This window comes from Citrobacter sp. Cb023 (assembly GCF_030336805.1).
GTDB lineage: Bacteria > Pseudomonadota > Gammaproteobacteria > Enterobacterales > Enterobacteriaceae > Citrobacter > Citrobacter braakii.
In genome coordinates, this window is sequence record NZ_JAOWCV010000032.1 from 115343 (window position 1) to 172504 (window position 57162).

A 57162-nucleotide genomic window follows, 5' to 3' on the forward strand; every position below is an offset into this window, starting at 1 on the left:
CATTCTGTTTGCCGTACGCCTTGAAGATCAAAACACTACCCATATTCGTCTGCTTTCGCAGGTTGCCGGCGCGTTGGCTGATGACGACATTATTGAACAACTGTTAGTCGAAAGCAGTCCACAGAAAATTATTGAGCTTTTTAGCCAATATGCTGAATCCAATGTCTGCTAAATAAAACGTGGAGCATGTTATGAATATTGTTTGTGTTGCCGCCTGTACGGCGGGTATTGCGCACACCTATATTGCCCGTGAGAAGTTAATTAAAGGTGCTAAAGCGCTTGGTCATAATATAAGAGTAGAAACCCAGGGGACTATCGGCACGGAAAACGAACTGCTGACAGAGGACATTTCTGCTGCTGATGTCGTGATTCTTGCTGTGGATGTAAAAATAAAAGGGGAGGAACGATTTTTAAATAAACGTATTGTGCGAGTGAAAACTGAAATTGTCATAAAGTCGCCCATTCAGTTTCTTGAAAAGGTCGAAAAATCATTAGTTAATAATAACCAGTAGCGATCCCCATTCTGGAGGGATTTCACATGAGTGAAAATAAAATTCCGCTATCTCAGGAAATAAAAAGACATTTATTAACGGGGATTTCGTGGATGATCCCGTTAATTGTTGCCGCCGGGATCTGTATTGCTCTCGGGCAAATACTTGGCGGCACTAACGTGGGTGAAAAAACAGGAACCATCCCCTGGATGCTCAACCAGATTGGCGGTTGGGGGATGGGGTTAATCGTACCGCTGATTAGCGCGGCGATTGCGTACTCTATTGCTGACCGCCCCGGATTCGCACCGGGTCTGATTGTCGGCTTTGTCTGCGGTGAAATTCATACCGGTTTTATCGGCGGGATGCTGGGCGGTTTTCTGGTCGGTTATACCGTCCTGCTGCTCAAGCGCTATATCCGTTTGCCGCAGTCGATGCAGGGGTTGATGCCCATCATGGTGCTGCCGGTACTGAGTACCGTCATTGGTGGCCTGTTGATGATGACGCTCATTGGCAAACCGATAGCCTGGCTGCAGGACGCGTTGATTCATCTGCTGGAGTCCATGCAGGGCGGGTCACGCTTTTTAATGGGGGCCATCCTTGGCGCAATGGCGACATTCGACTTTGGCGGACCGGTGAATAAAACCATGTCGCTATTTGCTGACGGCATGTTAGTCAGCGGCGTGTACGGTCCGGAAGCGGTGAAGTTTGTCGGTTCGATAATCCCTCCGTTCGGCATTACGCTCTCCTTTTTGCTGACGCGTCACAAGTACACCCGTGCGGAGCGCGAGGCGCTGAAAGCGGCATTCCCGATGGGGATCTGCATGATTACCGAAGGGGTCATTCCCATTGCGGCGCGCGACCTGCTGCGCGTGGTGGGGTCCTGCGTGGTGGCCTCGGCGATAGCGGGCGGTCTGATTATGGTGTGGGGCGTCGAAAGCCCGGTACCGCACGGCGGCATGTTCGTGGTCCCGCTCTTTACGCATCCGCTGCTTTTTTGCCTGGCGCTGGGGATCGGCACGGTGATTTGCGGCGTCATGCTGTCGTTGTGGAAGAAACCGGTGACCGAACGTGACGAAGAGTTTGATGAACTTAGCGATCAAAAGCTGAAAGACGAAGAGATCACCTTCACCCTGGAATAACCGGAGGCCGTATGTTTGCCGATATGAAAAGCATGGTGACGAAAGCCTGGCGCGAGCAGTACGCGCTGCTGGCCATCAACTGTATGAACCTGGAAAGCGCCCGTGCGGCGGTGCGGGTGGCTGAGAAACACCGTGCGCCCATCATTCTGAATCTGTATCAGGGGCATCTGGGCCATTTTCCTGCACCGATAGCGGTGGCGGTCGTCAAAACGCTGGCAGAGGAAGCGTCGGTACCGGTCGCGCTGGCGCTGGATCATGGAAAGGACCCAGTGCGCATTCGCCAGGCTTTTCGCGCCGGATTCAGCGGGTTAATGATCGACGCCTCCGCTTTTGCGCTGGAGGAGAACATTCGCCAGACCCGGGCGGTGGTTGAGCTCGCGACCAGCGTTTCTCTGTGCGTGGAAGGTGAGCTGGGGCATCTGGCCGACGCCCCGCGCTATGATCACGCAGCTAACGCTGATTTGATGACCCAGGCCGCCGATGTGGAGCCCTTTATCCAACAGACCGGTATCGATTTACTGGCGGTCTCGGTCGGCACGGCACATGGCATGTACGCGCCCGGTGTCATACCCGCCATTGATTTCCAGCGACTGGAGGAAATTGCCCGTTTATCAACGGTGCCGCTGGCACTGCATGGCGGCAGCGGGACGCCGTTTGACCAGCTACAGCGCTGCCCGACGTTTGGCGTCGCCAAGATAAACGTTGGTGCGGCGGTTTTCGAAGCTGGAAAGGCTGCGCTGCTGCATACCCTGTGTCGCGACACATCCGGTGAACTCGTTGATGCCCTGGCCCTGATGGAGCAGGCCTGCGAGGAAGCCATTATTCCGTACCTGCAGGCCAGCGGCGCTATCGACAAAGCCTGATTCATTTTCTGTAACGCCTTCTATGCCTCTGCGACGACGCACTGGCAGGGCTTTCTACACCCTGAAACTGGAGAATTAACATGTTAGTTTCGATGAAAGAATTACTGCAACCTACCCGTCAGCACGGTTTTGCCATCGGCGCATTCAACGTGGCGGACAGCTGCTTTGTACGTGCAGTAGTGGAAGAAGCGGAAGCAACCAATACCCCGGCGATTATCTCCATTCACCCCAGCGAACATGATTTTGTAGGCGATGCGTTTTTTAGCTACGTCCGTGATATCACTCTGCGCAGCCCGGTTCCCTTTACTCTGCATCTGGACCACGGCGCTTCGGTCGAGCATGTCCTGCGGGCGATTCAGTGTGGGTTTACCTCGGTGATGATTGATGGCTCGCTGTTGCCGTATGAAGAGAACGTGGCGCTGACCCGCGAAGTGGTCAAGCTGGCGCATGCGGTAGGCGTTTCGGTGGAAGGGGAACTGGGTACGATTGGTCAAACCGGGACGTCAGTGGAAGGCGGCGTATCGAAGGTCACTTATACCGATCCTGATCAGGCACAGGATTTTATCGCCCGTACCGGCGCGGACACGCTGGCGGTGGCGATTGGAACCGCACACGGCATCTACCCGAAAGGGATGCAGCCAGAGCTGCAAATGCACATCCTGCGCGAGATTGCCGGGCGATTAGACATTCCGCTGGTGCTGCACGGAGGTTCCGCGAACCCGGATGCGGAAATTGCCGAATCCGTTACGCTGGGCGTTGGCAAAATCAACATTTCCAGCGATATGAAATACGCTTACTTCCAGAAAGTCCGCGAAATCCTGGCGAAAGAAACCTGGTGGGACCCGAACGTTATTTACCCGGAAGCCATTAGCGCCGCGCGAGATGTGATCCGTCACAAAATGAAACTGTTCGGCTCAACCGGCAAAGCGTCACTTTACTAACAGCATACAGGCGGGGTGACCCGCCTTTTTCGCAACAAGGAAAAGTGGAATGAAGCGTTCACACATTAATTATGCCGTCGATAAAGCGCATGCCATCGCCGAGACTTTTCGGGTTTGCCTGCCTGACTTTGCGTATTTTACGGCTGATGCCTGGCGGCAACAGGATCACACTCTGTGGCGTGAAGTGCTCGATCTCCAACTGGGCTGGGATATAACCGACTTTGGGCGCGGAGATTTTGCGCAAACGGGGCTGACGTTACTGACGTTGCGCAATGGTCAGTTAGGGTCAGCCAGCTACCCCAAACCGTACGCCGAAAAGATGCTGCAGATTCAGCAGGATCAGCAGACGCCATGGCATTTTCATCGCCATAAAATGGAAGATATCGTTAACCGCGGCGGCGGTGATTTATGTATGCAGTTGGCGTGGGCTACGCCCGATGACGGGTATAATGCCCGGCGCATTGTTGAGGTTAGCGTCGATGGTCAGCGGCGTTCCGTTGACGCTGGCGAGACGCTGGTATTGAAACCGGGGCAGGGGGTATGCCTGCCGCCGCGGTTGTATCATCGCTTTTGGGCGGAGAAAGCGTTCGTGCTGGGCTGGGAGATCTCGATGGTCAATGACGACCTGTATGACAATCACTTCCTTGAGCCAGGCGGTCGCTTCCCGGCGATAGAAGAGGACGAGCCGGTGAAGTGGCTGTTGTGCAGTGAATATGCGCGCTTACAGCGATAAACGGCGACCCGGCAGGCAAAGCGCCGTCGGGCCGTCAGATTTTACTGCGCAGCGGGTGGGGCGGTAACTTCACTACCGGATACCACGCCCGCCTGCATGGTTTGCGTTACCTGCTGTTTCTCCACGTTCACCGCATGCAACTGGCCGCTGACCGTTGGCTTGAGTGGCGCATCGGCTTGAATATTGCCGCTGGCGGTAAGCTGGATGTTACCGTCGCCGGAAAGCGGCAGTGCGGGCCATCCCCACTGCTGCAGAATCGTCATTGGCACGCCGCGCCCGTTCAGGCTGACCTGAGTTTGACGCTGAGGCAACTGTGAAATACTGGCAGTGGCCTCCAGCAACCCTTTTTCCGTATAGGCGCTTAGTTCGCTGATATTGATGGTGCTGCTGTTCGCCGTCAGCGCCAGCGAAGGACGACGCACGTCGGTGCGGTTAAAGGTGCCGGCAGCGGCGTTGAGGTTAGCGTTCCCGCTCCAGATCCCCCACTGATTGTTCTGCACCAGCCCGAGGTTAGCACCGTAGCCGTCCAGCGCGGTGAGCTGCCATGGGAAGCTCGGGTCGATATCAATCACCAGATTACGGCTGGCGCTGAATTTCTTCAGCGTCAGGCTGGCTAGCCAGGCTGGTAGAGGTTTCATCCACAGCTGTTTCCAGTTTTCCGGCAGCGTGTACTCCAGACCGGCAATGGCGGCATCATCGAGGACCAGCGCTTTGTTGTTGCGCTGCCAGTTTCCGGATGTTCTGACCATTCCCCCTTCCCAGCGGGTGGTGAACTGACGCAGCGCTATGCCCTGCGGCGAGAACTCGGCGTTCATAATCGGATCGAAAAAGTGCAGAGAGCCGTAGATAAACTCGCTGGCGTTCATCGACAGTTTTCCTTCCTGAGTTTGCCAGTCGTCCTTGCTGAAGGTCATGTTGCGCAAGCTCAGATCGAGATCCGTCACCGCCCAGTCAGGGCCTTGCAGACGGGCATCTGTTACTTCCAGACGACCAATTTGCAGGGAAGGAATAGTGCTTAACGGAGCAAAAAACTCGGCCAGCGATTTATCGCTTTGCAGCCGAATATCGTTCAGGCGCAGATTCTCCACTACCCAACTACCGTCGGCATTGCGTTGTGCCACGCCGGTTAATGCGCCACGCGCCACGTCTGCGCCAATATTGCTCAGCGTCACACGGTCATGGTCAATACTGCCTTCAATCAATACGTTGGTCGTCGGGACGTCGTTCAGCGTCAACGAACTGGCGCTGAGCTGAATTTGCGCTTTACTCCCGAGAATTTTACCCGCCTCAGGACTCCAGGGAATGACTCCGCCGTTAACGCGCTGCGCGCTCAGGGTCCACTCGCTACCGGGACTGTTAAGCGCCATATCTTGCAATTGCAGGCGATCGGCCTGGAACGGCAGCGGCGCAGTTTGCTGGGAAAGATTCAGCGTGCCGTTTTGCAAAAGAATGGTGTCTACGTGCAGCGGGTCGGTGATTTGGCGGCTGCTCAGTCCAATATCGACCGTTTTGGCGACCAGCGTTGCGGGCTGACCATCCCGGCCAAAGGTGACGTTTTCCAGCAGAATATGGGAAGGAGAAGAAAACCGGTGATCGATGGCATCAAATGCCAGATGGTAGCTGCTGTTCTGCGAAACCCAGACGCTGACGTGCTCTGCGCCCCAGCGGGTTTGCAGTAGAAAATATAAGCCGAGGATCGCCACTGCAAGGGCGATCAGCACGTAAAGAAGCAGCTTTCCAATAAATTTCATGGTCTTCCATCCCGCGAAGTGCACATAGTCAAGTTATGCACGATTTAGGCGCAATGCTCAAGGCGGGAATGGTGAAAGAGCGTTACAGCGGCGTTGATTCAGAATCAACGCCGCATTTTGCTTATTGCTTCTCTGGTGGGAACACCAGATTCAGAACGATAGCGGTAATACCGCCTGCGGCAATGCCGGAAGAGAGCAGGTTTTTCACCCAGTCAGGAGCGAACTGCAGGATCAGCGGCTGCTGGGAAACGCCGAGGCCGACGGCCAGCGACAGCGCGATAATCAGAATTGCGCGGCGGTTCAGCGGTTCGCGGGATACGATACGCACGCCGGATGCCGCGATAGTACCGAACATCACCAGCGTTGCGCCGCCGAGTACCGGTTCAGGAATATGCTGTACAAAACCGCTGACCGCCGGGAACAGGCCCAACGCGATCAGCATCAGCGCAACCACAAAACCAACGTAGCGGCTGGCAACGCCCGTTAACTGAATAACCCCGTTGTTTTGTCCAAAACAGGAGTTCGGGAAGGTGTTGAATACGGCTGAAACAAACGAGTTCAGACCGTTCGCCAGTACGCCGCCTTTCAGGCGTTTCATGTACAGCGGACCAGAAACGGGCTGCTCGGAGACATCGGAGGTGGCCGTAATATCACCGATGGTTTCCAGCGAGGTAATCATAAACACCAGCATCAGCGGCAGCAGTAAGCTCCAGTCGATACCCAGGCCATAATACAACGGCGTTGGCACCATCAGCAGGTCCTGACTTACCGGCGCGGTATTTTGCGGCAGCATATCCATAAACCACGCCAACAGGTAACCTGCCGCCATCGCAATAACCAGTGACGCAACGCGCAGGTACGGGTTGCGCTGGCGGTTAAGCAGGATAATCAGCGCCAGCACGACGCCTGCCAGCAGTAAATTCTTTGGCGCGCCAAAGGTGTTGTCGCTCATTGCCGCATAGCCGCCGCCAATCGACGTCAGCCCCACCTGAATCAGCGACAGGCCGATAATCATCACCACCACGCCTGAGACCAGCGGAGTAATGATACGACGCGCCAGATGCAGTACGCGTGAGATAACCATCTCAGTGCAGCTTGCCAGCATCAGTGTACCGAACAGCGCCGCCATCATGGTTGGGACGTCTGCACCACCGGTTTTTAGCGCTGTACCGCCCATAATCAGTGGCGCAACAAAGTTAAAGCTGGTGCCCTGAATGGATAATAGCCCTGAGCCGACCGGCCCCCAAGCTTTGATCTGAATGATAGAAGCCACGCCGGAAGCGAACAGCGACATACTGATTATGTGTTGAGTATCCTGAGCCGGTAAACCGAGCGCCTGACAAATTAACAGCGCTGGGGTGATTACCGCGACGAACATGGCCAGCAGGTGCTGACAGGCGGCAAACAGGGTCTGGGCTAGTGGGGGGCGATCTTCAAGACGGTAAATCAGTTCACTGTTGTGAGTCTGCGCAACCGGTTGCGCATTTGTTGACTCTACGGCGTTAACGGACATCAGAGGCAATCCCATGGTGGAAAAGCGATGATTTTATCTGACCATGGCGGAAATGCAAACGTTTGCTACCAGGTGTTCTTAATATTTAAAACGGATAAACAAACATTTTTATATAACATTTCATGATTTTCTGCTTAAAATCCACACCGAAAACTCAATAAGAGCTAAAAATCGGTCTGGAATGCATCGTGCGTGATTGTGCTAAACGCACTAATGGAGTTGTAAATGTTTTATCTCGATACGTTATCAACGCTGGTTGCGGCAACCCTTGTGTTGCTGCTGGGACGTAAGCTCGTCCAGTCTGTTTCCTTCCTGAAAAAATACACCATTCCCGAACCTGTAGCTGGCGGATTGCTGGTGGCGATTGCGCTGTTGGTGCTGAAAAAAAGCATGGGTTGGGAAGTGAACTTCGACATGACCCTGCGCGATCCGCTGATGCTGGCATTCTTCGCCACTATCGGCCTGAACGCCAATATCGCTAGCCTGCGCGCGGGTGGCCGCGTGGTGGGTATCTTTCTGATTGTGGTTGTTGGCCTGCTGCTGATGCAAAACGCCATCGGTATTGGTATGGCGACTCTGCTGGGTCTGGATCCGCTGATGGGGCTGATCGCCGGTTCGATAACCCTCTCTGGTGGGCATGGAACCGGGGCCGCATGGAGCAAACTGTTTATTGAGCGCTATGGTTTCGCTAATGCGACTGAAGTGGCGATGGCTTGCGCAACGTTTGGCCTGGTGCTGGGCGGATTGATTGGCGGCCCGGTGGCCCGCTATCTGGTCAAACACTCTACCACGCCAGACGGCATGCCGGACGATCAGGCTGTGCCTACCGCATTTGAAAAGCCGGATGTCGGACGCATAATCACTTCGCTGGTGCTGATTGAAACCATTGCGCTGATCGCCATCTGTCTGACGGTGGGTAAAATCGTTGCACAAATGTTGGTCGGAACGGTGCTGGAACTGCCGACTTTCGTCTGCGTGCTGTTTGTTGGGGTGATCCTCAGTAACGGCCTGGCGTTAATGGGTTTTTATCGGGTGTTCGAGCGCGCGGTTTCGGTGTTGGGTAACGTTAGCCTGTCGCTGTTCCTGGCGATGGCGCTAATGAGTCTGAAGCTGTGGGAGCTGGCTTCTCTGGCCCTGCCGATGCTGGCAATCCTGGTTGTGCAGACCATTTTCATGGCGCTGTACGCGATATTCGTCACCTGGCGCATGATGGGTAAGAACTACGATGCCGCCGTGCTGGCAGCCGGACACTGCGGTTTTGGCCTCGGTGCGACACCCACGGCGATTGCCAACATGCAGGCAATTACAGAACGTTTTGGACCATCCCATATGGCGTTTCTGGTGGTGCCGATGGTGGGGGCGTTCTTTATCGATATCGTCAATGCGCTGGTGATTAAGCTGTATCTGCTGCTGCCGATTTTTGCGCAATAATGTCTGTGCGGCGGAGTCACATCCGCCGCCGCTATGAATCGACTATGCGTTGGAGTAGCGCTCGGTTTCCGGCATCCAGCGTTCAATCAGCGCCACAGCCTGTTGCGGGTAACGTTCGTGAATATGACGGGCAATGCGCTGAACTTCCGGGATAATCGCCTGATCGCGCAGCAAATCTGCGACTTTGAATTCTGCCGTTCCGGTCTGGCGCGTACCCAACAGCTCGCCGGGCCCGCGGATCTCTAAATCTTTTTGCGCGATCACGAATCCGTCGTTGCTGTCGCGCAGAACTTGCAGGCGTTTTTGCGCGGTTTTTGACAGCGGCGATTTGTAGAGCAGGACGCAGTGGGAGGCCACCGCGCCACGACCTACGCGACCACGTAGCTGGTGCAACTGCGCCAGGCCCAAGCGCTCCGGGTTTTCAATAATCATCAGGCTGGCGTTAGGTACGTCTACGCCCACTTCAATCACCGTGGTGGCAACCAGCAGCTGCAATTCGCCCTGCTTAAAGGCCGCCATTACCGACTGCTTCTCTGCGGGCTTCATACGGCCGTGTACCAGGCCAATATTCAGCTCTGGCAGCACCAGTTTAAGCTCTTCCCACGTGGCTTCAGCCGCCTGAGCTTCTAACAAATCAGACTCTTCAATCAGCGTGCAGACCCAGTACGCCTGGCGCCCTTCATGGGTACAAGCGTTGCGCACGCGGTCAATAATATCGCTGCGGCGGGTATCCGGAATCGCCACCGTGGTGACCGGCGTACGCCCCGGAGGGAGTTCGTCAATGACCGACGTGTCGAGATCGGCATAGGCGGTCATTGCCAGCGTGCGCGGGATTGGGGTGGCGGTCATGATTAGCTGGTGTGGATGGAAACCCTGCTGCTGACCTTTCCCCCACAGCGCCAGGCGCTGATGTACGCCAAAACGGTGCTGTTCGTCGATGATAACCAGTGCCAGTCCGTTGAACTGCACCTGTTCCTGGAAAATTGCGTGCGTGCCGACAATCATCTGCACCTCACCGCTGGCGATAGCTTCCTGCTGTGCCTGGCGCGCTTTGCCTTTCTGTTTACCTGCCAGCCAGCCAACTTCAATACCCAGTGGCGCGAACCAGTTGCGGAAGTTATTGGCGTGCTGTTCAGCCAGCAATTCGGTAGGGGCCATCAGTGCAACTTGCTTACCATGTGCGATGGCACGTAGGGCGGCCAGCGCCGCAACCAGCGTTTTGCCGGAGCCGACATCGCCCTGCACCAGACGCATCATGGGGACATCCAGTGCCATATCGCGTTCGATCTCAGCGGTAACGCGGGCCTGGGCGCCGGTGGGTTTAAACGGTAGAGCCGCCAGCAGCTTATCTTTCAGCGCGTTGTTTGCGATCAGCGGCTGGGCGTGGAAACGTTGCGCCCCGGCGCGTAGTGCCAGCATGCTGAGGTTATGCGCCAGCAATTCTTCCAGAATCAGACGTCGCTGTGCTGGATGCTGACCGGTTTCCAGATCGCTCAACTGCAGTGACGGCGGTGGACGGTGCAATGTGCGCAGAGCTTCTGGCAGGCTCATCATACCTTGCAACAACTCTGGCGGCAGCAGTTCGGCAATAGCGCAGGTATCGAGCAGGTCCAGCGCTTGATCGGTCAGTTTGCGCAGCGTGGCCTGCTTCACGCCTTCGGTGGTTGGATACACCGGTGTGAGCGTTTCCTGCAATTCCGGCGTGCTGAGATCGCCCTGCACGCGATACTCCGGGTGGATCATCTCTGCGCCGTATTTTCCGCGTTTGGCTTCGCCATAGGCCAGCACCCGGCGACCGGTGGCGAGACTATTTTTCATTGCGGCGCTGAAGTTGAAAAAGCGCATGGTGAGAATGCCGGAGCCATCACTGATCTGACAGGTCATCATCCGGCGTCCGCCGAAGGTGATATTGCAGTTCAGCACTTCGCCTTCTACGGTGGCGTAAACGCCCGGCAGCAGTTCGCCAATCGGGTACAGGTGCGTGCGGTCTTCGTAACGCAGAGGGAGGTGGAGCAGAAGGTCCTGCACGGTGTGCAGGCCAATTTTCGCCAGTTTACTGCTTTGCGCTGCGCCAACGCCGGTCAGAGAATTGAGTGGGATGGCATCCAGTAAACGGCCTTTCATCGCGTTTATCTCGCAGATTGCATAGTGGCCCACCACGTTGCATCGGCTTCAATTTCGCCCTGCGTGTTTACGTGGGGGTAGGGAAGACCTTTGCGCTTAGCGACATTCGCCAGCACCGGATAACCGCCTTCAAACAGCAAACGCTGCTGCTCATCTTGCGCCAGCATGCTGTTTTCTCGTCGGTACATGCCGGCGTTTTGCCGCTGGCGCTGTGCTTCGTACAGAATCAGCGCGGAGGCGACCGAAACGTTCAGCGACTGCACCATGCCAGTCATGGGAATGATGATGTCCTGATCCGCCAGATCCAACGCTTCCTGAGTGATGCCGGTTTTCTCCTGGCCCATCAGGATGCAGGTGGGGCGCGTGTAATCAATCTCGCGAAAATCCACGGCTTTATCTGACAGATGTGTTGCCAGAACCTGCATACCCTGGCTTTTTAAATGTGTGACAGCATCGCCAATAGTGCGGTGAGTCTTCACCTGAACCCAACTGTTGCTGCCTGCGGCAGAAGAGGCCATGGTGCGCATACGGCTACCAGGCCAGACGGCGTGGACTTCATGCACGCCGACCGCGTCTGCAGTACGAATGATTGCAGAAACGTTATGAGGTTTGTGGACCTGCTCCATGCAGACGGTCAGATCGGGCTGACGACGTGCGAGCATCTCGCAAATACGTGCATAACGTTGAGTATTCATAAAACGTGTTCTAGTTACGGTTACGGGTGACTTTTATCACGTCTGGCATGACGCGGATTTTGCGCATGATATTCGCCAGGTGCACGCGATCGCGAGCGGTCAGGCGAATAAAGGCGCTATAGACGCGGCCATCTTTCTCTTCCGTATTCAGACTTTGAATGTTGGAGGTGGTCGTGTTGATTGCCGCCGTCAGGTTTGCCAGAGCACCCTGGTGGTTAAACATATCCACCTTAATCTCGGTGATGAACTCCTGCTCTGTCTCTTTATCCCATTCCACCGCCATAAACTTCTCTGGCTCTTTTTGATAGCCACGAATGTTACGGCAGGATTCATGGTGAATCACCAGACCTTTACCCGGACTGACGTGGGCAATGATTGGATCGCCAGGAATCGGACGACAGCATTTCGCGAAGGTGATCAGCACGCCATCTGCGCCTTTGATCGGCAGATGACCGTGGCCAGATTGCGCTGGCACGTTTGCCGTTGCTTCGCCCTGCTGGAGGTTTTTCGCTACCACCACGCTCATGGCGTTACCCAGACCGATTTCCGCGAGCAGATCGTCAAGCGTGGCGAGCTTCATGCGCTCAAGCTCACGCTGGATGCTCTCTGGCGGGATCTCAGCCAGTTTACGGCTACCGCCTAAGGCATGGTTGAGCAGTCGACGACCCAGACTGACGGAATCATCGCGCTTGAGGTTTTTCAGCAGTTGGCGAATTTTGGCGCGCGCTTTCGAACTGACGACGAAGTTGAGCCACGCTGCATTCGGACGGGCGCCCGGAGCGGTAATAATCTCAACGGTCTGTCCGCTAAAGAGCGGCTGCGAAAGTGGGTAAGGTTGTCTGTCGACGCGTGCGCCGACGCAGGCGTGACCGATATCGGTATGCACGGCGTAGGCGAAGTCGACAGGCGTTGCACCGGCAGGCAGTTCGACAATGCGCCCTTCCGGTGTGAAAACATAAATCTCATCCGGGAAGAGATCAGATTTGACGCTTTCAATAAATTCAAACGAGCTACCGGCGCTCTGCTGCAGTTCCAGCAGGCTTTGCATCCAGCGTTGAGCGCGGATTTGTGCGGTGGTGCTGCTTTCGCCGCCGTGCTCTTTGTAAGCCCAGTGCGCTGCTACACCCATTTCTGCCATCTGGTCCATGTCTTCGGTACGAATCTGTACTTCAACCGGGACGCCGTGAGGGCCGATCATTGAGGTGTGCAAAGACTGATATCCGTTCGCTTTCGGAATGGCGATATAGTCTTTCACGCGACCAGGACGAGGTTTGTACAGGCTGTGCATCTGGCCGAGTACGCGATAACAGGTATCGGAATCATGAACGATAACGCGAAAAGCGTAGATATCCATGATGGAGTGAAAACGCTGCTCTTTGAGCACCATTTTGCAGTAAATAGAGTACAGGTGCTTCTCGCGGCCACTTACGCGACACGGAATGCCTGCCTCCTGTAAACGCCCTTCGATTTCCGAGAGGATTTTTTGGATCATCTCTTTGCGGTTGCCACGAGCGGCTTTAACCACTTCTTTAATCACGCGATAGCGGTTCGGGTACAGCGCTTCAAAACCCAGCTCTTCCAGCTCGGTTTTAATGTGATGAATACCTAAACGGTGTGCCAGCGGACTATAGATTTCGAGGGTTTCACGGGCGATGCGGCGACGCTTGTCCGGGCGTAATGAGCCCAGCGTGCGCATGTTGTGGGTACGGTCAGCGAGTTTGATGAGAATGACGCGGATATCCTGCACCATCGCCATAATCATCTTGCGAAAGTTTTCGGCTTGCGCCTCTTTCTTATCGCGAAACTTAAGCTTATCAAGTTTCGACACCCCTTCTACCAGTTCAGCAACGCTTTTACCAAAAAGCTGTTCCATGTCCTGGTAGGTGGCAGGGGTATCTTCAATCACGTCATGCAGCAGCGCAGCCATCAGCGTTTCATAGTCGAGTTTCATCTCGGCCAGAATGCAGGCTACCGCTACCGGGTGCGTGATATAGGGTTCACCGCTTGAACGTGTCTGGCCCTCGTGAGCGTCACGTGCAACGAGATACGCCTGCCGAAGACGCTTAATCTGGTCTTCAGGCAGGTAGTTTTGAATCAGTTGATTCAGGCTTTCAAACAGATACAAGGGCGACCCGCTTTGTGATTAACGACGACCTTCAGCAATAGCGGTAACGGCTTGTAATTCAGCGGCTTCCTGCTCTTGCTGTTCCTGGCGCTCACGCACGTCGAGGATCTGGTTGTTGATCAGACCTTCTTCGATTTCGCGCAGCGCGATAACGGTAGTTTTATCGTTTTCTTCCGGTACGAGCGGATCCTTTCCGCCTACCTGCATCTGACGAGCGCGACGCGCGGCGACCAGTACCAGGTCAAAACGGTTACCAATTTTCTCTACAGCGTCCTGAACAGTTACGCGTGCCATACTTAAAATGCTCCACAGGTGAAGAAATGACTGGGCATGATACTGAATGTGGGTTCAGTCTGCCAACAGTTTGCTGATTAAAGCGTCATGACGCTGCTTTTGGCGGCTCATGCGCAGACGTTCGGCGCGAATGATAGTTTTCAAATCGCCCAAGGCGGTATCGAAATCATCATTCACAATAAGATAATCATATTCGGCGTAATGGCTCATTTCTGCAACAGCTTGCGCCATACGTTTTGCGATCACGTCTTCGCTATCCTGACCGCGGCCACGAAGACGGCGATCCAGCTCAATCTTAGATGGCGGCAAAATAAAAATACTGCGCGCATGCGGCATTTTTTGACGAATCTGCTGCGCACCTTGCCAGTCGATATCTAAAAAGACGTCTACGCCGGATGCTAACACTTGCTCAATGGCCTCACGCGAGGTGCCGTAGTAATTACCGAAAACCTCAGCGTGTTCCAGGAACGCGTCTCTGCCAATCATGGTTCTGAATTCGTCATGGTTCACAAAAAAATAGTGTTCACCGTGCACTTCCCCCGGGCGCGGTGCGCGCGTGGTGTGCGAAACAGAAACCTGGGTGTCATACAACGGTTGGGTCTTTAATAAAGCCTGAATCAGGCTGGATTTACCCGCGCCACTGGGGGCAGAAACAATATAAAGCGTGCCTTGAGCCATGAGTATCTTAATGTATGTGATTGTCGAAAGAGAGCCTACATACGGGCTTATTATACACGTAGCCGCTATGTGACGTAGCCCTTGTCACACTTTTTGCGCATGTTTATTGCGTTTTGCGTACCAGTTTCCTGTTTTATCCGCGATTTGCAGCAATTCGTGCAAATGTCAGGAACGTTGCGCGCAGGATGAGTTTTTGCCGCTCTGTTTCCATTTTAATTCGCGTTATATCTGCCGGGAAACGTACTGTTCAGCGGAGATAGCATGGGATTATGGAAATGCATAGGGCTGGTTTTGCTAATGTGGTATCTACCCTCATGGGCGGTATGCCCCGTCTGGTCGCCTGCCAGGGCACAAGAGGAAATTTCACGACTACAGCAGCAGATAACACAGTGGAATGACAGTTACTGGAAACAAGGGGAAAGTGTCGTAGACGACGCCGTTTATGACCAGCTCAATGCGCAGCTCATCCAGTGGCAGCGCTGTTTTGGCGATGAAGCCCCATCAGATCTATCTGCGCCCCCAATAAGTGGAACCGTCTCGCACACCGTTCCCCACACGGGAGTTCGAAAACTTGCCGATAAGCAAGCGCTACAACAATGGATGCATGCTCGTAGCGATCTCTGGGTGCAGCCGAAGGTGGATGGCGTGGCGGTCACGCTGGTTTATCGCAATGGCAATCTGATACGGGCGATTAGCCGTGGTAACGGTCTGAAAGGCGAAGACTGGACGCAAAAGGTTCTTCAGATCCCTTCCGTTCCACGTACTACCAGCGGGCTGCTTTCTAACAGTACGTTGCAGGGGGAGATATTTTTGCAGCAACAAGGGCATATTCAGCAGCAGAGAGGGGGAATGAACGCCCGCTCAAAGGTTGCTGGAATGATGATGCGCCAGAGCAACCCGGAAATGTTACGCTCGCTGGCTATTTTTATCTGGGCCTGGCCTGATGGTCCAGTTGCCATGTCGGAAAGACTTGAGCAACTCACTGCTGCCGGGTTCAGTTTCACGCAACGATATACTCAGGCCGTGAAGAGTGCGGATGACGTCGAGCAGGCGCGCGCCGGGTGGTGGACTTCAGCATTACCTTTTGTGACGGATGGTGTGGTGGTGCGAACGGGAAAAGAACCGCGGGCGCAATACTGGCTACCCGGACAGGGAGACTGGCTGGCTGCGTGGAAATATCCTCCCGTGGCCAGGGTATCTGAGGTGACGGGTATCCAGTTCTCCGTTGGCAAAAGTGGGAAAATTGCGGTGGTTGCATTGCTGGTCCCCGTCATGCTGGATGATAAGCGGGTGCAGCGCGTCAATATTGGCTCAGTACGGCGCTGGAATGAATGGGATATTGCGCCTGGCGATCAGATTCTGATAAGTCTGGCTGGACAGGGGATTCCCCGTATAGATGAGGTGGTCTGGCGCAGCACCCAGCGTAATAAGCCAGCGCCACCTGAGGGGCGCTTCAATTCACTAACTTGTTTTTATGCCACAGCGGAGTGTCAGGAACAGTTTGTTGCCAGGCTCGTCTGGCTGGGGGCCAAAGATGTGTTAGGGCTGGAGGGTATGGGCGAGGCGGGATGGCGGGAGCTACATCAGACGTATCGCTTTGAACATATCTTTTCCTGGCTTGGATTAACACAGGAGCAGCTACAGTCCACATTTGGCGTGAACAAAGGGGGAAAGCTGTGGCATCAGTTCAATCTGTCACGCCATCTTCCATTTACGCGCTGGGTGATTGCCATGGGAATACCGTTAACACAGGCAACGTTGAATGCCAGTCGGGATGGTTCGTGGCAGCAGTTACGGGATCGCAGTGAACAAAGCTGGCGGCAATTTCCTTTCATGGGAGAGCGACGGGCACGACAGGTTATTCAGTGGCTGGAGGATAAAGAGATCACAGCGCTGAGCAACTGGTTAGCTGCTCAGCGGATCACGGGCTTTATGCCTTAATGGCCTTCATGGCGATAGTAAAATACCGGCAGCCCCAACTTCAGGCGCAGGGCCAGTAGTCGGGCCGTAAAGCCGAAGAGCAGGGTAGAGATCACCACCACATCGTGGCTGGAGACATAATGTTGCAGCACGATATACAGCACAGCAGCGGCAAATGAAACGCCGGCATACAGTTCTTTCTGGAATACTAACGGGATGCGTTTGCAGAACATGTCACGTAATACACCACCAAAGACCCCGGTAGTGACCGCAGCGACCACGGCAATAATCGGTCCATGACCCATATCCAGTGCCACCTGGGCGCCAATAATAGAAAAGACCACCAGGCCCAGCGCATCCAGGACGAGGAATATTTTACGCAGATAGGGCATGACGGGGGCAATAATGGTGGTGAGTACCGCAGCGGTCGCCACGATAATAACGTATTCAGGGTGCTTTACCCAGCCGAGCGGATAGTGGCCGAGAAGAATGTCGCGTACCGAGCCGCCGCCAATGGCCGTTGCGGTGGCAATGATAATGACGCCAAATGTATCCATACGGCGACGCCCAGCCGCAAGCGCACCGGTCATGGCTTCGGCAGTAATACCAATTAAATATAAAACGTGTAACAGCATGTATTCCCCCTGATTTGCTGGGGCTAAGGTTAACGATTTGTGCGCATTGTCACGATTGAGATTTTCTAAGGTGAAGTGATTTTAATAACTACAGCTAATGTGAGTTTTCTGTAAATGCGTTATGGCATGGGCTTTACTTTATGAATGGTGACAATAAATGATGAGAAAATATAATTCGAACTGGATGGGTCACAACCGAAGTGTTGGGAAAAACACGTAGCCCCGCCGTTTATGGGGGGGCTACGTGGAATGGAGTTTACTCGATATTCTGAATTTGCTCGCGCATTTGCTCGATCAATACCTTCAGTTCAATTGCGGAATTAGTCACCTCGGCATTGATAGACTTGGATGCAAGAGTGTTCGACTCACGGTTGAATTCCTGCATCATGAAGTCCAGACGACGGCCAACAGCCTCTTTTTTCTTCAGAATGTTGTAGGTTTCTTTGACGTGGGCTTCCAGACGATCTAACTCTTCTGCTACATCGATGCGCTGCGCCATCAGCACCAGTTCTTGCTCAAGGCGGTTATTCTCCAGTTGCACCTGGGCGTCTTCCAGTTTGGCTACCAGACGCTCACGCTGCCATTGCAGAATTTCCGGCATATGTGCACGCACTTTAGCGACTTCAGTGCTGACGCCTTCCAGACGCTGCTCGATCAGCGCTTTCAGCGCCTGACCTTCGGTTTCACGCGCGACGATGAAGTCATCCAGCGTACCGTCAAGCGCGGCGAGGATCTCGGCGGCAATGGCGTCCAGATCTTGCTCCTGGGCAGCCATTACGCCTGGCCAGCGCAGGATATCAACTGGGTTAATTTCACCTTCATCACTCTGCATTTTGACCCAGTTAGCAGCGCTAACGAGCTGTTTAGCGAGCTTTTCATTTAGAATCAGCTCGCCCTGGGCGCTGGCATCAGGCTCAAAACGCAGCGTACACTCGACTTTACCGCGCGTCAGACGCGTGCGTATGCGTTCGCGAACAACGGGTTCAAGACTACGGAACTGTTCCGGCAGGCGAAAATAAGTTTCCAGATAACGCTGGTTTACCGAGCGCATTTCCCAGGTAGCGCTACCCCATTCACCCTTGATTTCACGCCGGGCGTAGGCGGTCATGCTGCGGATCATAGACGTTCCTGTTTTTAAAGATGAGATGGGAGGATTATAGCCATCCACGTCTTGTCAGGATAGGAATAACAGTCGGAAGTCCGTATAATGCGCAGCCACATTCGTTTCAAGCCGGAGATTTTATCATGCGTCCAGCAGGTCGTAGTGCCAACCAGGTGCGTCCCGTCACCCTGACCCGTAATTATACAAAACACGCTGAAGGCTCCGTGCTGGTCGAATTTGGTGATACCAAAGTGCTGTGTACCGCCTCTATTGATGAAGGCGTACCGCGTTTTCTGAAAGGTCAGGGCCAGGGCTGGATCACCGCAGAATATGGAATGCTGCCACGCGCCACGCACACCCGTAACGCCCGAGAAGCGGCGAAAGGTAAGCAGGGCGGTCGTACCATGGAAATCCAGCGTCTGATCGCTCGTGCGCTGCGCGCCGCGGTTGATCTGAAGACGCTCGGTGAATTCACTATTACGCTGGACTGCGATGTTATTCAGGCAGATGGCGGTACGCGCACTGCATCAATTACCGGCGCATGTGTGGCGTTGGCTGATGCGCTGAACAAGCTGGTAGCGAGCGGTAAACTGAAAACTAACCCGATGAAAGGGATGGTCGCCGCGGTTTCCGTGGGCATTGTGAACGGTGAGGCGCTCTGTGACCTCGAATATGTTGAAGACTCTGCCGCAGAAACCGACATGAACGTGGTGATGACTGAAGACGGACGCATTATAGAGGTGCAGGGCACGGCAGAAGGCGAGCCGTTCAGCCATGAAGAACTTCTCACCCTACTGGCGTTAGCCCGAGGGGGAATCGAATCCATTGTAACGACGCAGAAGGCGGCGTTAGAAAATTGATTTTAAAGGCGACTGATGAGTCGCCTTTTTTTTGTCTGTAATAAAGTGAGATGAGGAGCGAATCCATGAAACCGTATCAGCGCCAGTTTATTGAGTTTGCGCTTAGCAAGCAGGTACTAAAGTTTGGCGAGTTTACGCTGAAATCCGGGCGTAAAAGCCCCTATTTCTTCAACGCCGGGCTGTTTAATACCGGGCGCTGCCTGGCTCTGTTAGGCCGTTTTTATGCCGAAGCGCTGATGGATTCCGGTATTGAGTTCGATTTGCTGTTTGGTCCGGCCTACAAAGGTATCCCGATTGCGACCACCACGGCTGTTGCGCTGGCGGAACACCACGATAAAGATTTGCCGTACTGCTTTAACCGTAAAGAGGCGAAGACCCACGGTGAAGGCGGTAATCTGGTAGGTAGCGCACTTGAGGGGCGTGTAATGCTGGTGGATGATGTTATCACCGCAGGTACGGCTATTCGTGAGTCGATGGAAATTATTCAGGCTAACGGTGCCACGCTGGCGGGGGTACTGATTTCTCTCGATCGTCAGGAACGCGGTCGCGGCGAGATTTCAGCGATTCAGGAAGTGGAACGCGATTATGGCTGCAAGGTGATTTCTATCATTACCCTGAAAGATCTGATTGCGTATCTGGAAGAAAAACCAGAAATGGCAGAACATCTGGCCGCAGTACGGGCGTATCGCGAAGCGTACGGCGTATAAGAACTGCCGGATGGCGCTGCGCTTATCCAGCCTACGCACCGCGGGGTTCGTAGGCAAAATAGGCGAGGTCGCCATCCAACAACGGTGTTACTGCAATTGAGCGGCAACCAACGGCCAGCGGATGTCGAAATCATCCGTTGGACGGTATTTAAATTCGCTACGTACAAACCGGGACAGCATACCTTCGCAGAAAGCCAGTAACTGGCTGGCCAGCAGCGTTTCATCCACGGTGTAGCCTTCACCTTCACGCATTCTTTTTTCTCGCAGAACCTGGCGTAACTGCGCCTCAATTCGCTCAAAAAGCTGGTTAATACGGCCTTGCAGACGGTCTTGCTCGAACATCAACGCGTGTCCGGTCAGAATTCGCGTCAGGCCAGGATTACGTTCACCGAACCCTAAAATCAGCAGTACGATCAGACGCAATCGCGCGTTAGTGTCCTTTTCATCTTTCAAAATCAGATTGATACGGGTAATCAGACTATCTTCGATAAACTCAATCAGGCTATCGAACATGCGGGTCTTGCTGGGAAAATGGCGATACAAGGCCGCTTCGGAAACGCCCACAGAGGCCGCCAGTTTAGCTGTCGTGATGCGTTGGCTACCATCGCTGGACTCAAGCATCAGTGCCAGAGACTGAAGTATTTCTTCGCGACGATTCCTTTTCGCAGTTTGCTTTTCTACCATGTTACAAAATACCCCTGAAAATAAGCTCTTGCCAGGCAGGCATCCACACAGCGACCGCAAACGGGTGTTTGCGGTGTGTTATTGCGTTATTACGCTGTGAGATACTTTTCTGCGGGTTACTTGCGCCCGGAATGGCCGAAGCCACCTTCGCCACGATCGGTGGCTTCAAACTCTTCCACCAAATTAAATTCAGCCTGGACGACCGGTACAAATACCATCTGCGCGATACGTTCGCCCGGTTCAATAGTAAAGTTGTCCTGACCACGGTTCCAGATTGAAACCATCAGCTGGCCCTGGTAGTCGGAATCAATCAAACCGACCAGATTGCCCAGTACGATCCCGTGCTTATGGCCCAGCCCGGAGCGCGGGAGCATCACCGCCGCAAGAGAAGGATCGGCAATGTGGATAGCTAACCCGGTTGGCACCAGCGTTGTTGCGCCAGGCGCCAGTTCTACGGCGTCATCAAGACAGGCACGCAGGTCAAGTCCGGCAGAACCAGAAGTGGCGTACGTCGGGAGCGGAAATTGTTGCCCTACGCGCGGGTCCAGAATCTTAACGTCGATTTTTTTCATCATAACGGGTCACGATCTCGTCGAGTAATAATTGGCCCAGGAGTTCTTTGCGCTCAAGCGGTAAGACTTTATCTCCATCCTGCCAAAAAAGGTGTAATGCGTTGCTGTCGCTGTTAAATCCTTGAGTAGACAGCGAAACGTCGTTCGCACAGATCACATCAAGGTTTTTGCGGATGCGTTTTTGCCGGGCATATTCTTCCACATTATTTGTTTCGGCGGCAAACCCAACGACAAAAGGACGATTAGCATCCAGTGCGGCAACACCAGCGATGATGTCCGGGTTTTTGACCATTTTTACTGTTAATTCATCACCCTGCGTTGCCTGTTTTTTGATTTTTTCACTGGCGACAGTTTCAGCGCGATAATCAGCGACTGCGGCGCAGCCGATAAAAATATGCTGTTGTTGCACCGCAGATTGCACGGCGGCTTCCATTTCCAGCGCGGTCATCACATCAATGCGCTGGACAAAAGGCGGTGTAGGTAACGAAACCGGACCTGATACCAGCGTGACGTTTGCCCCGCGTTTTGCGGCAGCGGCCGCGATAGCAAATCCCATTTTCCCGGAGCTGTGGTTGGAAATATAACGCACGGGATCAAGCGGTTCACGCGTCGGGCCTGCTGTAATCATGATGTTGAGATGTTGCAGATCTTTGACAGGTGAAAAATGTTCTGCCGCCATATCCACAATTGTTAACGGATCCAGCATACGTCCAGGACCGACATCACCACATGCCTGACTACCGCTGTCAGGACCCCAAATGAGCAAACCGCGCGAGGCAAGAATGCCCAGATTGTGTTGGGTTGCGGCAGCGCGGTACATCTGCTGGTTCATAGCCGGCAGCACGGCAACAGGCGCTGGCGTTGCCAGACAGATCGTAGACACCAGATCGTTGGCCATACCTGCGGCAACGCGGGCAATCAGGTCTGCCGTCGCAGGGGCCAGTATAACCAAATCGGCCCATTTCCCCAGCTCAATGTGGCCCATCGCGGCTTCGGCTGCGAGGTCAAGCAGGCTGTCGGAAACGGGATAGCCCGAAACCGCCTGTAAGCTCAGAGGAGTAATAAACGCTTTTGCTGCTTCGGTCATCGCCACGCGGACGTCTGCGCCGCGTTCCCGTAAACGACGCACCAGCTCAGGGGTTTTGTACGCAGCAATCCCGCCACTGACGCCAAGTACGATTTTTTTACCGGCCAGGCTCATCATGATCTTTCCTGTTGGGTTTCACCAGAAGGCGGATATTTTATCACAATCCGCAATGTGTCGTGCTTTTGCCCGCGCTCCAGTTTGCGAGGCTCTACGAAGAAGTGAAAACAGAGCGTCGATTCGCCGCTGGCGTTATGCCACTATGCGGACGCGAAAGGAGGGGAAAAGCATGGAAAATACAGGACGTATAATGCCTAGGGAAAAGCTGTTGGCGCAGGGGGCCAGTTCGCTGACCGACGTAGAGCTACTGGCTCTTTTTCTACGCACCGGGATACTGGGTAAAGATGTGCTTACGCTGGCGAAAGAGATGCTTCAGCATTTTGATTCGTTGTATGGCCTGTTGTCTGCTGATTACATGGATTTCAGCTATGTTCAGGGCATCGGTATCGCGAAGTACGCACAGTTGAAGGGAATAGTGGAGCTGGCAAGGCGCTACTACAACGTACAGGTGATAGAGGAGCGTGCGATACTTAGCCCGGAAATGGCGCGTGAATTTCTGCAAAGCCAGCTTTCGCAAGAGGAACGCGAGATCTTTTATGTGATCTTTATGGATTCTCAACATCGCGTGATTAAACACCGTAAACTTTTTTCCGGAACGCTAAGCCACGTTGAAGTGCATCCGCGAGAAATTGTCCGCGAAGCGATAAAAATGAATGCTTCTGCGGTGATCCTTGCACATAATCACCCTTCGGGGTGTGCAGAGCCGAGCAAAGCAGATAAACTCATCACCGAGCGTGTTGTGAAATGCTGTCAGTTCATGGATATCCGGGTGCTTGATCATCTGGTCATTGGGCGCGGAGAGTACGTTTCTTTTGCGGAACGCGGTTGGATTTAACGCACTTTACGCGATCCATCGGGATCTTTGTCTGTTCGGGACTTGAGCACATCGCTGACTCAGCGTATACTACGCCACCTTTGAGAATCTCGGGTTTGGCATTTGGGCCTGGCAATCGAGAGTTCGCAAATACGCAAAATCATTCTTGTTGCGTCCAATGACGAGGCAACGATGAAAGATTTAGTGTATTGAACTGCGATAACCGGGCTGAGAAGCCTGACGAGGCGCCAATACCCCATACGAAGCTCGAGCTAATTTGATTTTTGGAGAATAGACATGTCCCGAGTCTGCCAAGTTACTGGCAAGCGTCCGGTGACCGGTAACAACCGTTCCCACGCACTGAACGCGACTAAACGCCGTTTCCTGCCTAACCTGCACTCTCACCGTTTTTGGGTTGAGAGCGAGAAGCGTTTTGTCACCCTGCGTGTATCTGCTAAAGGTATGCGTGTTATTGATAAGAAAGGCATCGAAACAGTTCTGTCTGAACTGCGTGCCCGTGGCGAAAAGTACTAAGTACTAAGAGGAAATAAATCATGGCTAAAGGTATTCGTGAGAAAATCAAGCTGGTTTCTTCTGCTGGTACTGGTCACTTCTATACCACCACGAAGAACAAACGTACTAAGCCGGAAAAACTGGAGCTGAAAAAGTTCGATCCAGTTGTTCGTCAGCACGTTTTATACAAAGAAGCGAAAATCAAATAATTTCCGCTTTGATGTAAAGAAAAACCCTGCCTCGGCGGGGTTTTTTGTTTTCTGGCCGTCCCCATATTAATGAGACCTGATACACCGCCGGAGATACTATGCCTGAATTACCTGAAGTCGAAACCAGCCGCCGCGGTATTGAGCCGCATCTGGTGGGGGCAACGATTATGCACGCGACTGTGCGTAACGGTCGTTTGCGTTGGCCAGTATCAGAGGAAATCTATCGTCTGAGTGATAAACCTGTCCTGAGCGTACAGCGGCGCGCGAAATACCTGCTGCTGGAGCTATCAGATGGCTGGGTAATCATTCACCTGGGGATGTCGGGTAGTTTGCGTATCCTTTCTGAAGAGCTTCCGGCAGAAAAACATGACCACGTCGACTTAGTGATGAGTAACGGCAAAGTCCTGCGCTATACCGATCCGCGTCGTTTTGGCGCCTGGCTGTGGACTAAAGAGCTGGATGGGCATAATGTCCTCGCCCATCTTGGCCCTGAGCCGCTGAGCGACGATTTCAATGCTGGTTATCTGCAGCAGAAATGTGCGAAGAAGAAAACTGCGATTAAACCCTGGCTGATGGATAACAAGCTGGTCGTGGGGGTGGGAAACATCTATGCCAGCGAGTCGCTGTTTGCGGCTGGTATCCATCCTGACCGTCTGGCGTCATCTTTGTCGCAGGATGAGTGCGAACTGCTGGTGCGCGTTATCAAGGCGGTTTTGCTGCGTTCTATCGAGCAGGGCGGGACCACGCTGAAGGACTTTCTGCAAAGCGACGGTAAGCCGGGTTATTTTGCCCAGGAGCTGCAGGTCTATGGGAGAGAAAGTGAACCCTGTCGCGTATGCGGCGCGCCAATCATTGCGACAAAACACGCTCAGCGCACAACGTTTTATTGCCGTCGCTGTCAGAAATAACACCATTATTGGCCGGACGTAGCGTATGCCTCATCCGGCCAGACGCATTACTTCAGTTTACTCAATAATGCCTGATGAACGTTTTCCGGCAGAAAGTGCGCTACGTCACCCTGGTGGCGGGCAACTTCTTTCACCAGTGACGATGAGATAAATGACCACTCTTTAGACGGCATCAGAAAGACGCTTTCCAGTTGTGGCATCAGATGACGGTTCATATGGGCCAGCTGCATTTCATACTCAAAATCAGCTACCGCACGCAGGCCACGGATCAGAATGTTAGCCTGATTATCGCGGGCAAAGTTTGCCATCAGGTCGCTGAATCCCAGAACCTCCACATTACCGAGATGCGCCGTTGCCTGTTGTGCCAGCTCAACGCGCTCTTCCAGAGTAAACATCGGTTTTTTACTGGGACTTGCGGCAATTGCCAGGATTACGTGATCGAACATGCTTGTCGCTCTTGTCACGATATCGATGTGGCCGTTAGTAATGGGATCAAAGGTTCCTGGATAAATCGCCCGTTTTTGCATGACTTGCCTCAATGCGTTTTGGGTGGCAGATAAGGTTCCAGCAGCTGCAGCAGACGCTGAAGCGCGCCCTGATTTTGATACAGAACTTCAACTGCGTGACGGCCATAAAAATTACGATAATCTGCATCGGTCAGTAAAGAAGAGACCTCTTTCACCAGCGTAGTTGCGTCGGTGACGGTGATCAATCCGCTTGCCTGTTCGAGGCGGGCGCAAATATCTTTAAAATTAAAAGTATGTGGCCCCATCAGTACCGGAATGGCGTGCGCCGCGGCTTCCAGTGGGTTGTGTCCACCGCGTTCAACCAGCGAACCGCCAACAAAAGCAAGGTCGGCAATGCCGTACAGCAACATCAACTCGCCCATGGTGTCGCCGATTACGACCTGGGTTCCTGATGACGGAACTTCGCCTGAAGAACGTGTCGTATAGCTTAGCCCAGCCTGGCGTACGAGGTTAATGGCATCCGGGAACCGTTCAGGATGTCTGGGTACCAGAATCAGTAAAAGATTAGGGAACTGGTTTAATAACGCCTGATGGGCGGCAATGATAATGCTTTCTTCGCCGTCGTGCGTGCTGGTTGCAATCCATACCGGGCGGTGAGGTGCCCATTGACGGCGCAATGTAATCGCTTTTGCGGCCAGCTGCGGCGTGACGGAAATATCAAACTTCAGGCTACCGGTAACGGTGACCTGATTGCTTCTGGCACCAAGCGTGATAAAACGAGCGCCATCTTCTTCGTTCTGGGCGGCAATCAACGTAATTCGGCGCAGTAGCCTGCCAACAAATTTACCTAATTTAGCGTAGCCAGCAGCTGAGCGAGCGGAAAGACGTGCATTGGCAATGACCAGCGGAATATGGCGCTTATGCAGTGCCGCGATCAGATTCGGCCACAGCTCGGTTTCCATAATTAGCACCAGCTTGGGGTCAACTTTATTCAGGAAACGGTTTAGGGCATCCGGTAAATCGTATGGCAGATAAATATGCTGAACGTCAGGGCCAAAAGCGGATTGTACGCGCTCGGAACCGGTTGGCGTCATGGTGGTAACCGTGATCGGCAAGTCGGGGTAACGATGTCGTAGAGCGCGGACTAATGGGATAGCTGCCAGCGTTTCGCCCACGGAAACCGAATGAAGCATGATGCCGCCTGGTTTTAGCGGACGGCGGTAAAAGCCGTAACGTTCACCCCAGCGTTTACGGTAGGCCGGAGCCTTACGTCCGCGCACCCAAAGCCGTATCCAGATCAAAGGCTGAATAAGGTAGAAAAGGGCGGTGTAAAGCAATTCGAGCATAATGGTAGCTGACTTATGAATGTGCTGGGGATTCTATGTATTTAGCTGTGGCTTTACCAATACTTTTCCCATTTTTAAATTAAATAGCGTCCCTCGCGGGGGAAGTCCAGGGTACCAGCATCTTTTGCATCTTTACGTTTTCTGTTGATATTTTCCGGTTTAGTCGAGATAGAGGGCTAAAAATCAAAAGGTCTGAACATCTTAATTCATTGATTTATATGTTTTAAAATCATTGGCTGTGCAAGAATTATTCGAGTCGGAACATGGAGAAAGAAGTGATACACTAGCGCGTAAAAAATCAGTGCGATATCAGTAATCAGGTAGCTGTTGAGCCTGGGGCGGTAGCGTGCTTTTTTCTGCTTAACTTTACCGGACACTCACGATAAAAGAGCCGCTTGTGGATAAGCCAATTAATAGAATTCTGGTCATAAAAATGCGTTTTCACGGAGATATGTTGTTAACAACTCCGGTCATTAGTACGCTAAAGCAGAACTATCCTGATGCGAAAATCGACGTGCTTCTCTATCAGGATACCATCCCAATTTTGTCGGAAAACCCAGAAATTAATGCCCTTTATGGTATTAAAAATAAAAAGGCAAAAGTAACTGATAAAATTACTAATTTTCTGCACCTGATCGGAACGTTGCGCGCAAATGGGTATGATTTAGTTGTAAACCTTACCGATCAGTGGATGGTTGCGATACTGATGCGGCTACTGAACGCGCCAATCAAAATCTCTCAAGATTATGCACATCGGCAATCTTCTTTTTGGAAAAATAGTTTTACATGTCTGGCCCCGCTTAGCGGTGAAAATGTGGTGGAAAGCAATCTGTCTGTGCTGGCCCCGTTGAAACTTAAATCGACTGTTACGCATACAACAATGAGCTATCCTCCGGATAGCTGGGAACGTATGCGCACAGAATTAAATCGGGCTGGGGTTGGTGATGAATATGTTGTAATTCAACCAACGGCACGCCAACGCTTCAAGTGCTGGAATAACGAAAAGTTTTCACAGGTAATTGACGCCTTACACCAGCGTGGTTTGGAGGTAGTTATGACCTCAGGCCCAGGCGAAGACGATCTGGCTTGCGTGAATGAAATTGCACAAGGTTGCAAAGAAAAGCCCGTTACTGCGCTGGCGGGAAAGATGAGCTTCCCCGAGCTAGGAGCGGTTATCGATCATGCGCAGTTGTTTATTGGGGTGGACTCTGCTCCGGGACACATTGCTGCTGCGGTTGATACACCATTGATATGCCTGTTTGGCGCAACGGATCATAATTTTTGGCGACCATGGTCAAAGCAGATGATTCAATTTTGGGCTGGTGATTATCGTCCGATGCCTCCACGCGAGCAGCGCGATCGCAATGAAATGTATCTTTCGGTGATTCCCGCTGACGATGTTATTGCTGCTATCGATAAATTATTACCGGGTAGACTTGTGCCGCCACAAGCGGGGAGTCCCGTATGATTGTTGCTTTCTGTTTGTATAAATACTTCCCATTCGGTGGGTTACAGCGTGATTTTATGCGCATTGCGCAAACTGTAGCGGCACGTGGTCACCATGTTCGTGTCTATGCGCAGTCCTGGGAAGGTGAGTGTCCTGACGTTTTTGAATTGGTTCTTGTACCGGTCAAGTCCCGGACAAACCATGGTCGCAATGCGGAGTATTATTCCTGGGTCCAGGCACATTTACTTCAGCACCCTGTCGATCGGGTAGTTGGTTTTAATAAAATGCCAGGGCTGGATCTCTACTATGCTGCTGACGTTTGCTATGCCGAGAAAGTGGCACAAGAAAAAGGTTTCCTCTATCGGTTAACTTCACGATATCGGCACTATGCAGCGTTTGAACGCGCGACGTTTGAGCAGGGTAAACCGACGCAACTATTAATGCTAACTGATAAGCAGATTGCTGATTTTCAGAAACACTATCAGACAGAAGCTCAACGATTTCATATTCTTCCTCCAGGGATTTATCCAGACAGGAAGTATAGCCAGCAGATTCCGAATAGCCGTGAAGTTTATCGCCAGAAAAACGGTATAACAGAGCAACAAAATCTATTATTGCAGGTAGGTTCTGATTTCACTCGTAAAGGTGTGGATCGTTCAATACGTGCACTGGCCTCGTTACCAGAAACGCTTCGAACTAATACGCTACTGTATGTTGTTGGACAAGACAGACCGAGAAAATTTGAGGCGCTGGCGGAAAAACTTGGCGTACGCAGTAATGTCCATTTCTACTCTGGCCGTAATGATGTTGCAGAATTAATGGCAGCGGCTGATATATTGATGCATCCAGCTTATCAGGAGGCGGCAGGTATTGTTTTACTAGAAGCAATCACTGCCGGGCTGCCGGTGTTGACCACAGCCGTATGCGGTTACGCGCATTATATTGTTGATGCTAATTGTGGTATGGCAATTACAGAACCATTCCGGCAAGAAACGCTGAATGAAGCCTTACGTAAAGCGCTAGTAGAGCCTTCATTGTGTTTGGAATGGAGGGCAAATGCACGACACTATGCGGATACGCAAGATTTATACAGCCTACCGGAGAAAGCTGCTGATATGATTACGGGTGGTTTAGATGGTTGAATTAAAAGAACCGTTAGCCACACTATGGCGCGGGAAAGATGCATTTGAAGAAGTTAAAAATTTACAAGGTGAAGTATTCAGAGAACTGGAGACTCGCCGTACTCTACGATTTGAACTAACGGGTAAAAGCTATTTTTTAAAATGGCACAGAGGCACTTCTCTGAAAGAGATTGTTAAAAACCTACTTTCATTACGCATGCCAGTATTGGGTGCTGATAGAGAATGGAATGCCATTCATCGCCTGAGTCAGTTAGGTGTGGATACAATGACAGGCGTGGGATTTGGTGAGAAAGGGTTGAATCCACTGACTAAAACCTCGTTTATTATTACTGAGGATCTCACACCAACTATCAGCTTAGAAGATTACTGTGCTGATTGGGCCACAAATTCTCCCGATGTGAAAGTGAAGCGTATAATTATTGATCGTGTTGCCACCATGGTGCGTAAGATGCATGCTGGAGGAATCAATCATCGCGATTGCTATATTTGCCACTTTTTATTACATCTGCCTTTTTCAGGGCATGAGGACGATCTCAAGATTTCAGTGATTGATTTGCACCGTGCTCAGATTCGGTCGACTGTTCCCCGACGCTGGCGCGATAAGGACTTAATCGGTCTCTATTTTTCGTCCATGAACATTGGATTAACCCAGCGTGATATTTATAGATTTCTACGCATCTATTGCGAGTTGCCGTTGAAAAGCATCCTAAGTCAGGAGGCTGATTTGTTCAAGGAAGCTCAGGTTAAAGCTAATAAAATACGCGAAAGAACAATCCGTAAATCTCTGTGATTAATTTATCCTGAACTATTTGAAATGCATCATGTGAGAACATGGTCTATTTCTCAAAAATTGGTAAGAGTCAAATGTCTCAATTTAGCGATAAAGAAGTTATCCTTTCTGTTTTTGAGTACGATTTTCGGGAAAATGCTTCTGCAGACTGTTTTAATATCGGTTATGGTATTGACAGGAATTTTTTATTTGGCTGCGGTGTATCAATAGCCTCTGTATTATTGTCGAATAAAAAAATCGATTTCACATTTCATATATTTACTGATTATTTCGATGAGAGTGATAAAGCCAGATTCGCCGATCTTGCTAAACAATATCAATCCTGTATCAAAGTTTACCTAATTGATTGCAATAAATTAAAAGACTTACCTAGTACAAAAAACTGGACTTATGCAACATACTTCCGTTTTGTTATTGCAGATTATTTCTATAATAAAATAGATAAGTTATTATACCTGGATGCCGATATTGCTTGCCAGGGTAGTGTACGAGAACTGGTCGATTATAAGTTTTCCGCAGATGAGATCGCTGTCGTTGTAACGGAAAGAGATTCCGAATGGTGGCATAATCGTTCTGTAACGCTGGCCACTCCAGAATTAATCACCGGATACTTTAATGCTGGATTCTTACTTATCAACATCAATGTATGGCACAGTAATAATATCTCTTCCCGAGCCATTGAAATGTTGCGAGTTCCAGAATGGGTGGAAAGAATAACTCATCTTGATCAAGATGTCCTTAATGTGTTGTTAGCCGGAAAAGTAACTTTTATCAATGGTAAATACAATACACGCTTTAGCATTAATTATGAACTGAAAGATAAAGTAGTCAATCCTGTGAATCATGAAACTGTCTTCATTCATTATGTGGGACCGACAAAACCCTGGCATGAGTGGTCCAACTATCCGGTATCGAAGAGTTTTTTAGTTGCGAAAGAGGCCTCGCCCTGGCATTCAGTAGCGCTTCTCAAACCGACCAATAGCAATCAATTCAGATATTGTGCAAAGCATAAATTTAAACAAGGGTTATACGTTCAGGGACTGTGTAACTACTTTAATTATTATCTGACCAAGTTGAAAGGTTAACTGCTGGCTAAGTATATTGTTAAAATAATCAACGACAATGCATATCTTAGCCTCTGGAAAATATAGCTGAAATAATTAAAGGTAATTAACTTGGACTTCAAAAGATTAACTAACTTCAAAGATATTATTGAGTTAGACAGACGTGTTACACCATGTGATGATCGTGACACTTTTAATATCTCATGGGGAATCGATAAAAATTACCAAACTGGCGCGGCAATTTCTATTGCCTCAATCCTTGAAAATAATAAACAGAGTAATATTGATTTTACTTTTCATATTATTGCGGATTATTTAGATCAAGAATATATTGTACTTTTGACACAATTAGCAGAACAGTATAAAACAGTTATTAAGCTATATCATATTGATTCTGAACCGTTGGTGTCACTACCTAAAACAAATATATGGCCAGTGTCAATATACTATCGCTTGCTTTCATTTGATTATTTTTCTGAACGATTAGATCGACTGCTATATCTTGATGCTGATATTACGTGTAAAGGCTCTTTAGAGGATCTTGCTGCACTGAAATTTGATGGGGAATATGGTGCGGTTGTAGTAGATGTTGATTCAATGCAGGATAAAAGTGCAGAGCGTCTACATAATCCTGAGTTTAAAGGCAACTACTTTAACTCGGGTGTCATGTATATAAACTTGCAGCAATGGCTTAACTCTAATTTAACGAAAAAATTCTTCGAATTATTGTCAGATGAAAGTATAGTTTCCAGAGTAAAATATCCTGACCAGGATATTTTAAATATCATGTTTTTGCATCATGCGGTATTACTACCGAGGAAATATAACTCAATTTATTCATTGAAGTCTGAGTTTGAGATTAAAAATAAAAATTACTATAAATCAGTGATTAATGAAGAGACAGTATTTATTCATTATACTGGTGTAACAAAACCATGGCACGAGTGGGCTGACTATTCCTCAGCACAATTTTTCCGCACAGTATATGAGAAGTCACCATGGAAGAATCAGCCTTATCAAGTTGCAAAACAAAAGCACGAATATAGAGAAGAATATAAACACCTTCTTTATCAAAATAAAATAATTCCAGGCCTGATCGCAGCAATTAAATATAAAACAATGTAATGGTGATCTTTATGATTGATAAAATCATATTTACTGTAACACCTATTTATTCTATTCCACCACGTGGTGCCGCAGCAGTTGAGACCTGGATGTATCAGGTTGCCCAAAGAACCAAATTCCCTAATCGTATTGTCTGTATAAAGAATGAAGGATATTCTGATTATTCTTACGTAAACGAAAAATGTAGTATTCATCGTATTGGATTTAGCTCGGTATATAAGCGTATTTTCCAAAAGTGGACTCGGCTGGATCCGTTACCTTATTCAAAGCGCATACTGAAAGTTGCCGAAAAGTTTGAGATAACCGATCAAAGTGTGATTGTTGTCCATAACAGTATGAAGCTATATCGACAAATTCGTTCGCAAGCTCCTCAGGCTAAAGTTGTGATTCATATGCATAATGCGTTTGAACCTAAGTTGCTTGATAAAAAAGTTAAGATGATCGTACCAAGTTTGTTTTTGAAGAACTATTATCAATCTTATCTTCCTGAAGCTGATATTGTTATTGTGCCTAATGGTATTGACCTGGATATCTATCAATCGTCATATGAATCAATATCAAAAAATAAATTAAGTATTCCCCCTGAAAGCAAGGTGGTATTTTTTGCTGGACGTATAGTCCCTGATAAAGGCGTTCTCTTACTTCTGCAGGCTTTTGAAAAGTTGCTGCATGAGAACAAAAATCTGAAGCTTGTGGTTGTTGGTGATCACATGGAAGTAAGTAAGAACGATAAAGGTGATTATCAGCGTGAAGTTCGGGAAATAGCTGAGCGCCTCAAACCACATTGTATTATGTTAGGTAGTATCTCACCCGAGAAAATGCACTATTACTATCCACTGGCAGATATAGTTGTGATTCCTTCTCAATTTCAGGAGCCATTTTGTATGGTGGCTATTGAGGCTATGGGCGCTGGAAGACCTGTATTAGTCAGTACTCGAGGCGGCATGGTTGAGTTTGTTAAAGATAAAATTACAGGCTATCACCTTACAGAGCCGATGACTGCAGAAACTATTGCTCAGGATATTACCAGGGTAATGGCGGAATGTAGTTTAGCGGATACCGCCCAACGAGGTCAGCAATATGTCTTTGGAAACTATAGTTGGTCTGCGGTTACACAACGGTTTGAAGAGGTTATTTGTAACTGGTTCGAGTGAAAAAAAGGCTACATAAAGTAGCCTTTTTTTACTATTTTATTTATTCTTCAGCGCTAACAGAAAACCTGCAAAAATACCCAACAGATCTAACTCAATCTGCTCAACGTTGCCACGTATAATAAAATAACCGAAAAATGAAAGTAAAATTATTATATAAGCATTGTATGGGGAATAGTAATTCTCCCTAAATGCATGCGTAACACATTCTCTCACAATGCTAGTGTACACCAGTATTAAACCCACAAGTCCAAGTAATCCTGTACCAAACCATACAAAAAGAATAAGGTTGTGTGGTCCAATTGACTCGCGGAATGTCCAGTTTGGATAATCAACAACACGCTTGTTGTATACAGTTTTATAAGCGTTATTACCAAAACCATAACCAATAACTGGATTTTCTAAGATTAGGTCAAACGCACTTCCTTGCGTACCGTTAGTATAGCGATATGAACTGTCAGTTTGCTGCAATTTAAAGGTCAGTTTTTCTGACATATCTTTGTGTGAAAATATAGCTGTCAGAGCAACAATAGCTACGAGGATTCCTACAGTAAGCAATCGCCATTGTTTGTACATGATTATCCATGTAAGAGCAATAATGAATACAGATAACCATGCGCCACGGGACAATGTTCCAAGAATTAAAAAGGTGTATATCGCCCCTAACAACAGGAATAATATACGGTATTTCGCTGATTTAACGAGCCATAGATTCAGAAGCACTGGGAATAAAAACACCATTGCATCTGAAATTCCGCGATGTTGGTAATTAGTAAAAGGCATGATTCCTTGCTGATAGTCCTGATAATAAAGGACAAGTTCTGAAAGGCATCGCAAACTAAGAGCTGTAAGGAACGAGAAGAATATCAACTTTGAAATGGTTTCTTTGCTTTCTTCTCTTAGTAATACAGGGATCGCAATAGTGCATAATAAGACATTTTCAACAACTGAGTTGTTTATCTCTTTCAGGCTAGCTTTTAGTTCAGGAGTGAACACTAAAGAGACGAAGGTAGCGATTACAAGAAATGATACACTTGCAAAAACAAATGTTTTAAAAATAGGAATATAATGTCGAGGATTCTTACATAAATAAACTATCGTTGTGATAGTCATCAGGATGACAATCAAATGTTTATAACGAGTAATACCACCTAAGAAATAGGTGGCGACAAACAGAAATATAAGTCCTCTATTCCAGTTTATCTTCCAGTTTTTTTTCTCATCTAAAAAAAACTTTGTTAAAGCCATCATTTCTCCGACACTTACAGACAATTATTTAAAAAATTGCAATTAATTGATTCTAATACGGTCGAAGAACGCAAGTCTGAAAGATTTTCACTTTCTGAGCGACATGCCACTTGATTCTTCCCATACCCACCAATCAATCCTGGGTCCGTTGGACCGTACAACGTAATATTAGGGCGATCCAGTGCAGCGGTTAAATGACTCAGGCCTGTATCAACCGACACCACAAATTTTGCCCCCGCCAGTACGCGAGCGACCTCTCCCAAAGTCATCCGTGGAAGAACATCAACATAAGAAAAACCATTTGCCAGCCTACGGGCTCGTGCTTCTTCATGAGGAGCACCCCATGGCAGTTTAATACGTATGCCAGCGTTATTTAACAGGCCAATTAGCTCCCGCCAGTTGGCTTCTGGCCAGTGCTTATCATCACGCGTTGTGGCATGCAGAAATACAGCATACTGGCCCGCATCAGCATTACGTTCTTTCAGAAAATGCTGAGCGATAGCGTAATCACCCTGCGACTGGGGCCTGGAATATCCCAGACTTTTGGCGAACAATTCACGCGTACGTTCTACCGCGTGCTGCTGTTTGGCAATGTGATGTTTGCGATTATAAAACAGGCTCGCCAATGGTTCGCGCGCCGTGCTCCAGTCCATACCATGCTTGATGCCACGTGCCAGACGCGTAACCAACGCCGCGCTTTTTACCAGACCCTGCGCATCAATTATCGCGTCATACTGCTGTAAACGCACCGCATCGCGAAAGGCTTTACGCTCGGCTTTAATCGGCGCTGAAAACCAGGCTTTACGCCAGCGGCGGATCGCCACTGGGATCACCCGGTCAACGGCTGCATGCCAGGATGGGATCTGCGCGAAGCCTTCTTCCACTACCCAATCAAATTGAATATCCGGCATGACCTGCTGCGCATCGGTTAATGCCGGTAACGTATGCAGTACATCGCCCATAGACGATGTTTTAACGATCAATACCCGCATCCGTCAGGCTTCCTCTTGTAACAACAGGTCGTTAAGTTCTTCCAGCACGCGCTGGGGTGTGATGTCAATCAGGCTCTGATGATAGCCTTCTGCTGCATCTCCCTTGCGTACTTTGTGATAGCCCGTAATCAAGCGAATTACGCGCGCCTTGTGTGAAAGCGGCGGAGTAAAATCCGGGCTGCTGGGGCCATATAACGCTACCAGAGGTCGATTCAACGCTGCGGCAACGTGCATTAATCCAGAGTCGTTGGTGACCACCGCTTTGCAGGCGGCGAGCAGAATGACGGCCTGCTCCAGCTGTGTTTCGCCCGCCAGATTACGGCACCAGGCCTGCTGATCAACGCTCAGCGTCGCCAGGATCTCATTTCCGGCGTCAAGGTCTTTTGCAGAGCCAAAAAGCACAATCTGATGGCCTTCATCGATCAGTTGCTTCGCCAGGTCTGCGTAGTGGTAATGTGGCCAGCGTTTCGCTGGACCAAATTCCGCACCAGGGCAAAAGCCGATGATGGGGCGTTCGGCAGAAAGGGAAAACTGGCGACAGGTCAGGGACTTTTCACCTTCGCTTACCTGCAACTGCGGCCATAGCAGAGGCTGCGGTAAATCTTTAGCTGACAGCATTACGCCTTTATCATAGGCCAGGGCTACATAGCGTTCGACCATCAGCGGCCAGGCATCTTTATCCAGCACGCGCGCATCGTTTAGCAGGCCGTAGCGCATTTCACCACGCCATCCGGTACGATGGGGAATGCCAGCAAAAAACGGTACCAGCGCGGATTTAAACGAGTTAGGCAGCACATAGGCGCGGTCATAGCGTTTTTCACGCAGGCTATGACCGAGTTTACGCCGCTCGCCGATCTCCAGCGCGCCGTGTCCCAGCGGCATGGCGATAGCTTCGTTAACTTCAGGCATGCGCGACAATAACGGACGGCACCATGCAGGTGCCATCACGTCGATTATCGCCTGGGGATAGCGCGCCTTAAGCGTGCGATAGAGACTTTGCGACATCATCATGTCGCCCACCCAGGACGGGCCTACCACCAAAATTTTCATACTTACGCGTCGCGGTTCAGCCAGGCCATATATTCCGTTACACCTTCAGCAACGGTTTTAAACGGCTTGTCATAGCCCGCAGCACGCAGATTAGTCAGATCGGCCTGGGTAAACGCCTGATAGCGACCTTTCAGTTTTTCCGGGAATGGGATGTACTCAATGCTGCCTTTTTTGTGGTACGCAAGCGTTGCATCGGCAACGGCCTGGAAAGATTCCGCACGACCGGTACCAAGGTTAAAGATGCCGGAAACCCCGTTTTCCAGGAACCACAGGTTCACCGCAGCCACATCGCCTACGTAAACGAAATCACGCTTGAAGTTTTCACTGCCTTCGAACAGTTTTGGTGTTTCGCCATTGTTGAGCTGGGTGTTGAGGTGGAAAGCGACGCTCGCCATACTGCCTTTATGGCCTTCACGCGGTCCGTAGACGTTGAAATAGCGGAAGCCAACAATCTGAGAATTGGCTTCTGGCAGGATCTGACGAACGTACTCGTCGAACAGGAATTTTGAGTAGCCGTAAACGTTCAGCGGTTTCTCATATTCACGGGATTCGATGAAATCAGAAGTGCGGCCGCCGTAGGTGGCGGCAGAGGACGCATACAGGAACGGAATTTCACGCTCCAGGCAGTAGTGCAACAGCTCTTTGGAGTATTGATAGTTGTTATCCATCATATACTTGCCGTCCCACTCGGTAGTGGAGGAGCATGCGCCTTCGTGGAAAATCGCTTCGATATCGCCGAAATCTTCTCCGGCCATAATCTGGATCAGGAAGTCTTCCTTGTCCATGTAGTCAGCAATATTCAGATCCACCAGGTTAACAAACTTGGTGCCATCTTTCAGGTTGTCCACCACAAGGATGTCGGTGATGCCTTTATCATTCAATGACTTGACGATGTTGCTGCCGATAAAGCCCGCGCCGCCGGTAACGATGATCATAAATGTAACCTTCGAATTTTGGAGTCAGAGACAATCTCAGACACTAATGTCTGTAATCATACCATCACATCGGCATCCCTTCAGCCTCTTAAGTAAGATGGTGGGTCGGTAGAAGGCCTATAAACACCAGTATAAGAATGCTTATTTAATGGTTATTAAGTCTATTAAATTAATCTTAAATGTACTTAGTTTTTTTATATCCATCTATGTATATTATATGTACAAAAACAAAAACTATGTGATATAATATTTTTTTTATTAATGGTTTGAAAATGGTTATGAAATCGTCTACCACTATTGTGACAGCATATTTTGATATCGGTAGGGGGGAGTGGACTGTTAATAAAGGCTTCCGTGAAAAACTTTCCCGATCTTCTGATGTCTATTTTGACTACTTCAAACGGTTAGCCGCTTTAGAAAATGATATGGTTATTTTTACTTCGTCTGAGTTTGAGGACAGAGTTGCGGAAATACGCAAAGGTAAGTCCACAAAAATTATAACCATAGATTTAGGTAAAAAATTTAAGCATATTAATAATAAAATAAGACAAATCCAGCAGGATGATACTTTTAAGAGTAAATTAGAGACGCGACAGCTAGGTAACCCTGAGTACTGGTCTCCAGAATATGTGTTGATCAATAATTTAAAAGCATATTTTGTAGTGAAGGCCATAAATGCAGGCTTAGTTAATACTCCGATGGTTGCCTGGGTAGACTTCGGATATTGCCGTAAACCGCAGGTTACTCGCGGATTAAAAGTATGGGACTTCCCTTTTGACCGTAATAAAATGCATCTCTTCACGATTAAAAAGGGTCTGGTTATATCATCCAGAAAACAGGTTTTTGATTTTATGATCGGAAATCATACTTATATTATCGGCGGCGCTATTGTTGGTTCACCAGAGAAATGGAAAGAGTTTTACTCATTAGTCACTGAGTGTCAAAAAGAGACTCTCAGAAATAATATTGTTGATGATGATCAGGGTATTTTTGTCATGTGTTATTACAAGCGCCCTGATCTATTAATGCTTAATTACCTTGGTCGTGGCAAATGGTTCGATCTGTTCCGTGTTTATCGGCGAACCGCTTTAGGTGCAAAACTCCAGGCATTGCGAATTTTTCTCACTCGAAAGTAGTGGCTTGAATGAGATTGAAGGGTTACCTAACCAGATAGAATGCTGCAAAGGCATTCTTCTGCTATTGCTGTTGTTTTTTTATGATTTTTTATAAAATCCAGCCAATTCAATTGGTTGCGATTCAGTGCGTCCAATGAATCCATACGACGGCATCACTGATTAGCCATGTGGGTATACGTGATTTATGCTTCATTTTGAAGAAGTGATGATGCGTCATCTCGTATCAGCGTATAGCTTTGGGTAATATGTGCTGAAATTTGCCCAGTCTGGAGAATTGAAATGCGTGGGGATTTTTACAAACAGTTAACGAACGATCTCGAAACCGCACGTGCGGAAGGATTGTTTAAAGAAGAGCGCATTATTACGTCTGCCCAGCAGGCGGATATCACCGTGGCGGACGGAAGCCACGTTATTAACTTTTGTGCGAACAACTATCTGGGGCTGGCTAACCACCCAGAACTGATCGCAGCTGCAAAAGCAGGTATGGATTCTCACGGATTTGGTATGGCTTCGGTCCGCTTTATTTGCGGTACCCAGGACAGCCATAAGCAACTGGAGCAAAAACTGGCGGCATTCCTCGGTATGGAAGATGCCATTCTTTACTCTTCCTGCTTTGACGCCAACGGCGGCCTGTTTGAAACGCTGCTGGGCGCAGAAGATGCGATTATCTCAGATGCGCTCAACCACGCTTCTATCATTGACGGTGTTCGCTTGTGTAAAGCAAAGCGTTTCCGTTACGCCAACAACGACATGGTCGAACTGGAAGCTCGTTTGAAAGAAGCGCGTGAAGCGGGAGCCCGTCATATCCTGATCGCCACCGATGGCGTGTTCTCTATGGATGGTGTGATTGCTAACCTGAAAGGCGTTTGTGACCTGGCGGATAAATACGACGCGCTGGTCATGGTTGATGATTCCCATGCTGTCGGCTTTGTCGGCGAAAATGGTCGTGGCTCACATGAATACTGTGACGTGATGGGGCGTGTGGACATCATCACTGGTACGCTGGGTAAAGCGCTCGGCGGCGCATCTGGCGGTTATACCGCAGCGCGCAAAGAGGTTGTTGAGTGGCTGCGTCAGCGTTCCCGTCCGTATCTGTTCTCCAACTCATTGGCTCCTGCCATTGTTTCTGCCTCCATTAAAGTGCTGGAGATGGTCGAAGCAGGCAGCGAGCTGCGCGATCGCCTGTGGGCGAACGCACGTCAGTTCCGCGAGCAAATGTCTGCCGCAGGCTTTACGTTAGCGGGAGCGGATCACGCAATTATCCCGGTCATGTTGGGGGATGCGGTAGTGGCGCAAGAGTTCGCCCGCGAGCTGCAAAAAGAGGGGATTTACGTTACTGGATTCTTCTATCCGGTGGTTCCAAAAGGTCAGGCGCGTATTCGTACCCAGATGTCTGCGGCGCATACCCCTGAGCAGATTACGCGTGCTGTTGAGGCGTTCACACGCATTGGTAAACAACTGGGCGTTATTGCCTGAGGATGTGAAATGAAAGCGTTATCCAAACTGAAAGCGGAAGAGGGCATTTGGATGACCGACGTTCCTGAACCGGAAGTCGGCCATAACGATTTGCTGATTAAAATCCGTAAAACAGCCATCTGCGGGACTGACGTTCACATTTATAACTGGGATGAATGGTCGCAAAAAACCATCCCGGTACCGATGGTCGTTGGACATGAATATGTCGGCGAAGTTGTTGGCATCGGCCAGGAAGTTAAAGGCTTTAAAATCGGCGATCGCGTTTCAGGCGAAGGTCATATCACCTGCGGGCATTGCCGTAACTGCCGCGGTGGACGTACTCACCTGTGCCGCAATACGACCGGTGTTGGCGTAAACCGTCCTGGCTGCTTTGCAGAATACCTGGTGATCCCGGCATTTAACGCGTTTAAAATTCCGGACAACATCTCTGACGACCTGGCGTCTATCTTCGATCCGTTCGGTAATGCGGTGCATACGGCGCTGTCGTTCGATCTGGTTGGGGAAGATGTGCTGGTTTCCGGCGCGGGTCCAATCGGTATTATGGCGGCAGCGGTTGCCAGGCACGTTGGCGCACGCCACGTGGTGATTACCGATGTTAATGAGTATCGCCTTGAACTGGCGCGTAAAATGGGCATCACTCGCGCGGTCAACGTGTCGAAAGAGAGTCTGACCGACGTGATGGCTGAACTGGGCATGACCGAAGGGTTTGATGTCGGTCTGGAGATGTCCGGCGTGCCGCCAGCGTTTCGCACCATGCTGGACACCATGAACCACGGTGGCCGTATTGCTATGCTGGGTATTCCACCATCAGACATGTCCATCGACTGGACTAAAGTTATCTTTAAGGGATTGTTTATTAAAGGTATCTACGGTCGTGAGATGTTTGAGACCTGGTACAAGATGGCCGCATTGATTCAGTCTGGTCTGGATTTGTCGCCGATTATCACCCATCGATTCTCCATCGATGAATTCCAGCAGGGCTTTGACGCGATGCGCTCGGGCCAGTCAGGGAAAGTGATCCTGAGCTGGGATTGAATGCTCGACTTGTATTAAATGCTACCAACGGCCAGATTCTTTATTCTGGCCGTATAAATAATAAATACTATTTGCCACGAAGCTTTCTGGATAAAGATCTTATCGCTTCTTTGAGCCAGATGAGCTTATAGATTAATCCTTTTCCTTTGATGTTAATATGATATTTTCGCTGCAAAGCTAAAATATCATTAGCCTGGCAAATCTTCATATTTCCCTTACAGGATAAGTCAATTATTCTTAATTCACCGCCTGGCGTACGAATGAAATTTCCAGGGTGGATATCATTAGACGCCAACCCGGCTTTGTGAAGGCGCAGAACGCACTGCTTCACTTCATCGGTATTCTTATGGTTAATTTCTTTTAAAGGAGTGCCTTCAACATATTCATGAATAATATAAACATCATGACACTGACGAAGGCGTACTTTTTCAGCGGCATAGTAGAGATCCGCTGTACAGGCGCGCATTTCCGGGGAGAGTGTGTCCAGTTTCTTGATGAGCCTGGAATAAAAGGGGCCGGAGATAAAATTCTGCATTTTTTTCTCAAATCGAGGATCAACTTCACGGTCGTTTTTGATGATAAATTTTTGTGAGTTGTACTCGACCAGTTCAACACTGCGCATGGCGTTACCACTGCTCAACGGTTTGCCACTGATTTCTTTGTTTATATACTTATTCATCAGTGACTTAAGGTCTGTTTTGGTCTCTTTGCAATAGACCGTATAACCTTTTTCATGTGTCTTACTGATGGCCATCACTTTCCTCAATATCAGTGTACATCGCGCGTTAATTTACAGGGGTATAGTATACAGGTTGTGTCCCTCAATATGTAGACGATCTGAGCTATCACAGGCCGCTGAACTCAGGCGCCGCATGGCATTTTCCCATACTGGTTGCTTTCGCTGCGCCTCTTCTGAAAATTAAACGTTCTAACCTTAATAATTCCTTAATGAAACTGTAGTAAAAGTCATCAGTGTACTGACAAACTTGGGTTATCTGATGAGAAACCGCACAAATATGTTGAGTGTTATTATTCCGTTGTATAACGCGGGTGATAGTTTTCGGGGTTGCATGGAATCTTTGATCGCACAGACATGGGCTGCGATAGAGATCATTATTGTGGATGACGGTTCAACGGATAACTCTGTTGATATTGCAAGACATTATGCTGATAACTATTCCCATGTCCGGTTGTTACATCAGGCTAACGCCGGGGCATCTGTCGCGCGTAATCGTGGTCTGGCAGTGGCCAAAGGGGATTATGTTGCATTTGTCGATGCCGATGACCTGGTTTATCCCAATATGTATGAAACCCTGATGACCATGGCGCTTCAGGATGACCTCGATCTGGCACAGTGCAATTCTGATTGGTGCATTTTCGAAACGGGGGACACCTGGCAATCAATACCGACGGACCGTCTGCGGTCTACGGGTGTATTGACCGGCCCCGACTGGTTACGTATGGCATTGGCTTCACGCCGTTGGACGCATGTGGTCTGGATGGGGGTTTATCGCAGAGATGTTATCGAGAAAAACAAGATAGCGTTTATTCCAGGGTTGCATCATCAGGATATTGTATGGACGACGGAGTTTATGTTTAACGCCAAACGTGTGCGATATACCGAGCAATCATTGTATAAATACTTCTTACACGATCAATCAGTTAGCCGTCTTAAAAGACAAGGCTTAAAAAATCTCAATTACCAACGCCACTATATTAAAATTACACGGTTATTGGATAAGTTGAATCGTGAATATGCGGGGCGGATTACTATTTATCCGGAATTTCATCAGCAAATAACCTATGAAGCATTACGCGTTTGCCACGCAGTACGCAAAGAGCCGGATGTCCATATTCGTCAACGCATGATTGCAGAGATTTTTGTCTCTGGTATGTATAAACGCATGATTACTAACGTACGCAGCGCCAAAGTTTTGTACCAGGCGCTGCTATGGTCATTCCGTCTCTGGAAATGGCGCGATAAAACATCCTCGCCTTCTCGTATTGCCCGTAAAACGCTTAATTTACGTTAGCGTTCATAGCGCTGGGTGAGGATGTATTCCCCCAGCCCTGCCATTGCAGGCGCATGTACTGCACCAGCGTGCTTTGGGTGATGCTTTCACCGAGCACGCTGAAGAAGCGGCTGGCGTAAACCGGCTCTAACGGCTGCTTCGGTTTGCATAATCTCACCCCGCGGAAAGGATTACGTGGCGCATCAGGTTTACCATTCTTCGGCGGTGTAAAGTTTGGTCTGGAGGTGTCTACCTGTGGTTCATTGAGCAGGCTGCTTGGGCGAACCAGCGTAATGTCCGCAGGCAGGTTATAAAGCATTTGCTGCAGGACGCGAACCGTCGAAGGGTGAGGATGCCCAATGGCAATTGCTGAACCGTTGCGGCGCGCAAGCTCAACGGCACGATTAAACTGACGGCGAATATCGGCTTCGTTTTGCGTGTCATCCAGGAAGACTTTGCGTTTGATAACCTTCACGCCGGTTCCTGATGCTGCGCGCATTGCCTGACTGTTGCCGATGGTCATACTGTCCAGGAAGTAGAGATCGTAGCGTTCCAGCGCCTGCATCACCTTCTGCATACCGAACAGGCTGGAGGTCATCGCGCTGCCCATATGGTTGTTCAGCCCGACCGCATTCGGTACTTTGCTTACCGCGTCGCGAATAATCCGCTCAATCTCTTCGCTGCTCATTTCCGGGCGCAAAGTATCTTTCTCTAACGGCTGTTTGCTCAGCGGCGCCATCGGCAGATGGATTAAAACTTCATGCCCGCTGTTATGCGCTTTAATCGCCATTTCACGCGCGTGTGGGGCATTAGGCAGAACGGCAACGGATAGGGTGGAAGGCATCGCCAGAACCTGATTTTCGGTGTGTGGACGATAGCCGAAATCATCAATAACGATGGCAAGTTTGCCAGCAAAAACAGGTGTTGCGAAGGCCAGCACGCTGGCGAGAGAGAATAATAGACGACGAAATTGAGGCAAAACTTATCTTCCCAACCACGGCTGTGGATTGACCGCCTGACCCTGGCGACGAATTTCGAAATAGAGTGCCGGCCTGCCCTGTCCGCCGCTGCTACCCACAAGTGCAATAGGCTGCCCGGCGCGAACCTGCGTACCGACGCTGACCAGCGCGCTCTGGTTATAACCGTAAAGGCTCATATCGCCTTTACCGTGCTCAACGACGACCACCAGACCGTAGCCCTGCAACCAGTCCGCCAGAATGACGCGGCCATCGGCAATGGCTTTAACTTCGGTGCCTTCGGATGCGCCAATAACCATCCCCTTCCAACGTAGCTCACCTTGCAACTGTTCGCCATAACGATGTAGCGTTGGGCCACGAACGGGCCAGAATGCCTGGCCGCGTGGGGAACCTAAACCGCCGGTACGGGACATCAGTGATTTTTCGCTTTCGGTTGGCTTGTAGGTTGAGCCTTTCCGTGACGCATCCTTCTGTTTGTCACGTACGGCCTGCGCCTCGCGAGCTTCACGTTCCGCGCGTGCTTTGGCTGCGGCTTCGGCACGAGCAATGCTGTTGCGCAGGCGTGATTCGTTGGCGCGCATTTCGCCCAGTTGCTGCTGACCCTGCTGAATCGATGACTCCAGACCCGAGAGCGTCTTCTTGCGTTCATTACGCGCCTGCTCCAGCTTAGCCTGCTGAGCGCGCTGTTCGTACAGCAACGTCTGCTGTTCGCTCTGCTTATCTTCCAGCTCGGCTTTTTGCGAGTCGACCTCTTCGCGGGTTTGTTTCAACTGCGCGATGGTTTCCTGCCGCGCCTGGTTCAGATAGCCGAAATAGGCCTGCAGGCGTTGCCCGCGCTGGCTCTCTTCCCCGCTCAGAATGAGCTGAATACCGGTGTGTTCGCCCTGGCGAAACGCTGCGTCAAGTTGCGCTGCCAGGCTACGCTCTTGCGCAGCCCGCTGTTTTTCCAGCTTCGCGAGGGCGGCATTCATCTCTGTGATTTGTGCATTCAACTGCGCCAGCGAGTTTTGCGTTTCGCGTAGTTGCCTGGCGGCAACGGCGATGGCCTGTTCCTGAGCTTTAAGTTGAGCGAGGAGAGTGGAGCGTTGTTGTTGTTGTTGGCGTACCGCACGTTCTTTTGCCGCGATATCAGCCTGAATAGATTTGAGCTGATCGCGCTCGTCCGCGTGGGCGGAAAAGGCGCACAGCAATACGCCAGCGCTAAGCGCGCTGGCGTAGAACAAGGGCCTGACTGAAAGCTTTCGCAGTTTCACGGCCCAAGTGATGGTATTAATCGCCTTTCCCCTCATGGGGAGGGATTATTCCACGATGAACAGCGGCTTACCAGTCATCTCTTGCGGGATTTCCATACCCATCAGCGTCAGCATCGTCGGGGCGATATCAGAAAGTTTGCCGCCTTCAACTGCTTTGACGTTTTTACCACCGACATAAATCAGCGGAACGGGCAGGTTGGTGTGTGCTGTATGCGCCTGACCGGTGGACGGATCGCGCATTTGCTCTGCGTTACCGTGGTCCGCGGTGATCAGCAGTTGGCCGCCAACGGATTCAACCGCTTTAGTCACCTGCTCAACGCAGTGATCCAGCGCTTCAACCGCTTTAACCGCAGCTTCCATCACCCCGGTGTGACCAACCATGTCGCCGTTCGGGTAGTTACAAATGATGGTGTCGTATTTTCCGCTCTGAATCGCAGCAACCAGCTTCTCGGTCAGCTCAGCAGAGCTCATTTCCGGCTGCAGATCGTAGGTCGCGACTTTCGGCGAGTTGATCAGGATGCGATCTTCGCCTTTGAACGGCTCTTCTACGCCGCCGTTAAAGAAGAAGGTCACGTGGGCATATTTTTCAGTTTCGGAAATACGCAGCTGCGTTTTGTCATTCTTCGCCATCCACTCGCCAAGGGTGTTGGCCAGAGACGCTGGTGGGTAAGCAACAGCCGTTTTGATGTCGGCTGCGTATTCGGTCAGCATCACAAAGTTGAGGTTAACGACTTTCTTACGGGCGAAGCCGTCGAAGTCAGCGTTAACAAACGCACGGGTGATTTCACGCGCACGGTCAGCACGGAAGTTCATGAAAATCAGCGTATCGCCGTCTTCCATGGCGGCTTCAGCCTGGCCTTCAGCACGGATCACGGTCGCTTTCACGAATTCGTCGTTTTCGTCGCGGGCATAAGCAGCCTGCAGGCCTTCAACAGCCGTAGCGAACTGGAACTCGCCTTTTGCCAGCGTCATCAGGTCATAAGCCTGTTCAACGCGATCCCAACGGTTGTCGCGGTCCATGGCGTAGTAACGACCGATGATGGACGCTACGCGGCCTTTGCCCAGCGCGGCAAATTTCTCTTCGAATTTCTGCAGCGAATGTTCAGCGCTGCGCGGCGGGGTATCACGGCCATCAAGGAAAGCGTGCAGATAGATTTTCTCAGCACCGCGTTCAGCTGCCATTTCGACCATCGCCATGATGTGATCTTCGTGGCTGTGAACGCCGCCAGCAGAGAGCAGGCCCATGATATGAACCGCTTTGCCGCTATTTTTTGCCTGGTCGACCGCATCGGTCAGCACTGGGTTAGCGAAGAAAGTCCGTTCTTTAATTTCAACATCCAGACGGGTCAGGTCCTGATACACGATGCGGCCCGCGCCCAGGTTGACGTGACCCACTTCGGAGTTGCCCATCTGGCGATCGGGCAGGCCGACTTCCAGGCCAGAGGCATCAATCAGGGTATGCGGACGTTTTGCCCACAGAGCATCCATTACCGGGGTTTTGGCATTAAAGATGGCGTTATCCTGGCTGTCTTCACGATAGCCATAGCCATCCAGAATCACCAGTACCATAGGTTTTTTAGAAACCGACATTGCGACAACCTCACACTCAATAGACAAAAATAATTGCGTAATTTTACTACAGCTGAATCGATAAAATAGCCCCAGAAGATCAAATAATCGACCAGAGCGTGTCGCAGAGGGCGCGGATTTACGTTTTTTTTTCCGTAGCGCCCCGCAAAAATGCAATCCAATGCACGCTCTGGCTGTATTTGCGCCAACGCGCAGGTATACTCCTTTCCTGGTTTTTTAATCACTAAGTCGGGAGTTGTTACCCCCCATGCAAGAAATTATGCAATTTGTTAGTCGCCACCCTGTATTGAGTATCGCCTGGATTGCGTTACTGGCGGCTGTATTATTTACCACGTTTAAGAGCCTGACTTCGAAAGTGAAGGTAATTACGCGCGGAGAAGCCACTCGTCTTATCAACAAAGAAGATGCGGTGATTGTGGATTTACGTCAGCGCGACGACTTCCGCAAAGGCCATATCGCGGGCTCCACTAACCTGCTGCCGAGCGAAATCAAAGCCAACAATTTTGGCGAGCTGGAAAAACACAAAAACAAACCTGTTATTGTGGTTGATGGCTCTGGTATGCAGTGCCAGGATTCAGCAACTGCGCTGATTAAAGCCGGTTTTGAGCAGGTATCTGTACTGAAAGACGGCGTAGCGGGCTGGAGTGGCGAGAATCTGCCACTGGTTCGCGGCAAGTAATTTACCCGTCTTCTTTCATGCCTCAGGGTAAAAGAACACTGGAGATAAGTCATGGCCAATATTGAGATCTATACCAAAGCGACCTGCCCGTTTTGCCATCGCGCAAAGGCGCTGTTGAACAGCAAGGGTGTGAGTTTCCAGGAACTTCCGATTGACGGCGATGCCGTGAAGCGTGAAGAGATGATCAAGCGCAGTGGCCGTACAACGGTTCCGCAGATTTTTATTGATGCACAGCACATTGGTGGTTGTGACGACTTGTATGCGTTGGATGCACGTGGTGGACTGGATCCACTGCTGCGTTAAGGCGTACCGAAGTATTTAAAGGACAACACTAAAGGGTTTTCTCAACATGTCAGAACAAAATAACACTGAAATGGCTTTCCAGATCCAACGTATTTATACCAAGGATGTGTCTTTCGAAGCGCCAAATGCACCACATGTTTTCCAGAAAGATTGGCAGCCAGAGGTTAAACTGGATCTTGATACCGCATCTACCCAACTGGCAGATGATGTGTATGAAGTAGTGCTGCGTGTCACCGTAACGGCTTCTCTGGGTGAAGAAACTGCGTTCCTGTGTGAAGTTCAGCAGGGCGGTATTTTCTCCATCAGTGGTATTGAAGGGACTCAGATGGCGCATTGCCTTGGTGCATACTGCCCGAACATTCTGTTCCCGTATGCCCGCGAATGCATCACCAGCCTGGTTTCCCGCGGTACATTCCCGCAACTGAACCTTGCGCCGGTCAACTTTGATGCGCTGTTCATGAACTATTTACAGCAGCAGGCTGGCGAAGGTACTGAAGAACATCAGGATGCCTGATGAACCAAAGTAATGCTTCAATGACTGTGATTGGTGCCGGCTCGTACGGCACCGCTCTTGCCATCACCCTGGCAAGAAATGGCCATCAGGTTGTCCTGTGGGGCCATGATCCGAAACATATCGCGACCCTCGAGCACGATCGCTGCAACGTCGCGTTCCTCCCTGATGTGCCTTTTCCCGAAACGCTGCGCCTGGAAAGTGATTTAGCCACTGCGCTGGCCGCCAGTCGTAATATTCTGGTGGTGGTGCCGAGCCACGTCTTTGGCGAAGTGCTGCGCAACATCAAACCGCTGATGCGTCCTGACGCGCGTCTGGTCTGGGCGACAAAGGGTCTGGAAGCGGAAACGGGACGCCTGCTGCAGGACGTCGCGCGTGAAGCGCTGGGGAATTCTATTCCACTGGCGGTTATCTCCGGTCCGACGTTCGCCAAAGAGCTGGCGGCGGGCATGCCGACGGCGATTTCTCTGGCCTCGACGGACGACACCTTTGCTGACGATCTCCAGCAGTTGCTGCACTGTGGCAAGAGCTTCCGCGTTTACAGCAATCCGGATTTCATTGGCGTGCAGCTTGGCGGCGCGGTGAAAAACGTTATTGCGATTGGCGCGGGGATGTCTGACGGCATCGGTTTCGGCGCGAATGCGCGAACCGCATTGATCACCCGTGGACTGACCGAAATGTCTCGCCTTGGCGCGGCGTTGGGTGCCGATCCTGCCACCTTTATGGGGATGGCGGGTTTAGGCGATCTGGTGCTGACCTGTACCGACAACCAGTCGCGTAACCGTCGTTTTGGCATGATGCTCGGCCAAGGGATGGACGTGCAGGGGGCGCAGGACAAGATTGGTCAAGTGGTTGAAGGCTACCGCAATACGAAAGAAGTTCGTGAATTGGCGCACCGTTTTGGTGTTGAGATGCCAATAACCGAGGAAATTTATCAAGTATTGTATTGCGGAAAAAACGCGCGCGAGGCAGCATTGACGTTATTAGGCCGTGCACGCAGGGACGAGCTGAGTCGCCACTAGCTGTAAGGAACTGTTGAATATAACGACCCGACCCGCGAAGAACGGGTCGGTCGTTTTGCTACCTTCTGGAGTACGCAATGCCGTGTGAAGAACTGGATATCGTCTGGAAAAACATTAAAGCGGAAGCCCGGGCACTGGCGGAATGTGAGCCAATGCTGGCCAGTTTTTATCACGCAACGTTGCTCAAGCATGAAAACCTCGGTAGTGCGCTGAGCTATATGCTGGCGAATAAACTCGCTTCTCCGATCATGCCCGCCATTGCCATTCGCGAAGTCGTGGAAGAGGCCTACGCGGCCGATCCTGAAATGATTGCCTCAGCGGCCTGTGATATTCAGGCGGTACGCACGCGTGATCCGGCTGTCGATAAATATTCCACCCCACTTCTGTATCTGAAGGGCTTTCATGCGCTTCAGGCCTACCGTATCGGTCACTGGCTGTGGCATCAGGGACGTCAGGCGCTGGCAATCTTCCTGCAAAATCAGGTGTCCGTTAGCTTCCAGGTAGACATTCACCCGGCGGCAAAAATTGGCCGTGGGATTATGCTCGATCACGCCACTGGTATTGTGGTCGGTGAAACTGCCGTGATTGAAAACGACGTCTCTATTTTGCAATCCGTCACGCTGGGCGGGACCGGTAAAGCCGGCGGTGACCGTCATCCGAAAATTCGTGAAGGCGTGATGATTGGCGCGGGAGCAAAAATTCTCGGCAACATTGAAGTCGGGCGCGGCGCGAAGATTGGCGCAGGTTCCGTCGTTTTACAGCCGGTACCCCCGCATACCACTGCAGCAGGCGTTCCGGCACGCATCGTCGGCAAGCCTGACAGCGATAAGCCGTCCATGGATATGGATCAGCATTTCAACGGGATACATCATACTTTTGAGTATGGAGATGGTATCTGATTTCGAGCTATCTTACCTGGCAGATTGAACCTGAGCTGTGCTCGTCATCCTCACGTATTGCGTGTACGCTCCGGTGACTGTGCGCGGTCCGTGTTCAATCTGTCTGCGCCGATAACGCTCGAAATGAATTTCATCAAATTAATGTAGGTCGGATCAGGCGCTAGCCGCTATCCAACAATCATCAGCTACGCAGTACCGCGCCCGGATACCCTAGCTGGCGCCAGGCCTCATACACCACCACCGACACCGCATTTGACAGGTTCATGCTGCGACTGTCTGGCATCATCGGAATACGAATTTTTTGTTCGGCCGGCAGCGCGTCAAGGATGCTGGCTGGCAGACCGCGTGTTTCCGGACCAAACATCAGATAATCCCCGTCCTGATAGCATACCGCGCTATGCGCTGGCGTACCTTTGGTGGTCAGAGCAAACAGGCGCTGCGGATGTTCTGCGGCGACGAAGGCGGCGTAATCAGGGTGGCGTAGCACGGCGGTAAATTCATGGTAATCCAGCCCCGCGCGACGCAGGCGCTTGTCGTCCCAGGTAAAGCCCATTGGCTCTATAATATGCAAACGAAAGCCGGTGTTGGCGCAAAGACGGATAATATTGCCGGTATTTGGCGGGATTTCTGGTTCGAATAAAACGATGTTAAGCATACTGCCCCCTTGATAACGGGGGGCAGAATAGCAGAAAGAGCGGGTACTATGCGACGGTCAGCGCGTGCGGTTTATAGCGCTGCAGCTTGTAAATTGTCGCGGCAGCAGCGACCAGGGCCGGAAGGCTGAGGAACATTAAGATACTGTCTGCCTGCCATTGCAGGGAAAGCAACTGGGCGCTCATCATCGTTCCGGCTACGCCGCCGAAGCGGCCCACGCCCTGCATCCAGGCAATGCCCGTCGCACGGCAGTGGGTTGGATAAAACGTGGCGGCCAGCGTCTGCAGCCCGGACTGCGCGCCGTTCATGGTAATCCCCATCAGGAAGATCAGTGCGCCGAACAAGATGATGTGGTTATGTTCAAACCCGAGAGCGAGGGCAAACAGCATCGTCAGAATAAAGCCAAGTGACACCACTTTATGGGCTTCCCAGCGGTCCATTAACCAACCGGCCAGCAGGATCCCCGCCGTACCGCCAAAGGTAAACAGCGATGTCAGCCAGGCGGATTCGGCCAGCGGATAGCCCATTCCCAGCATCAGCGTTGGCATCCAGCTCAGTAGCACGTAATAGATAACCAGCCCCATAAAGTAGGTCATCCAGAGCATCAGCGTACCCGGCAGCCAGGGCATACTAAATAACTGTGCCACGCTGCTTTTTTTGACCGTGATACGGTCTTCATCCAGATAAAACTGGGTAACCTGTTCCAGACTTCCCGACATAAAGCGTTGAGCAATGCGTTTAATCTGTGCAACCCCTTTACCGCGGTGAACCAGATACTTAACCGACTCTGGCAGGAACAGCACCAACAGTGCGGTGAGGACCAGCGGGGCGATCGCACCAGCAAGCAGAACACTGTGCCAGCCGTAGTTGGGGATCAGCCAGGAGGAGATCACGCCGCCGCCCGCAGCCCCTAACGGAAAGCCACAGTACATGGTGTTAATCGCCATTGAACGACAGCGTTTCGGGGCGAACTCTGACACCAGGGTGATGGCATTGGGCATTGCCGCGCCAAGCCCAAGCCCGGTGAGAAAGCGCCAAAACGTGAGCATATTCAGCGTCTGGGCATAGGCGGTTCCCAGACTGGCGAGGCCAAAGAACAGACAGGAAAAGACCAGGACGCGCTTACGACCCATACGATCGGAAATCGGTCCGGCCAGCAGGGCACCAAATGAGAGGCCCAATAGCGCGGCGCTTAACACCGGTCCAAGATCTTGTTTCTTGATGCCCCAGTCGGCTGAAAGCGTGGGGGCAATATAGCCCATCGCCGCCGTATCGAAGCCGTCAATGGCTAAAACCAGAAAACCCAGGACAATAATGACCCAGTGGAAGCGCGAAAAAGCACTGTCATCTATCGCCTGCTGGATATTCACTTTTCCGGAATAAGCCATGTCACCCTCGCCAGTTATGATGATTGTTATATGTATAAAATGCTGTTGTATTAGCTTGTCTATACATTTGGCAGGTGGATAAAAAGTTGTCAAATATATTGGTTGTAAATGTTAACTACTCGTTATTTTTGGATAAAAAATGGTCGGGCTGAAAACAGACCGACCATTCAGAAAATGGGGTTTACGGGGATGTTGTTACGCTGCGCTACCCTGGACCAGAGGTGCCAGCGCGGCAGGCAGGCTCTTACCCAGTTCCTGTACCAGCGAATCACGGCTGATTTCGCTAATCGACTTCGCACCGGTCAGGGTCATCGCCACCTTCATCTCTTTCTCGATCAGGTTCAGCAGATTCGCCACACCGGCCTGGCCGTGGGTCGCCAGCGCGTACAGATAAGCACGCCCCAGCAGCACGCTATCCGCGCCCAGCGCTATCATGCGTACAACGTCCAGACCATTGCGGATCCCGCTATCAGCCAGAATGGTAATATCGCCTTTCACCGCATCGGCAATGGCGGGCAGCGCACGAGCTGAAGACAGCACGCCATCTAACTGACGGCCACCGTGGTTAGAGACAACGATACCATCCGCGCCAAAGCGTACGGCGTCGCGGGCATCTTCAGGGTCGAGGATCCCTTTGATCACCATCGGACCATCCCAGAATTCACGGATCCACTCGAGGTCTTTCCAGGAAATCGACGGATCGAAGTTATTCGCCAGCCAGCCGATGTAATCTTCAAGGCCGGTGGGTTTGCCCAGATAAGTCGAAATATTGCCTAAATCATGCGGGCGACCGTTCAGACCAACGTCCCATGCCCACTGTGGATGAGTGACTGCTTGCCAGTAGCGACGCAGTGCCGCATTTGGGCCGCTCATACCGGAATGGGCATCACGGTAGCGTGCGCCAGGCGTTGGCATATCGACGGTAAAGACCAGCGTGGAGCAACCCGCCGCTTTGGCGCGCTCCAGTGCGTTACGCATAAAACCGCGATCGCGCAGCACATACAGCTGGAACCACATCGGACGCTTGATGGTCGGGGCGACTTCTTCAATCGGACATACGGACACTGTGGAAAGCGTAAACGGAATGCCTTTGGCATCAGCGGCGGCGGCGGCCTGAACCTCGCCCCGGCGTGCGTACATGCCGCATAAGCCGACAGGCGCGAGGGCTACCGGCATGGAGAGTGTTTCGTTGAACAGCTTGGTTTCCAGGCTCAGGTCAGACATATTCTTCAGTACGCGCTGGCGCAGCGCCACCTCTGACAGGTCTGCCACGTTACGGCGCAAGGTGTGCTCGGCATACGCCCCGCCGTCAATATAGTGGAACAAGAAGGGGGGCAGGATGCGCTGGGCTGCGGCGCGATAGTCGCTGGCTGCTGAAATAATCATGTGTTGTTCTCCCTGCTATTCTCACCAGGATCACCGGGCAGGCGAGTTATACGCGCCTGCCGGGCCTGATCTTCATCAAATCGTTTAATTGTGGTGTGGACAAAACTGAGGTGCGCCATCATGGCCTTACGCGCCCCGTCGGCATCCCCGGCAACAATGGCGTCCAGCACGGCCTGATGCTGCGCCGTCAGTTGAGAAAATACGGGCGGTACCAGGTACATACGTTGGCGGCTCTGTTTTACCGAAGACTGCAGGACGTCGAAGAAACCGCGCATGGTCTGCAACAGCACCACGTTGTGCGAGGCTTCCGCAATGGCGAGATGAAAGCGAACGTCAGCCTGCGAGGCGAGATCCGGATCTTCGCTTTGCGTGGCCTCGAAACAGAGCCTGATTTTCTCTTTATCCGCGGCGGTGGCCCGCATGGCTGCGTGCCAGGCGGTACTGGCTTCGATGGCGTGGCGGGCCTCCAGAATATCGAAACTGTAATCAGGATCGTCCGCCAGTAGGGTTTTCAGCGGCTGAACGATGTTTTGTTCAGACCAGGCCTCATGCTGCCAGCGGATAAACGTCCCGCCGCCACGACGGCTAATCAGTACGCCTTCACTGACCAGTTTTGCTAACGCCTCGCGCAGCGAGTTACGCGATACGCCGAGCTGTACGGCCAGTTGGCGCTCAGCGGGCAACTTCATGCCCGCCTCCAGCTGTTGTTCTTCAATCAGCGCCCGCACACGAGATGCGACTTCGTCTGACAGGCGTCTGGGCATCACTATCATGGAATCATCCAGGTTAAGACATAGGCCTGCAGCGTGGTAATCACACCCACCATGCAGGTGAAAATCAGGCTGTGTTTCACGGTAAAGCGGAACAGGTCAGACTCTTTCCCCACTAATCCCACTGCCGCACAGGCGATAGCGATAGATTGCGGCGAGATCATCTTGCCGGTCACGCCGCCGGTGGTATTTGCCGCCACCATCAGAACATCCGAAACGCCGATTTGCTGAGCAGCCGTAGCCTGCAGGGCGGCAAACAGTGCGTTTGATGAGGTGTCGGACCCGGTCAGAAATACCCCCAGCCAGCCGAGGAACGGTGAGAAGAAGGTAAACGCGCTGCCGGTGTGTGCCAGGGCCAACGCCAGGGTTGATGAAAGCCCGGAGTAGTTTGAGATAAACGCGAATGCCAGCACCATTCCGATGGAGTAAATAGGTAATGCCAGATCTTTCAGCGTGCTGCCAAAAGTCTGCAGCGCTGCGGACGGCTTCATCTTCAACCAGACGATAGACAGCAGGGCGGCAAACAAAATCGCGGTACCGGTTGCGGAGAACCAGTCAAATTTATACACCGCCGCGTAGGCTGTGGCTTCGTGTACGACCGGCGGCATACGGGCAACCAGCTTATCGAGGTACGGAACCGGAATATTGACCACCCAGTGGTACATCGCGCCGCCTGGCGCAAACAGCGCTTTAAACGGGGGTACGCTCCACAGCGTGACGGTGGCGGTCAGGAACAGGAACGGAGACCAGGCGCGGACCACCTGTCCAGCGGTATAGTGGGTGCGAGCCAGCGTCTGATCGACCTGTGAAGCGCCCATATCGCCAAAGCGGAAGATGCGTACCGGCTGCCAGCGTTTCAGGAACAGCGTCAGGCAGACCAGCGAAACCAGAGACGAGATAATGTCCGGCAGTTCCGGCCCGATAAAGTTAGAGCTGAGGTACTGCGCGATAGCAAACGAGCCGCCAGCGACCATCACCGCAGGCCAGGTCTCTTTTACGCCGCGCCAGCCATCCATAATCGCCATAATCCAGAACAACACGATAATGGTCAGGAACGGTAACTGACGGCCCACCATCTGACCAATCTCGAAGCTATCCAGCCCGGTAACCTGACCGGCAACCAGAATCGGAATGCCCATTGCGCCAAAAGCGACCGGAGCGGTGTTTACGATCAGACACAAACCTGCCGCGTACAGAGGATTAAAGCCCAGACCAACCAGCAGTGCGGCGGTAATCGCTACCGGAGCGCCAAATCCTGCCGCCCCTTCGAGGAATGCCCCAAAGGAGAAACCGACAATCAGCATTTGCAGACGTTGGTCCGGGGTAATCGAGAGTATTGAGGAGCGGATGATGTCGAACTGCCCGGTTTTCACCGAGATTTTATAGACGAATACCGCGGCGATAATGATCCAGGCAATTGGCCACAGACCATAGAAGAAGCCGTACACCACGGAAGCCAGAGCGTGATCGACCGGCATTTTGTAAAACAGCAGGGCGACCGTCAGAGCGATCACCACCGTCCATGACGCCGCAACATAGCCTTTCAGCTTGAGCTTAATCAGGGCGAAGAAAAAGAACAGGATAGGGAGCGATGCGATCAGACTGGAAAGCCAGATGTTACCGGCCGGGTCGTAGTTCTGTTGCCAGAGATTCATTGCAGGTCTCCTGGGGGCCGCCGACATAATGGAATGAGTCTGTGCTCATCTCCTGGTCACATTATGTGTAAAAGTGGCCCTGCCAATATTGTTGTGTAGGGGTAATGACAATGAATGGTTAATCAAATGTTATTTATTGGCAACGGTATTGTACTCACATTTTAATGAAATGTGAGGTGCTGGTAGGATCTGGCTGAAATTGGTAGGGCCAATTGCGAGGAGAAGGGAAGGACCGGGCAAGCGAATGTTGCCCGGTGGGAGATCAGAACTCGCTCTTCGCGAAGCCCGTCATCTCTTTCAGGCCCATTTCACGGCCAAGCTCGGTCATCGGGTGAACGACGATCAGGCCGCGCACGCTCTTCTTCAGCTTGCCCATGTCGGCCTGTTCTTTTTTGGTGATAGCACGACGGAAAGGAAGTTTCGCCAGCTTTTGCGCTTCTTTGCTCAGCTTCTGGCCGTGGACGTCACGCAAACGCGCGATCTCGGTTTCCAGCGTTTCTTTCTCTTGCTCCAGCTCGGCATATTTGTCGGCGGCTTCAACCAGGGACAGGTCTGCCTGCTGGTGGCGGATAGCGTCCAGACGATCGCTCAGGCGTTTAATTTCGTTTTTTTCGACTTCTTTCATAGGATAGCTTCTGATAAAAATAGGATGAATATCCTATAGTATGCGCGCAGAGCGGGATTATTCACAACTAATCGAAGATAAATAATCAAATGTTGCAAGTATTATTCAGCTAATGAAAATACTACTAT

General features: G+C 51.1%; 57 protein-coding genes (1 of these 57 running past the window's edge). 29 read left to right on the forward strand and 28 right to left on the reverse strand.

What is annotated here, in order from left to right; genetic code table 11:
• From OGW44_RS07010 to OGW44_RS07035, 6 genes are all read left to right on the forward strand, one after another.
• On the forward strand, positions 1 to 172 hold the final stretch of the coding sequence (locus tag OGW44_RS07010; protein WP_003842172.1) for a PTS sugar transporter subunit IIA. It extends 299 nt beyond the left edge of the window; the window shows 172 of its 471 coding nt (coding positions 300–471); its start codon lies beyond the left edge, outside the window; its stop codon occupies positions 170 to 172.
• A 19-nt stretch (positions 173 to 191) separates the two neighbouring features.
• Positions 192 to 512, forward strand: a complete 321-nt coding sequence (locus OGW44_RS07015; protein ID WP_016155014.1) for a PTS fructose transporter subunit IIB — start codon at positions 192 to 194, stop codon at positions 510 to 512.
• Between the two features lie 26 nt (positions 513 to 538).
• On the forward strand, positions 539 to 1630 hold the full coding sequence (locus OGW44_RS07020) for a PTS fructose transporter subunit IIC (protein WP_016157774.1): 1092 nt from the start codon (positions 539 to 541) through the stop codon (positions 1628 to 1630).
• Between the two features lie 11 nt (positions 1631 to 1641).
• Positions 1642 to 2493 carry a class II fructose-bisphosphate aldolase gene (locus tag OGW44_RS07025; protein ID WP_047415757.1) on the forward strand — a complete coding sequence of 284 codons (852 nt, stop codon included), beginning with the start codon at positions 1642 to 1644 and terminating at the stop codon, positions 2491 to 2493.
• Positions 2494 to 2573: 80 nt separating this feature from the next.
• Entirely contained in the window at positions 2574 to 3434 is an 861-nt protein-coding gene (locus OGW44_RS07030) for a ketose-bisphosphate aldolase (RefSeq protein WP_185654902.1), read from the forward strand.
• Between the two features lie 49 nt (positions 3435 to 3483).
• On the forward strand, positions 3484 to 4167 hold the full coding sequence (locus OGW44_RS07035; RefSeq protein ID WP_185654903.1) for a D-lyxose/D-mannose family sugar isomerase: 684 nt from the start codon (positions 3484 to 3486) through the stop codon (positions 4165 to 4167).
• A 41-nt stretch (positions 4168 to 4208) separates the two neighbouring features.
• Here the strand turns inward: OGW44_RS07035 and OGW44_RS07040 are convergent, their stop codons facing one another.
• A complete protein-coding gene (locus OGW44_RS07040; RefSeq protein ID WP_185654904.1) occupies positions 4209 to 5918 on the reverse strand; it encodes an AsmA family protein in 1710 nt (569 codons plus the stop codon).
• A 121-nt stretch (positions 5919 to 6039) separates the two neighbouring features.
• Positions 6040 to 7431 carry a xanthine/proton symporter XanP gene (gene xanP, locus OGW44_RS07045; protein WP_003024026.1) on the reverse strand — a complete coding sequence of 464 codons (1392 nt, stop codon included), beginning with the start codon at positions 7429 to 7431 and terminating at the stop codon, positions 6040 to 6042.
• Between the two features lie 225 nt (positions 7432 to 7656).
• On the opposite strand from xanP, the gene gltS reads away from it, so the two are divergent.
• Positions 7657 to 8862, forward strand: coding sequence for a sodium/glutamate symporter (gltS, locus tag OGW44_RS07050; RefSeq protein WP_016155009.1), 1206 nt, complete (start codon positions 7657 to 7659; stop codon positions 8860 to 8862).
• Positions 8863 to 8904: 42 nt separating this feature from the next.
• Here gltS and recG read toward each other — a convergent pair whose 3' ends face one another.
• Genes recG through gmk form a run of 5 tightly spaced genes read right to left on the reverse strand, consistent with a single transcriptional unit; the run spans position 8905 to position 14778 of the window.
• On the reverse strand, positions 8905 to 10986 hold the full coding sequence (recG, locus tag OGW44_RS07055; RefSeq protein ID WP_185654905.1) for an ATP-dependent DNA helicase RecG: 2082 nt from the start codon (positions 10984 to 10986) through the stop codon (positions 8905 to 8907).
• Positions 10987 to 10991: 5 nt separating this feature from the next.
• Positions 10992 to 11681: a tRNA (guanosine(18)-2'-O)-methyltransferase TrmH gene (gene trmH / locus OGW44_RS07060; RefSeq protein ID WP_016155007.1), complete on the reverse strand. Its 690-nt coding sequence runs from the start codon at positions 11679 to 11681 to the stop codon at positions 10992 to 10994.
• Between the two features lie 10 nt (positions 11682 to 11691).
• Positions 11692 to 13806 carry a bifunctional GTP diphosphokinase/guanosine-3',5'-bis pyrophosphate 3'-pyrophosphohydrolase gene (spoT, locus tag OGW44_RS07065; protein WP_003024038.1) on the reverse strand — a complete coding sequence of 705 codons (2115 nt, stop codon included), beginning with the start codon at positions 13804 to 13806 and terminating at the stop codon, positions 11692 to 11694.
• Positions 13807 to 13824: 18 nt separating this feature from the next.
• A complete protein-coding gene (gene rpoZ, locus OGW44_RS07070; protein WP_000135058.1) occupies positions 13825 to 14100 on the reverse strand; it encodes a DNA-directed RNA polymerase subunit omega in 276 nt (91 codons plus the stop codon).
• 54 nt (positions 14101 to 14154) lie between these two features.
• Positions 14155 to 14778: a guanylate kinase gene (gmk, locus tag OGW44_RS07075; RefSeq protein WP_016155006.1), complete on the reverse strand. Its 624-nt coding sequence runs from the start codon at positions 14776 to 14778 to the stop codon at positions 14155 to 14157.
• Positions 14779 to 15039: 261 nt separating this feature from the next.
• On the opposite strand from gmk, the gene ligB reads away from it, so the two are divergent.
• Complete coding sequence (ligB, locus tag OGW44_RS07080; RefSeq protein WP_185654906.1) at positions 15040 to 16719, forward strand: NAD-dependent DNA ligase LigB; 1680 nt, start codon at positions 15040 to 15042, stop codon at positions 16717 to 16719.
• Here ligB and OGW44_RS07085 read toward each other — a convergent pair.
• Complete coding sequence (locus tag OGW44_RS07085) at positions 16716 to 17333, reverse strand: trimeric intracellular cation channel family protein (RefSeq protein ID WP_003024049.1); 618 nt, start codon at positions 17331 to 17333, stop codon at positions 16716 to 16718. The two genes, ligB and OGW44_RS07085, sit on opposite strands and share 4 nt — an antisense overlap.
• A gap of 256 nt (positions 17334 to 17589) precedes the next feature.
• Complete coding sequence (locus OGW44_RS07090) at positions 17590 to 18453, reverse strand: YicC/YloC family endoribonuclease (RefSeq protein WP_019078038.1); 864 nt, start codon at positions 18451 to 18453, stop codon at positions 17590 to 17592.
• 125 nt (positions 18454 to 18578) lie between these two features.
• Here OGW44_RS07090 and rph point away from each other — a divergent pair, with 125 nt between their 5' ends.
• A complete protein-coding gene (gene rph / locus OGW44_RS07095; RefSeq protein ID WP_016154991.1) occupies positions 18579 to 19295 on the forward strand; it encodes a ribonuclease PH in 717 nt (238 codons plus the stop codon).
• 65 nt (positions 19296 to 19360) lie between these two features.
• The gene (gene pyrE, locus OGW44_RS07100; protein WP_016157763.1) at positions 19361 to 20002 is read left to right on the forward strand and encodes an orotate phosphoribosyltransferase; all 642 of its coding nucleotides are present in this window, start codon (positions 19361 to 19363) and stop codon (positions 20000 to 20002) included.
• 87 nt (positions 20003 to 20089) lie between these two features.
• Here the strand turns inward: pyrE and slmA are convergent, their stop codons facing one another.
• The 3 genes from slmA to coaBC all read right to left on the reverse strand — a co-directional run bounded on the left by slmA (position 20090) and on the right by coaBC (position 22459).
• Complete coding sequence (gene slmA / locus OGW44_RS07105; RefSeq protein ID WP_016154989.1) at positions 20090 to 20686, reverse strand: nucleoid occlusion factor SlmA; 597 nt, start codon at positions 20684 to 20686, stop codon at positions 20090 to 20092.
• Between the two features lie 116 nt (positions 20687 to 20802).
• Positions 20803 to 21261: a dUTP diphosphatase gene (gene dut / locus OGW44_RS07110; RefSeq protein WP_016154988.1), complete on the reverse strand. Its 459-nt coding sequence runs from the start codon at positions 21259 to 21261 to the stop codon at positions 20803 to 20805.
• A complete protein-coding gene (coaBC, locus tag OGW44_RS07115) occupies positions 21239 to 22459 on the reverse strand; it encodes a bifunctional phosphopantothenoylcysteine decarboxylase/phosphopantothenate--cysteine ligase CoaBC (protein ID WP_137379846.1) in 1221 nt (406 codons plus the stop codon). Before coaBC ends, dut begins: the two co-directional genes overlap by 23 nt.
• A gap of 172 nt (positions 22460 to 22631) precedes the next feature.
• On the opposite strand from coaBC, the gene radC reads away from it, so the two are divergent.
• The 4 genes from radC (at position 22632) to mutM (ending at position 24906) form a co-directional block, all read left to right on the forward strand.
• The gene (radC, locus tag OGW44_RS07120) at positions 22632 to 23297 is read left to right on the forward strand and encodes a RadC family protein (RefSeq protein ID WP_016154986.1); all 666 of its coding nucleotides are present in this window, start codon (positions 22632 to 22634) and stop codon (positions 23295 to 23297) included.
• 276 nt (positions 23298 to 23573) lie between these two features.
• On the forward strand, positions 23574 to 23810 hold the full coding sequence (gene rpmB / locus OGW44_RS07125) for a 50S ribosomal protein L28 (RefSeq protein WP_003024071.1): 237 nt from the start codon (positions 23574 to 23576) through the stop codon (positions 23808 to 23810).
• A gap of 20 nt (positions 23811 to 23830) precedes the next feature.
• Entirely contained in the window at positions 23831 to 23998 is a 168-nt protein-coding gene (gene rpmG, locus OGW44_RS07130; protein WP_003024094.1) for a 50S ribosomal protein L33, read from the forward strand.
• 98 nt (positions 23999 to 24096) lie between these two features.
• Positions 24097 to 24906, forward strand: coding sequence for a bifunctional DNA-formamidopyrimidine glycosylase/DNA-(apurinic or apyrimidinic site) lyase (gene mutM / locus OGW44_RS07135; protein WP_137379813.1), 810 nt, complete (start codon positions 24097 to 24099; stop codon positions 24904 to 24906).
• A 47-nt stretch (positions 24907 to 24953) separates the two neighbouring features.
• Here the strand turns inward: mutM and coaD are convergent, their stop codons facing one another.
• Both coaD and waaA read right to left on the reverse strand, forming a co-directional pair.
• Entirely contained in the window at positions 24954 to 25433 is a 480-nt protein-coding gene (coaD, locus tag OGW44_RS07140; RefSeq protein ID WP_047358802.1) for a pantetheine-phosphate adenylyltransferase, read from the reverse strand.
• An 8-nt stretch (positions 25434 to 25441) separates the two neighbouring features.
• Positions 25442 to 26719: a lipid IV(A) 3-deoxy-D-manno-octulosonic acid transferase gene (gene waaA / locus OGW44_RS07145; protein ID WP_131347192.1), complete on the reverse strand. Its 1278-nt coding sequence runs from the start codon at positions 26717 to 26719 to the stop codon at positions 25442 to 25444.
• Positions 26720 to 27116: 397 nt separating this feature from the next.
• Between waaA and rfaQ the strand changes: the two genes are divergently transcribed.
• The 6 genes from rfaQ to OGW44_RS07175 all read left to right on the forward strand — a co-directional run bounded on the left by rfaQ (position 27117) and on the right by OGW44_RS07175 (position 33441).
• Positions 27117 to 28187, forward strand: coding sequence for a lipopolysaccharide core heptosyltransferase RfaQ (rfaQ, locus tag OGW44_RS07150; protein ID WP_181626787.1), 1071 nt, complete (start codon positions 27117 to 27119; stop codon positions 28185 to 28187).
• On the forward strand, positions 28184 to 29308 hold the full coding sequence (locus tag OGW44_RS07155; RefSeq protein WP_185654907.1) for a glycosyltransferase family 4 protein: 1125 nt from the start codon (positions 28184 to 28186) through the stop codon (positions 29306 to 29308). The genes rfaQ and OGW44_RS07155 overlap by 4 nt, the downstream gene beginning before the upstream one ends.
• Entirely contained in the window at positions 29301 to 30098 is a 798-nt protein-coding gene (rfaP, locus tag OGW44_RS07160; RefSeq protein ID WP_019078045.1) for a lipopolysaccharide core heptose(I) kinase RfaP, read from the forward strand. The genes OGW44_RS07155 and rfaP overlap by 8 nt, the downstream gene beginning before the upstream one ends.
• Positions 30099 to 30172: 74 nt before the next feature.
• Entirely contained in the window at positions 30173 to 31183 is a 1011-nt protein-coding gene (waaO, locus tag OGW44_RS07165) for a lipopolysaccharide 3-alpha-galactosyltransferase (RefSeq protein WP_185654952.1), read from the forward strand.
• Between the two features lie 90 nt (positions 31184 to 31273).
• Complete coding sequence (locus OGW44_RS07170; protein WP_185654908.1) at positions 31274 to 32287, forward strand: glycosyltransferase family 8 protein; 1014 nt, start codon at positions 31274 to 31276, stop codon at positions 32285 to 32287.
• 11 nt (positions 32288 to 32298) lie between these two features.
• Positions 32299 to 33441: a lipopolysaccharide N-acetylglucosaminyltransferase gene (locus OGW44_RS07175; protein ID WP_185654909.1), complete on the forward strand. Its 1143-nt coding sequence runs from the start codon at positions 32299 to 32301 to the stop codon at positions 33439 to 33441.
• 36 nt (positions 33442 to 33477) lie between these two features.
• Here OGW44_RS07175 and rfaL read toward each other — a convergent pair whose 3' ends face one another.
• Genes rfaL through rfaD form a run of 4 tightly spaced genes read right to left on the reverse strand, consistent with a single transcriptional unit; the run spans position 33478 to position 37663 of the window.
• Positions 33478 to 34686, reverse strand: a complete 1209-nt coding sequence (gene rfaL, locus OGW44_RS07180; RefSeq protein WP_019078049.1) for an O-antigen ligase RfaL — start codon at positions 34684 to 34686, stop codon at positions 33478 to 33480.
• A 14-nt stretch (positions 34687 to 34700) separates the two neighbouring features.
• Positions 34701 to 35678 carry a lipopolysaccharide heptosyltransferase RfaC gene (rfaC, locus tag OGW44_RS07185; RefSeq protein ID WP_019078050.1) on the reverse strand — a complete coding sequence of 326 codons (978 nt, stop codon included), beginning with the start codon at positions 35676 to 35678 and terminating at the stop codon, positions 34701 to 34703.
• 3 nt (positions 35679 to 35681) lie between these two features.
• Positions 35682 to 36728, reverse strand: a complete 1047-nt coding sequence (gene rfaF / locus OGW44_RS07190) for an ADP-heptose--LPS heptosyltransferase RfaF (protein ID WP_185654910.1) — start codon at positions 36726 to 36728, stop codon at positions 35682 to 35684.
• A 2-nt stretch (positions 36729 to 36730) separates the two neighbouring features.
• Entirely contained in the window at positions 36731 to 37663 is a 933-nt protein-coding gene (gene rfaD, locus OGW44_RS07195) for an ADP-glyceromanno-heptose 6-epimerase (protein ID WP_003827312.1), read from the reverse strand.
• A gap of 278 nt (positions 37664 to 37941) precedes the next feature.
• Here rfaD and yibB point away from each other — a divergent pair, with 278 nt between their 5' ends.
• The 3 genes from yibB (at position 37942) to tdh (ending at position 41310) form a co-directional block, all read left to right on the forward strand.
• A complete protein-coding gene (gene yibB / locus OGW44_RS07200; protein WP_185654953.1) occupies positions 37942 to 38799 on the forward strand; it encodes a protein YibB in 858 nt (285 codons plus the stop codon).
• A 279-nt stretch (positions 38800 to 39078) separates the two neighbouring features.
• Positions 39079 to 40275: a glycine C-acetyltransferase gene (gene kbl / locus OGW44_RS07205; RefSeq protein WP_046275754.1), complete on the forward strand. Its 1197-nt coding sequence runs from the start codon at positions 39079 to 39081 to the stop codon at positions 40273 to 40275.
• Positions 40276 to 40284: 9 nt separating this feature from the next.
• A complete protein-coding gene (tdh, locus tag OGW44_RS07210; RefSeq protein WP_185654911.1) occupies positions 40285 to 41310 on the forward strand; it encodes an L-threonine 3-dehydrogenase in 1026 nt (341 codons plus the stop codon).
• Positions 41311 to 41377: 67 nt separating this feature from the next.
• Here the strand turns inward: tdh and rfaY are convergent, their stop codons facing one another.
• A complete protein-coding gene (gene rfaY / locus OGW44_RS07215; protein WP_185654912.1) occupies positions 41378 to 42064 on the reverse strand; it encodes a lipopolysaccharide core heptose(II) kinase RfaY in 687 nt (228 codons plus the stop codon).
• Between the two features lie 244 nt (positions 42065 to 42308).
• Here rfaY and OGW44_RS07220 point away from each other — a divergent pair, with 244 nt between their 5' ends.
• Positions 42309 to 43343, forward strand: coding sequence for a glycosyltransferase (locus tag OGW44_RS07220; RefSeq protein ID WP_101700435.1), 1035 nt, complete (start codon positions 42309 to 42311; stop codon positions 43341 to 43343).
• Here the strand turns inward: OGW44_RS07220 and OGW44_RS07225 are convergent.
• From OGW44_RS07225 to gpmM, 3 genes are read right to left on the reverse strand one after another with little or no spacing between them, the layout of a single operon-like run.
• On the reverse strand, positions 43330 to 44301 hold the full coding sequence (locus tag OGW44_RS07225) for a divergent polysaccharide deacetylase family protein (protein WP_047415816.1): 972 nt from the start codon (positions 44299 to 44301) through the stop codon (positions 43330 to 43332). The genes OGW44_RS07220 and OGW44_RS07225 overlap by 14 nt on opposite strands.
• Before the next feature lie 3 nt (positions 44302 to 44304).
• Complete coding sequence (gene envC / locus OGW44_RS07230; RefSeq protein WP_231390992.1) at positions 44305 to 45564, reverse strand: murein hydrolase activator EnvC; 1260 nt, start codon at positions 45562 to 45564, stop codon at positions 44305 to 44307.
• Positions 45565 to 45597: 33 nt separating this feature from the next.
• The gene (gene gpmM, locus OGW44_RS07235; RefSeq protein ID WP_016154967.1) at positions 45598 to 47142 is read right to left on the reverse strand and encodes a 2,3-bisphosphoglycerate-independent phosphoglycerate mutase; all 1545 of its coding nucleotides are present in this window, start codon (positions 47140 to 47142) and stop codon (positions 45598 to 45600) included.
• A 247-nt stretch (positions 47143 to 47389) separates the two neighbouring features.
• On the opposite strand from gpmM, the gene OGW44_RS07240 reads away from it, so the two are divergent.
• From OGW44_RS07240 to cysE, 5 genes are all read left to right on the forward strand, one after another.
• On the forward strand, positions 47390 to 47821 hold the full coding sequence (locus OGW44_RS07240) for a rhodanese-like domain-containing protein (protein WP_005120473.1): 432 nt from the start codon (positions 47390 to 47392) through the stop codon (positions 47819 to 47821).
• 51 nt (positions 47822 to 47872) lie between these two features.
• Positions 47873 to 48124, forward strand: coding sequence for a glutaredoxin 3 (gene grxC / locus OGW44_RS07245; RefSeq protein WP_003024152.1), 252 nt, complete (start codon positions 47873 to 47875; stop codon positions 48122 to 48124).
• 46 nt (positions 48125 to 48170) lie between these two features.
• A complete protein-coding gene (gene secB, locus OGW44_RS07250; protein ID WP_003024155.1) occupies positions 48171 to 48638 on the forward strand; it encodes a protein-export chaperone SecB in 468 nt (155 codons plus the stop codon).
• A complete protein-coding gene (gene gpsA, locus OGW44_RS07255; RefSeq protein ID WP_016154966.1) occupies positions 48638 to 49657 on the forward strand; it encodes an NAD(P)H-dependent glycerol-3-phosphate dehydrogenase in 1020 nt (339 codons plus the stop codon). Before secB ends, gpsA begins: the two co-directional genes overlap by 1 nt.
• 77 nt (positions 49658 to 49734) lie before the next feature.
• Positions 49735 to 50556, forward strand: a complete 822-nt coding sequence (cysE, locus tag OGW44_RS07260; RefSeq protein ID WP_016154965.1) for a serine O-acetyltransferase — start codon at positions 49735 to 49737, stop codon at positions 50554 to 50556.
• A 181-nt stretch (positions 50557 to 50737) separates the two neighbouring features.
• On the opposite strand, the gene trmL is transcribed toward cysE, so the two are convergent.
• The 6 genes from trmL to OGW44_RS07290 form a co-directional block, all read right to left on the reverse strand.
• Entirely contained in the window at positions 50738 to 51211 is a 474-nt protein-coding gene (gene trmL, locus OGW44_RS07265) for a tRNA (uridine(34)/cytosine(34)/5-carboxymethylaminomethyluridine(34)-2'-O)-methyltransferase TrmL (protein WP_016157744.1), read from the reverse strand.
• Between the two features lie 46 nt (positions 51212 to 51257).
• A complete protein-coding gene (locus OGW44_RS07270) occupies positions 51258 to 52598 on the reverse strand; it encodes an MFS transporter (protein WP_047415818.1) in 1341 nt (446 codons plus the stop codon).
• A gap of 195 nt (positions 52599 to 52793) precedes the next feature.
• Complete coding sequence (gene lldD, locus OGW44_RS07275; RefSeq protein ID WP_016154962.1) at positions 52794 to 53984, reverse strand: FMN-dependent L-lactate dehydrogenase LldD; 1191 nt, start codon at positions 53982 to 53984, stop codon at positions 52794 to 52796.
• Positions 53981 to 54757, reverse strand: coding sequence for a transcriptional regulator LldR (gene lldR, locus OGW44_RS07280; protein ID WP_003024170.1), 777 nt, complete (start codon positions 54755 to 54757; stop codon positions 53981 to 53983). The genes lldD and lldR overlap by 4 nt, the downstream gene beginning before the upstream one ends.
• Positions 54754 to 56409: an L-lactate permease gene (lldP, locus tag OGW44_RS07285; protein ID WP_016154960.1), complete on the reverse strand. Its 1656-nt coding sequence runs from the start codon at positions 56407 to 56409 to the stop codon at positions 54754 to 54756. Before lldP ends, lldR begins: the two co-directional genes overlap by 4 nt.
• Positions 56410 to 56671: 262 nt before the next feature.
• The gene (locus OGW44_RS07290; protein ID WP_016154959.1) at positions 56672 to 57034 is read right to left on the reverse strand and encodes a YibL family ribosome-associated protein; all 363 of its coding nucleotides are present in this window, start codon (positions 57032 to 57034) and stop codon (positions 56672 to 56674) included.
• Positions 57035 to 57162: the final 128 nt, after the last annotated feature.

Coding starts and splice junctions, on each gene's coding strand:
- OGW44_RS07015 (WP_016155014.1), top strand. CDS start 192: ATGAATATTGTTTGTGTTGCCGCCTGTACGGCGGGTATTGCGCACACC.
- OGW44_RS07020 (WP_016157774.1), top strand. CDS start 539: ATGAGTGAAAATAAAATTCCGCTATCTCAGGAAATAAAAAGACATTTA.
- OGW44_RS07025 (WP_047415757.1), top strand. CDS start 1,642: ATGTTTGCCGATATGAAAAGCATGGTGACGAAAGCCTGGCGCGAGCAG.
- OGW44_RS07030 (WP_185654902.1), top strand. CDS start 2,574: ATGTTAGTTTCGATGAAAGAATTACTGCAACCTACCCGTCAGCACGGT.
- OGW44_RS07035 (WP_185654903.1), top strand. CDS start 3,484: ATGAAGCGTTCACACATTAATTATGCCGTCGATAAAGCGCATGCCATC.
- OGW44_RS07040 (WP_185654904.1), bottom strand. CDS start 5,918: ATGAAATTTATTGGAAAGCTGCTTCTTTACGTGCTGATCGCCCTTGCA.
- xanP (WP_003024026.1), bottom strand. CDS start 7,431: ATGTCCGTTAACGCCGTAGAGTCAACAAATGCGCAACCGGTTGCGCAG.
- gltS (WP_016155009.1), top strand. CDS start 7,657: ATGTTTTATCTCGATACGTTATCAACGCTGGTTGCGGCAACCCTTGTG.
- recG (WP_185654905.1), bottom strand. CDS start 10,986: ATGAAAGGCCGTTTACTGGATGCCATCCCACTCAATTCTCTGACCGGC.
- trmH (WP_016155007.1), bottom strand. CDS start 11,681: ATGAATACTCAACGTTATGCACGTATTTGCGAGATGCTCGCACGTCGT.
- rpoZ (WP_000135058.1), bottom strand. CDS start 14,100: ATGGCACGCGTAACTGTTCAGGACGCTGTAGAGAAAATTGGTAACCGT.
- gmk (WP_016155006.1), bottom strand. CDS start 14,778: ATGGCTCAAGGCACGCTTTATATTGTTTCTGCCCCCAGTGGCGCGGGT.
- ligB (WP_185654906.1), top strand. CDS start 15,040: ATGGGATTATGGAAATGCATAGGGCTGGTTTTGCTAATGTGGTATCTA.
- OGW44_RS07085 (WP_003024049.1), bottom strand. CDS start 17,333: ATGCTGTTACACGTTTTATATTTAATTGGTATTACTGCCGAAGCCATG.
- OGW44_RS07090 (WP_019078038.1), bottom strand. CDS start 18,453: ATGATCCGCAGCATGACCGCCTACGCCCGGCGTGAAATCAAGGGTGAA.
- rph (WP_016154991.1), top strand. CDS start 18,579: ATGCGTCCAGCAGGTCGTAGTGCCAACCAGGTGCGTCCCGTCACCCTG.
- pyrE (WP_016157763.1), top strand. CDS start 19,361: ATGAAACCGTATCAGCGCCAGTTTATTGAGTTTGCGCTTAGCAAGCAG.
- slmA (WP_016154989.1), bottom strand. CDS start 20,686: ATGGTAGAAAAGCAAACTGCGAAAAGGAATCGTCGCGAAGAAATACTT.
- dut (WP_016154988.1), bottom strand. CDS start 21,261: ATGATGAAAAAAATCGACGTTAAGATTCTGGACCCGCGCGTAGGGCAA.
- coaBC (WP_137379846.1), bottom strand. CDS start 22,459: ATGAGCCTGGCCGGTAAAAAAATCGTACTTGGCGTCAGTGGCGGGATT.
- radC (WP_016154986.1), top strand. CDS start 22,632: ATGGAAAATACAGGACGTATAATGCCTAGGGAAAAGCTGTTGGCGCAG.
- rpmB (WP_003024071.1), top strand. CDS start 23,574: ATGTCCCGAGTCTGCCAAGTTACTGGCAAGCGTCCGGTGACCGGTAAC.
- rpmG (WP_003024094.1), top strand. CDS start 23,831: ATGGCTAAAGGTATTCGTGAGAAAATCAAGCTGGTTTCTTCTGCTGGT.
- mutM (WP_137379813.1), top strand. CDS start 24,097: ATGCCTGAATTACCTGAAGTCGAAACCAGCCGCCGCGGTATTGAGCCG.
- coaD (WP_047358802.1), bottom strand. CDS start 25,433: ATGCAAAAACGGGCGATTTATCCAGGAACCTTTGATCCCATTACTAAC.
- waaA (WP_131347192.1), bottom strand. CDS start 26,719: ATGCTCGAATTGCTTTACACCGCCCTTTTCTACCTTATTCAGCCTTTG.
- OGW44_RS07155 (WP_185654907.1), top strand. CDS start 28,184: ATGATTGTTGCTTTCTGTTTGTATAAATACTTCCCATTCGGTGGGTTA.
- rfaP (WP_019078045.1), top strand. CDS start 29,301: ATGGTTGAATTAAAAGAACCGTTAGCCACACTATGGCGCGGGAAAGAT.
- waaO (WP_185654952.1), top strand. CDS start 30,173: ATGTCTCAATTTAGCGATAAAGAAGTTATCCTTTCTGTTTTTGAGTAC.
- OGW44_RS07175 (WP_185654909.1), top strand. CDS start 32,299: ATGATTGATAAAATCATATTTACTGTAACACCTATTTATTCTATTCCA.
- rfaL (WP_019078049.1), bottom strand. CDS start 34,686: ATGGCTTTAACAAAGTTTTTTTTAGATGAGAAAAAAAACTGGAAGATA.
- rfaC (WP_019078050.1), bottom strand. CDS start 35,678: ATGCGGGTATTGATCGTTAAAACATCGTCTATGGGCGATGTACTGCAT.
- rfaF (WP_185654910.1), bottom strand. CDS start 36,728: ATGAAAATTTTGGTGGTAGGCCCGTCCTGGGTGGGCGACATGATGATG.
- rfaD (WP_003827312.1), bottom strand. CDS start 37,663: ATGATCATCGTTACCGGCGGCGCGGGCTTTATCGGCAGCAACATCGTC.
- yibB (WP_185654953.1), top strand. CDS start 37,942: ATGAAATCGTCTACCACTATTGTGACAGCATATTTTGATATCGGTAGG.
- kbl (WP_046275754.1), top strand. CDS start 39,079: ATGCGTGGGGATTTTTACAAACAGTTAACGAACGATCTCGAAACCGCA.
- tdh (WP_185654911.1), top strand. CDS start 40,285: ATGAAAGCGTTATCCAAACTGAAAGCGGAAGAGGGCATTTGGATGACC.
- rfaY (WP_185654912.1), bottom strand. CDS start 42,064: ATGGCCATCAGTAAGACACATGAAAAAGGTTATACGGTCTATTGCAAA.
- OGW44_RS07220 (WP_101700435.1), top strand. CDS start 42,309: ATGAGAAACCGCACAAATATGTTGAGTGTTATTATTCCGTTGTATAAC.
- gpmM (WP_016154967.1), bottom strand. CDS start 47,142: ATGTCGGTTTCTAAAAAACCTATGGTACTGGTGATTCTGGATGGCTAT.
- OGW44_RS07240 (WP_005120473.1), top strand. CDS start 47,390: ATGCAAGAAATTATGCAATTTGTTAGTCGCCACCCTGTATTGAGTATC.
- grxC (WP_003024152.1), top strand. CDS start 47,873: ATGGCCAATATTGAGATCTATACCAAAGCGACCTGCCCGTTTTGCCAT.
- secB (WP_003024155.1), top strand. CDS start 48,171: ATGTCAGAACAAAATAACACTGAAATGGCTTTCCAGATCCAACGTATT.
- gpsA (WP_016154966.1), top strand. CDS start 48,638: ATGAACCAAAGTAATGCTTCAATGACTGTGATTGGTGCCGGCTCGTAC.
- cysE (WP_016154965.1), top strand. CDS start 49,735: ATGCCGTGTGAAGAACTGGATATCGTCTGGAAAAACATTAAAGCGGAA.
- trmL (WP_016157744.1), bottom strand. CDS start 51,211: ATGCTTAACATCGTTTTATTCGAACCAGAAATCCCGCCAAATACCGGC.
- OGW44_RS07270 (WP_047415818.1), bottom strand. CDS start 52,598: ATGGCTTATTCCGGAAAAGTGAATATCCAGCAGGCGATAGATGACAGT.
- lldD (WP_016154962.1), bottom strand. CDS start 53,984: ATGATTATTTCAGCAGCCAGCGACTATCGCGCCGCAGCCCAGCGCATC.
- lldR (WP_003024170.1), bottom strand. CDS start 54,757: ATGATAGTGATGCCCAGACGCCTGTCAGACGAAGTCGCATCTCGTGTG.
- lldP (WP_016154960.1), bottom strand. CDS start 56,409: ATGAATCTCTGGCAACAGAACTACGACCCGGCCGGTAACATCTGGCTT.
- OGW44_RS07290 (WP_016154959.1), bottom strand. CDS start 57,034: ATGAAAGAAGTCGAAAAAAACGAAATTAAACGCCTGAGCGATCGTCTG.